The organism is Brevundimonas sp. NPDC046655 (genome assembly GCF_044901625.1).
In the GTDB taxonomy this organism is placed as follows: domain Bacteria; phylum Pseudomonadota; class Alphaproteobacteria; order Caulobacterales; family Caulobacteraceae; genus Brevundimonas.
In genome coordinates, this window is sequence record NZ_JBJDPV010000004.1 from 1 (window position 1) to 55,097 (window position 55,097).

Consider the following 55,097-nt stretch of genomic DNA (forward strand, 5'->3'; position numbering starts at 1 on the left):
GCCCGAAACATCCACCGCCCCGCCTCGTTCACATCTTGCTAAAGCCTAACGGCCCGCACGACTAGATCAGAACGACCTGCGAATGGTCGCGTACCCGGGACGCTCCCCGCTCTTCATCGGGCGACGCCGGCAAGGACAATGCCCGGCAATCGCACCAAGGCTCTCGTTCCCTCGACGGGTCCAGGGCGCAGTACGACCGTACCGCCGCCGCGCTCCACGATCGATCGGCTGATGGACAGGCCCAGCCCGGTGCCGCCGGTGGCGCGGCTGCGCGAGGCCTCCAGGCGACGGAAGGGGGTAAAGACCGCCTCCAGCTGATCCTGCGGCAGGCCCGGCCCTCCGTCGTCGATGACGACGACGACCTCTCCACCTTCCGACGTCACAGCGATCTCGGCCCGGTCGCCATACAGCACCGCATTGTCGATCAGATTGGCCAGGGCGCGCTCCAACTGGTCCCGATCGCCGCGAACCAGATGCTCGCCGTCCGCCACCAGCGTCACGTCTCGTCCCATCGCCACCTGTCGCGCCACGCATTCACGCGCCAGATCGGCAAGGTCCAAAGGCTCGGACGTCCATGGCGCCTCCTCGCCGCGCACATAGGTCAACAGTTGGGCGATCAGCCGCTCCATCCGGGCGATGTCGGCGACGGCGGCCTCGCGCGGGACTTCCGCCAGCCCCTCCACCCGCAGACGCAGGCCGGTCAACGGTGTTCTCAGGTCGTGGGCCACGGCGGCCATGATGGCGGTGCGTTCCTTCAAGGCCTCGCCCAGCCGTTCGCGCATCGCGTCCAATGCACGGGCCGCTTCCGCCGCCTCGCGCGGGCCGCCGACGAAGGCCGTCGCGGGTTCATCGCCGCGCGCCGCCTCGGCCAGCCGTTGGAAGGGCGCGGCCAGCCGTCCCGCCCCCCACAGGGCCAGCGGCAACAGAACGGCGGCGGCGATCAGGAAGGCCAGCCCCATGCGCAACCGCTGCGGCGTCAGCCACGGCGACGGCGGCGTCACCACCGCCCAGCGCCCGTCCGCCTGACGCGCCGCCGCCTCGAAGGAGGCGAAGCTCATCCCCGGTGAAAGGGCCATGCTCGCCAGCAGGGCCTTCAGTCCCTCCGACGGCGCAGGCGGCAGGGAGCCGCCCGCCGGAACGCGCTCGGGGCTCAGCGGTCGCACCCGTACCTCGGCCATCGGCGCGTCCAGCAGCACCGCCAGCCCGGCCTGAGCCACCAGAGCCTGGCCGGCGCGCGCGGCCTCAAACGGCGGCGCGGCGACGACGCGACGCCGCCAGCCCGTCTCCGCTTCACCGGTCAGGGCCGCCTGCGCCTCGGCCAGCGTCACCCGCGCGGGCGGCGGGGCGGGAAAGGCTAGGGCGATGACGAAGGCGACCGTCAGGCACAGCAGGATGGCCGCGACAGTGAAGCCCGCCGTCAGGGTGCGGATGGACAGCGTGCTCATCGTCGCACCGACGCGCGGAAGCGATAGCCCGCCCCGCGCACCGTCTCGATCAGCGGCGCCTGCCCCGGCCGGTCCAGCTTGCGCCGCAGACGGCTGACCGCCAGATCGACGGCCCGGTCGAAGTTCTCGGCCAGAGGCCCGTGGGTGTTCTCCAGGATCTGGTCGCGGCTCAGGATACGCCCGCCTGACCGCATGAAGGTCAGCAGCAGGGCGAACTCGCCTGCCGTCAGTTCCACCGCCTCTCCTCCCGGATCGGACAGCCGCCGCGCCTCGACCTCCAGGGCCCAGCCCTCGAAGGCCAGCCTCCGATCCATCGCCTCGTCCGCGCGGACGGGGCGGCGCAGAACGGCGCGGATGCGGGCCAGAAGCTCGCGCGGCTCGAACGGCTTGGGCAGATAGTCCGCGGCCCCGACCTCCAGGCCGACGATACGGTCAGTCGTCTCGCCCATGGCGCTGAGCATCAGCACCGGGGCCCGCCCCTGCAACCGCCGACAGATCGACAGCCCGTCCTCGCCCGGCATCATCACGTCCAGCACAACCAGATCAGGCATGGCCTCGGCCAGCCGCGCGTCCATGGCCGCGCCGCCATCCGCCGTCCGCACGGCATAGCCCGCGCCCGACAGATAGTCCTGCAAGGCTCCCCTCAGGCTGGCGTCGTCATCGACGATCAGGATGTCGGCCGTCGCGTTCATGATCCCCCTGTCCTCTTCCCCTTTTGTATCTCTGTTGTGTCGGCGCGCGCTCGGCAAGCGCCCCGTCGGACATGAAGGCGATACGGAGCCCGGCGAGCCTGATCCTCCACCTTCGGAGACGCCCCATGTTCGCCATTGTCCTGCTGCTGACCTCGACCGCCGCATCCGCCGCCCCCCTTCATGCCTCTGGCTCCCTCTGCGCCCGCGCCCTCGCCGCCGCGCCTGATCTCAGCTGCGCCGGGTCGGGGCACGGCGTCGCCCTGGCTGCCACTGCGGAGGAGGCGGAGCGGCTGGCGGGCTACGCTCGGGCGGGCGAGACCCGGTTCACCGCGCAGTTCGGTCGCGACATCGCCCCCTATGTCGTGATCTCGACCCCGCCCGTCCCGCAACGCGCCGCCCTGACCGCCGCCGGCTTCACCCACGTCCTGCCCTGGCCCGCCCCGCGCGCCTTCGATGAGGCGGCCCGTCGCGGCGTCGAACAGGGGACCAGACGCTTCGCCGCCTCCCAGAACATGACCCCGACCCAGATCGAGGAGGTCGTCGCCCGCGCCCTGTCCCAGATCCCGGACGCCAGGGCCCAGGCCGCACTGGACGCGGGCATGGTCCCGCATGAACTGGGCCACCTGTGGTTCACCCAGGCCTTCTGGCCACAGCCCGCCTCGACTGACGCCGACGCTCCGCGCCACTACGGCGGTCCCGGTCCCGACTGGCTGGACGAAGCCGCCGCCGTCGTGCTGGAAGACGAGGCCACCGCCGCCCAGCGGCGCGACCAGTTCCGCGCCCTCATCAAGGGCGAGGTCGTGCCCGCCGTCGGCCCCATCGACGGCCGCGCCATGCTGCTGGACCTGCCCGGCCTGTTGGCTCGCGAACATCCTGGTCTGGCGCGCGCCGTCGCCGTCGCCCCCGAGGTCGCGGCCAGCGGCGGCGTCGGCGTCAGCTTCACCCCGGCCGGCGCCGGTCCCCGTCCCGCCGCGATGGAACGCGTCTTCTACATCCAGGCCCGCGTCTTCGCAGACTATCTGATCCAGAAGTCAGGCCGCCCGACCATCCTCGCCGACATCGCACAAGGCATGGCGGGCGGCGTCAGCTTTGAGGTCTGGCTCGCCGCCAAGGGGGGCGATTTCGGCCTGCCCGCCTCCGTCAGGGACCTCCAGAAGGACTGGGTGGCATTCGTGACGACCGCATAGCCGGCGCTGAAGCCGCTGATCGCCGCACCGAAGGCTCTGGAAAAAAAAGAGCGTTGGTCGAATTTCACTGACACGGACTCTTGCCATTTTGAAAAATTTATAAATTACAAAACGCTACCGTCCCGACCCAGGGCCGCACCCTGGCCGTTATGCAGGTGTCCGGCGGCTCGCAAAGCTTCAACGCGGTCAACACCCTGCGCCTGCAGGGCCGCTGTGTGCGGATGATCACCATCCCCAACCAGTCCAGCGTAACCGAGGCCTTCATGGAGTTCGACGAGGACGGCCGGATGAAGCCGTCAATTGCTACGATCGTATCGCCGCTGGATGAAAACTCAGGCCACGCTGCTTCGACTATCTGCGCCACACGGCCCGCATGTTCCCCGGCGATCTTCAAAGGCATGCCGGTCATCGAATAGGCAGAAGCACGACCCAAGTCAGCTGGGTGAAACAGGAGTCGATTTCATGAAATTCGACAGTTCTGAACCGAAGTGGCGCACCCGACAGGATTCGAACCTGTGACCTCTGCCTTCGGAGGGCAGCACTCTATCCAGCTGAGCTACGGGTGCGTCTGCGGCGTCAAGGCCGGACGGCGGTGCTTACAGCATGGGCCGGGCGGCCTCAATCCCTGAATCTCGGCGGCGACGCCTTCTTGGCGTGAAGGCCGCAAGGGCCTAGCGTCGCGGTCGGAGAGAGGGAGTTTCCATGCGCCATATGACGATCGCCGCCCTGATAGGCGCCAGCCTCCTGACCGCCTGCGCAGGCACGCCTCGGCCCGCCGCCGACAGTCTGGATGCGGTGGCTCGCGACTATGTCGCCCTGACGCTGGAGATCGGCGAGCGCGAGCCGGGTTATGTCGACGCCTATTACGGCCCGGCCGAATGGGCCGAGGCGGCCAAGGCCCATCCGCGCGCCCTGCCCCAGCTGGCCGAGAGCGCCGCCGCCCTGAGCCGTCGACTGGAGACCTTGCCGACGGCGGGTCTGGACGCCCAGAGCCGGCAACGCCGCGCCTATCTGTCGGCCCATGTCTCGGCGGCCTCGGCGCGGCTGCGAATGTTGCAGGGCGAAAAGCTGGGCTTCGCCGACGAGGCCGAGGCCCTGTTCGGGGTGCGGCCGGAGCTACGGCCCTTGTCTTCTTACGATCCGGTGCTGGCGCGCATCGACGCCCTGATCCCCGGCGAGGGGCCGCTGGCCGACCGGGTCGCGGCCTTCCGCGCCCGCTACGTCATTCCCAAGGATAGGCTGGAGCCGGTGATGCGGGCCGCCATTGCAGAGTGCAAGGCGCGCACCGAGCGGCACATGACCCTGCCCGCCAACGAGACCTTCACCCTGGAGTTCGTCAACAACAAGCCCTGGTCGGGCTACAACTGGTACAAGGGCAACGCCTTCAGCCTGATCCAGGTCAACACCGACCTGCCCATCTTCATCGACCGCGCCGTCGATCTGGGCTGCCACGAGGGTTATCCCGGCCACCACGTCTACAACGCCCTGCTGGAACAGACCTTCGTCAAGCAGAAGGGCTGGGTCGAGATGAGCGTCTATCCCCTGTTCAGCCCCATGTCCTTCATCGCCGAGGGCAGCGCCAACTACGGCATCGACCTGGCCTTCCCCGGCCATGAACGCACCGATTTCGAAAAGCGCGTGCTGTACCCGCTGGCCGGGCTGGACCCGGCGACGGCCGAGGCCCAGACGCAGTTGCTGGCCCTGACGCGCGAGCTGGGCCGGGCGGAATACACCGTGGCGGACGCCTATCTGGCCGGGCGGATCGACCGCGAGACGGCGCTGGACCAATTGCAGAAATACAATCTGGTGGCGCGCAACCGGGCCAACCAGCGCCTCAGCTTTATCGAGACCTACCGCAGCTACATCATCAACTACGGCCTGGGCCGCGACATGGTGCAGGCCTGGGTTGAGCGTCAGGGACCGGATCATTGGGCCACGACCGAGAAGCTGCTGGCCAGTCAGACCCTGCCGGTCGACCTGGACTAAGCCGCGAGGCAACCCCCTTCGGCGTCTTGCGTTTACCGCCAAGGTTCAACGCAAGAAGGGGGACAACCCATGCGCATCCTGATCATCGCCGCCGCCTCGGTTCTGGCGCTCGGCGCGAGCGCCTGCACCCAGGCCGAGCAGGAGAAGGCCGAGACCCACGCCGAAGCCGCGGGCGACAAGGCGGCCGAGGTCGCCGCCCAGACCGGCGAGGTCGTCGAGTCCGGCGCCATGAAGGCGGCCCAGGCGGTCGAGGAAGGCGCCGGCAAGGTCGCCGACAAGCTGGAAGACAATCAGGCCCAAGCCGCCGCCGAAGGCCGCCCCGGCGCCGTCGATCCCGCCACCGACACGCGGGTTCCGGCGAAGAACTAGGGCAACGCCCTGCTTGAGCGGGGAACCGCCTGTCCGCTCAAGCAGGCCGCGACCGCGTCGCGGCCGTTAGCGGCCTTCTTCTGCAAGAAGAGCCTCAACCAAGGCCTTCGCCTCATCGCTGGCCCAGTCGGCTTCGCCGGTCAGGACGGCGCGGACATTCCCATGGCGGTCCAGCAGGATGGTCTGGGGCATGGCCCCCTTGCCGGGAAACTCGAACGGCAGCTGGAACTTGGGGTCGGCGTAATAGATCAGCGGGGGGTGGTCGGTGATGAAGGCGCGGGCCTCGGGCACGGCCTTGTCCACGTCCATGCTGATCGTCACCACGGCGACGTCGTCGCGATCCTTGTAGTGTTCGGCCAGAGCCGCGAGCGTCGGCATCTCGATCTTGCAAGGCGCGCACCAGGTGGCCCACAGGTTGACCACGACCACCTTGCCCTTGAAGTCATTGAAGCGAACATCGTCGCCCTCGGCGTTCTTGAAGACATAGTCGGGGGCGGGCGTTGGGGCGGGCGTCAGCAGCTTCGACAGCGAGCCCTTGGCGTAAACCGACAGTGCCGATGGCGCGGACTCTTTGCCCCCGCCGTCGCGATTGGCGTATAGCATCGCCGCGCCGCCGATCGCGCCGATCAGCAGCACAGCCGTCGCCACGCCCGCCAAAGTCCGTTTAGAGCCGCTCATGTCCGACACGCCTTCCAACACCCCTCAAGGCCAGTCTCTATGGGGCGGGCGCTTCAGCGCCAAGCCCGCAGACATCATGCAGGCCATCAACGTCTCCATCGGCGTCGATAAACGCCTGTGGGCGCAGGACCTGGCCGGATCGCGGGCCCATTGTCGCATGCTGGCCCAGCAGGGCATCATCGCCGCCGCTGACGCCGAGGCCATCCTGGGCGGGCTGGACGCCATCGAGGGCGAAATCCGCGACGGGTCCTTCCCCTTCCGCGACGCCTATGAAGACATCCACATGAACGTCGAAGCTCGCCTGTCGGAGCTGATCGGCGAGCCGTCGGGGCGTCTGCACACGGCGCGCAGCCGCAATGATCAGGTGGCGACCGACTTCCGCCTGTGGGTGCGCGACGCCTGCGACCGCACCGTGGCGCAACTGAAAGACCTGCAGGCCGCCCTGCTGGACCGGGCCGAGCAGCACGCGGGCGACCTGATGCCCGGCTTCACCCACCTGCAGACGGCCCAGCCGGTGACCTTCGGCCACCATCTCATGGCCTATGTCGAGATGTTCGGCCGCGACGCGAGCCGCTTCGCCGACGCCCGCGCCCGCATGAACGAGAACCCGTTGGGCGCCGCGGCCCTGGCCGGTTCGCCCTTCCCCATCGACCGCCACATGACGGCGGCGGCCCTGGGTTTCGACCGTCCCATGGCCAACAGTCTGGACGCCGTGTCAGATCGCGATTTCGCGCTGGAAAGCCTGGCCGCCGCCTCCATCGCGGCGGGCCACCTGTCGCGTCTGGCCGAGGAGATCGTGGTCTGGATGACGCCGATGTTCGGCTTCGCCACCCTGCCCGACGACCTGACCACCGGCTCGTCCATCATGCCGCAGAAGCGCAACCCCGACGCCGCCGAACTGGTCCGCGCCAAGACAGGCCGCATCAACGGCGCCCTGATCGCCCTGACCACGGTGATGAAGGGCCTGCCTCTGGCCTATTCCAAGGACATGCAGGAGGACAAGCCGCCGGTGTTCGAGGCCTTCGACGCCCTCGATCTGGCCCTGACCGCCATGACCGCCATGGTCGCCGCCATCATCCCCAACACGCCGCGCATGGCCGCCGCCGCCGGGGCCGGTTTCTCGACCGCCACCGATCTGGCCGACTGGCTGGTGCGTGAACTGAACCTGCCCTTCCGCAAGGCGCACCATGTCACCGGCGCCGCCGTGAAGCGGGCCGAGGCGCTCGGCGTCGGCCTGGGCGATCTGCCGCTGGAAGAATTGCAGGCTCTGGATTCCGGCATCACCAAAGCCGTGTATGAAGTCCTGACGCCCGAAGCCTCCTGCGCCAGTCGCCAGAGCTTCGGCGGCACGGCGCCGGAACAGGTCCGCGCCCGCATCGCCGACTGGAGAACCCGCCTGTGAAAAAGACCCTGATCCTGATCGGCGCCGCCGCTCTGCTCCTGTCGGGCTGTGGCCGCATGGCCGATCTGGAAGCGCCCGGCGCCGTCCAGACCGAGCGCGCCCCGCGCGACAAGAACGCCGCCCGCCTGCCCGACCCGGCGACGATGAACACCGCCCCGCGCCAGAATCCGATCGACAGCGGGGCGTCGGATCCGTTCGGCCGCCCGCCGTCGCTCTGATCGGCCCCACCCTTCCCAGACCGGACTCCCCGCCGTGCATTATTTCGACCTGAAGGACGGCGTTCTGCACGCCGAGGGCGTCTCTCTGGAGACGTTGGCGGCTGAGGTCGGGACCCCGACCTATGTCTATTCCTCGGCCACCCTGCGCCGTCACTACGGCCTGCTGCGCGACGCCTGCGACGCCCACAAGGCCGCGCTGGGCGAGGCCCTGATCGCCTTTGCGGTCAAGGCCAACTCCAACCTGTCGGTGCTGGCCACGCTGGCCAAGCTCGGTTGCGGCGCCGACACCGTGTCCGAGGGCGAGATCCGTCGCGCCCTGGCGGCGGGCGTGCCCAGCGAGCGCATCATCTTTTCCGGCGTGGGCAAGACCGACGCCGAACTGGCCTTCGCCATCGACGTCGGCGTGCGCCAGATCAACGTCGAGTCCTCGGCGGAACTGGAGCGGCTGATCGCCGTCGCGGCCGAAAAATCCGCCTCACCCGCCATCGCCATCCGCGTGAACCCCAAGATCGGCGCCGGCGGCCACGCCAAGATCACCACCGGCGGCGCGGGCGACAAGTTCGGCGTGCCGATCGAGGAGGCGCTGAGCCTCTACGCCCGCGCCTCCGCCTCGCCCCACGTCACGCCCGTGGGTCTGGCCTGCCACATCGGCAGCCAGATCACCGACCTGACCCCGCTGGAAAACGCCTTCCGCGTCCTGCGGGACATGACAGAGACCCTGCGCGCGCAGGGCCACAGCGTCACCCGCCTGGACCTCGGCGGCGGCCTGGGCGTGCCCTACTACGGCGACGCCGAAACCGCCTCGCCCGCCGACTATGTGGCCATGGCCGCACGCGTGCTGGACGGTCTCGGCGTCGAGGCGGCCTTCGAGCCGGGCCGTCTGATGGCCGCCAACGCCGGCGTGCTGCTGAGTCGGGTCATTCAGGTCAACGAGCGCACCGACGGGCGCCGCTTCCTGGTGCTGGACGCGGCGATGAACGACCTGATGCGCCCCGCCCTCTACGACGCCTTCCACGACCTGAAGCCGGTGCGCCCGCGCACAGGCGACGACCGCCCCTATGACGTGGTCGGCCCCGTCTGCGAGACCGGCGACACCTTCGCCCGCGACCGCGACCTGCCGCCGCTCGAGGCGGGCGATCTGGTCGTCTTCATGAGCGCCGGCGCCTATGGGGCCGTCATGAGCGGCGAATACAACACCCGCCCCCTGGCCGCCGAGGTTCTGGTCGACGGTGAGCGCTGCGCGATCATCCGCCCGCGCCCGACCTATGAGCAGATGTTCGCCCGCGAGCCGATGGCGGACTGGCTTTAGCCGAAGACTGCATCCATTCGATCCTGATCGAAGGACAGGAGCCAAGCCCCATGTCGGTCGTAGATCGGCTTTAACGATTGGGGCGACATCGCGATGACGTCCATGCCTCGATCGTCATAGGGATGCAGCGCTATTCGCCTTTCAAAATCGACGATGTAAACGGCAACCGAAGATGACTGGGGCGCTATCGGCCCCCATGCGATTGACGCCCAGGCGAGAGCATCCAACGATTGAGCATCCGGGGAGAACTCGGCGGTACGCCAGCATCGCCACAGACGCTCCGCTGCCGGCTCATCAGCGTTCAAGTCTTCCTCAAGCACCCGGTAGCATCGGCCGAAAGGCGCGGTGAAGCCGAGCTCCTTCAGAGGCCCTAACGGTCGGCTGGGCTTGGGCTTGTCGCGTCCCTGTTCCCAGAAAGAAACCACCGCCGTCAGTCGGTCAGATTGAGCGAAGAGATCACGGGCTACCCCCCGAATTCTATCTGTCGCCGTGAAAAAGCTAGTCGCCACTCGTGACTGATCACCCGCCAACTCAAAGCGTAGGGCATTGGGAAATTCGTAGAAAAGGGCGTCGGGAAATCCCGCGCAGCCGAAAGCCGCTTCAATCCGGGCAAGTGGCGACTTCCCCGGAACAGCCATCAGTCTAGGGCGCAGATGTCCGGCAGGCCGCGCATCCCGCCCTTGTGGTCCAGGCCGTAGCCGACGAGGAAACGGTTGGGGGCCTCCCAGCCGACGAAGTCGGGCTCCGGCGCGCGCGCCTCGGGCCAGGGCTTGCGGGCGAAGACGCAGGTCAGGACTTCTGACGCCCCGGCCTCCTTGGTGATGCGAACCGCCTCGGCCAGCGACAGGCCGGTATCGAAGACGTCGTCGAGGATGAGCACCCGCTTGCCCGCGATGGGCCGTTGATAGGGCGCATAGACGTCAATCTTGCCCCGGCTAGTCTTCTCGTCGCCGTAGGAGGCCAGCCACAGGGCGTCGAAGCGGACGTGACGCCCCTCGCGCGACAGGGCGCGGGTCAGGTCGGCGCCGAACCACAGCCCGCCGGTCAGCAGGACGGCGGCCACCGTCTCGTCGTCGATGACGGGGGCGATGCGCCGCGCGAGGTCGGCGACGATCGCCTCGATCTCGGAATGCGGCAGGAGAACCGTGGGGGCGGGCGCCGGGTCGTGATCAGCCATGCCCGGCGGATACTCCCTGGGCGGGGCGGCTGTCGAGGGGCTGGGCGTCCCGGGGCGTCATATCGGCGCCCGCCCCGCGACGCAGACCCTCTTCGACAGCGGGCGGCGCACGACGAGCAGCCGGTTCGGCGGGGCGTGCCTCGGCCGGCGCGGCGGGAGCCTCGCGCTTCGGCTCCAGCACGAAATCGAAATTGGCTTCAGCGATCGTGTGATCCGCGTCGGGCACGACGACGGCGAAGCCCAGCACCTTCCCCGGCAAGACCGGCGCGGCCTCCAGGCGCACGATGCGATGCCCCACCTCGGCTCCGGCGGCGTTCAACAGGGCCACGCGCACGGGCGGCGCCACAACCTCGTTGTCGCGAATATTGCGCAGAGCGCCGGAGACCACGACCTTGCCCGGATCATAGGGAGCGAGGCGGATGCCGACGGCCTCGAACTCCAGCCCGGCCAAATTCACCGGCGCGCCGACCAGCTTGTAAACGGCGGCGGCCTGGGGCCAGGCCTGAACGATGGGCAGGCGGAAAGCGAAGGCGGCGCCGATCAGGGCCAGAAAGACCACGGCCAAGGCGGCCCAGACGGCGCCCTGGGTCGCCGCGCGACGCATCTTGCGCTGCTGCTCGGCCTTGGCGCGGAAGGCGCGCGGCAGTTCGGGCGCGGGCGTCTCGGCAAGGGTCTCGGGGGCTTCCTCGCGCTTGCCGAAACCGGCGGCCTCGACGACCGGCTCCTCGGCGGCCGCGGACAGCTCCAGAGGCTCGTCTTCCAGCGTCGCGCGCCAGTCATGACCGCAGGCCTTGCAGCGCACGCGACGGCCGTTCGGGCCAATCGCCTCGTCGGGAACAAAATAGCTGGTGGCGCAGGCGGGGCAGGTCAGTATCATGTCGGCTGACTGCGAGGCTCGACGCCCCCTCCTGTCGAGGCGCCCGCAACGCCCCGGTCCAATACGAAACCTGAATGCCAAACTCGACCCGACGCGCCGCCGACCCTGAACCCGCGCCCGACACCGTCCGCCTGCGGGGCGTGGGTTTCGGCTATGCGGGCAGGCCCGACGTCCTGCGCGACGTTAACCTAAGTCTGCCGCAGGGCTCTTTCCACTTCCTTACCGGACCCTCCGGCGCGGGCAAGTCTTCGCTGTTGCGGCTGCTGACCCTGGCCGAACGGCCGCAGACGGGGCGAATCAGTCTGTTCGGCCGCAACGTCACCGACCTGCCGCGCGGCGGCGTGCCCGCCTTCCGGCGGCGGATGGGGGTGGTGTTTCAGGACTTCCGCCTGCTCGATCACCTGACCGCCTTTGAAAACGCCGCCCTGCCCCTGACCCTGGCGGGCGGCAAGGCCGCCGATCACGCCGCCGACGTGGCCGAGATGCTGCGCTGGGTCGGTCTGGGCCAGAGGATGGACGCCCTGCCGCCCGCCCTGTCCGGCGGCGAGAAACAGCGCCTGGCCATCGCCCGCGCCGTCATCACCCGCCCCCGCCTGATTCTGGCCGACGAACCGACCGGCAGCGTCGACCGGGCCATGGGCGAAAAGCTGATGCGGCTGTTCCAGTCGCTGAACAAGCTGGGCGCCACCGTCCTGATCGCCAGCCACGACGAAGCCTTGGCCGCGCGTGTCGGCGCGTCCGTGCTGCGGCTGGAGAACGGCGAACTGCGTCTGACCGAGCCGACGGGAGCCGCCGCATGATCCGCGCCCTCTTCGCCACAGGGCCCGGCCTGTTGTCGCGCGAAGCGGGCGGCGAGCGCTGGCTGATGCTGGTCATCGCCGTGCTGTGCTTCCTCGCCTCCATCACCGCCGTCGGCGCCCTGGCCGCTGACCGGGCCGCCCACGGCTGGGCGCGCCAGTTGCGGGCCGAGGCCACGGTGCAGGTCCGCCCCCGCGTGGACGAGACCGGCCCCACCGCCGCCGCCCGCGCCGCCGAGACCCTGGCCGGGGTCAAGGGCGTGGCCGAGGCCGAGGCCATGGACCGCAAGGCGGCGGAAAGCCTGCTGCGGCCCTGGGTCGGCGAGGCGGCCCTGCCCGACCTGCCCCTGCCCTATCTGGTCACGGTGCGGCTGGACCCGCAGGCCCCGGCCAGCGCCCCGACGCTGAGCCGCGCCCTGGCCGAGGCCGGGCTGGACGCCACCGTCGACGACCACAGCCTGTGGCGCGGCGAGGTCGAGCGTTCGGCGGGCGTCATCACCGCCCTGGCCGGCGCGGCCTTCCTGCTGATCGCGGCGGCGACGGCGGCGGTCATCGCCTACGCCACCCGCGCGGGCATGGCGGCGCAGGCCGGCGTGATCGAGACCCTGAGCCTGAACGGCGCCTCGGACTTCTATATCGCAGGCCTGTTCCAGCGCCGCTTCGGCGGACTGGCGGCGAAGGCCGGCGCCCTGGGGGCGGGCCTCGCCGCCCTGCTGCTGGCCCTGCTGCGCCTGATCGGCGGCGAGGGCGGGCTGACCCCGGCCCTGCCCCTGGCCTTCTCCGACCTCGCCATCCTGATCGCCTGTCCGGTCCTGGCCTTCGGCGTCGCCCTGCTGGCCGCCCGCTTCACGGCTCTGGCGAAGCTGGGCGCGCGTGGCTAGTTAAGCATCATGAAGTTCCTGACGCTGATCGCCGTGGTGGCGCTGATGTGGCTGGTGGGGTTGTTCGCCTTCGCCGAGCGCGTGCGCGGCCTGACGCCGGCGCCCGAGCCCGCACGCGCCGACGCCATCGTCGCCCTGACCGGCCCCTCGGCCGAGCGGGTCAACGCGGCCATCCGCCTGCTGGAACAGGACAAGGGCCGCCGGGTGCTGATCTCGGGCGTCAACCGCGACGTACGCCGCCAGGAGTTGCGCGCCCTGACGCCGGGCTCCAGCAAGCTGTTCAACTGCTGCGTCGATCTGGGCTTCGAAGCCGAGAACACGGTCGGCAACGCCCAGGAGATCGCCGCCTGGGCCCGCGCCAAGGGCTATGACGACCTGATCGTCGTCACCTCCGACTACCACATGCCGCGCAGCCTGCTGGAGATCCGCGGCGCCGCGCCGGGGGTCAGGCTGACGCCCTACGCCGTCTCGACGCCGTCACTTGACAACTCGCGCTGGTGGCGGGCCGCCGTCACCGCCCGGCGGATGACGCTGGAATACATGAAATACCTGGCCGTGCTGGGCCGCGAGGGGATGCATCGGCTTAGGGGCCATCATCCCGAACGCGCCGCGCCGCCGACCCAGCCCGAGGCCGTCTGAATGACCACCGTCCGCTCGCTGCTTTTCGTCGTCTGGCTCTATCTGTCCATGGTGATCTTCGCCGTCGGCCTGTCGCCGGCCCTGCTGATGCCGCACGGCGCCGCCATGGGCGTCATCAAGCTGTGGTCGAAATTCGTCCTGTTCGGCCTGCGCTGGATCGCCGGGGTCAAGGTCGAGGTGCGCGGCCTGGAGCATCGCCCGACCGGCGCCGCCCTGCTGGCCTGCAAGCATCAGGGCATGCTGGACGTCATCGCCCCCTTCTCCTTCCTCGACGACACCTGCTTCATCATGAAGAAGGAGCTGATGCCCCTGCCCTTCTTCGGCTGGTTCGCCTGGAAGACCAAGATGATCGCCGTGGACCGTTCGGCCCATTCCAAGGCCCTGAAGGACATGGTGCGTCAGGCCCGCGCCCGTCACGCCGAGGGCCGCCAGATCCTGATCTTCCCTGAAGGCACGCGCGGCGAGATCGGCGCCGCCCCCGACTACAAGCCCGGCATCGCCGCCCTGTACCGCGACCTCGACAGCCCCTGCTGGCCCATCGCCACCAACTCGGGCGTCCACTGGCCCGCCCACGGTTTCCGTCGCTATCCCGGCACCATCGTCTTTGAGTTCCTGCCGCCCATTCCTGCCGGCCTGAAGCGCGCCGAGTTCATGGCCGAACTGGAGAACCGCATTGAAACGGCCTCCACCGCCTTGTTGAGGCCCTAAACACAGGCTTTGCAGGACGGCTATATCATCAGCCGTTGACCTGCGATCTTTCTATGTCCTCACGCGTCGCGCTCGCCGCCCTGGCCGCCGCCCTGTTCGCCCTGCCCGCCGCCTCCGCCCTGGCCCAGTCCATGCCCTATGAGGCGGTCGAGGCGCCGACGACGTGGAAGGTCGATATCGGCGGCGGGGTGGTGCGCGGCTTCAGCGCCACCGGGAACACCAGCGACGAGTTCAACTTCACCGCCTGGGGCTCGGCCTCCTGGCGTGACGTGGTCTACGCCAACGGGCTGGACGGTCTGGGCTGGAACGCGGTCAAGCGCGACGATCTGCGCATGGGCGTGCAGCTGCGCCCGCGCTTCGCCGCCGGGGACATCGAGGGCATGGACCGCCCCGACCTGGGCGCCGACGCGACGCTCTACGCCTACAAGCGCCTGCCCGGGAATATCGTCGTCGGCGGCCGCATCCAGCATGACGTCAGCGGCGACGACGCGGGCCTGGAGTACTATGCCTCCGTCGGCCACCAGCGCGTGACGCGCGTCGGCCTGCTGCAGACCATGGGCTATGTGCGCGGCGGGAACGACGAACGCGCCCAGCGATACTACGGCGTCACTGCGGCCGAGGCGCCGGGCAGCGGCTATGCCGCGTTCGAGCCGTCCGGCGGACTGTCCGGTCTGGGCGGCGTGGTCATGCTGGCCGTGCCGATCGGGGACCGCTTCGGGATGGGCGGTTTCATCAACTACGAACAGCGCCTGGGCGACCTGAAGGACAGTCCGCTGGTCGAGGACGACCACGTCTGGCGCGCGGGCCTGATCGGGGTCGTCCGCTTCAACAGCGGGCAGTAAGCTCAATCAGCTGGCGGCGAACTCGCTGAGGGCGTCGATCACGGCGCGGTTCTGGTCTTCCGTGCCGATGGTGACGCGCAGGCAGTCGGGCAGACCGTAGCCGCCGACCGGGCGCACGATGATGCCCTTGGAGTTCAGGTAGTCGTTGGCGGCGGCGGCGTTGCGCTTTTCGTCGGCGAAACGGATCAGAACGAAGTTGCCCGCCGAGGGAAAGACCTCGAAGCCGAAGCCGCGAATGGCTTGGGTCATGCGCGGGCGCCAGTCCAGCACCAGATCGCGCGAGGCCTTCTGGTGCGCCTCGTCCGACAGGGCGGCGGTGGCGGCGTCGAGGCCCGGCACCGAGACGTTGAACGGCAGGCGGATGCGGTCCACCGCCTGTTCGATGGCCAGGGGGGCATAGCCGAAGCCGATGCGCAGGCCGCCCAGGCCGTGGATCTTGGAGAAGGTGCGGGTGACGACGATGTTCGACGCCTCGCGAGCCAGGCCGAAGGCGCTCTCCCACTCGGGCTCGACCACGAACTCGGCATAGGCCTCGTCGACCACCAGGATGATGTGCGACGGCAGGGCGGCGTGCAGGCGGCGGATCTCCTCGCCCGAATTCCAGCTGCCGGTCGGGTTGGACGGGTTGGAGACGTAGACGATCTTGGTCCGCTCATCGACCTGTTCGAGAATGGCCTCGACCTCGGCCTTCATGTTCGGCTCGAGCGCCAGCTTGACCTCGGCGCTGCAGGCCTTGGCCGAGATGCGGTAGGCGAGGAAGCCGTACTGGCCGGTGACGATGTTGTCCCCAGGCTGCAGATAGGTCTGGTTCAGCAGGGCGAAGACCTCGTCCGAGCCGTTGCCGAAGATCAGGCGCTCGGGCTCCAGCCCGTGATGGGCGGCGACGGCCTCGCGCAGCTTGGTGGCGCGGCCGTCGGGATAGACGTGGATATTCTTCAGCGCGGCGGCGTAGGCGTCGCGCGCCTTCTCGCCGGCGCCCAGAGCGTTCTCGTTCGACGACAGCTTCATCGGCTCGGCGAAACCGGCGATCGAGCCCTTGCCGCCGACATAGGGGGCGATGTCGAGGATGCCGGGCTTGGGGGCGGGCGCGGCGTTCGGCGCGTCGGTCATGGGCGTCATCCTCGAGAAATCTGTGCTCAGTAAACGGGGGCGGCGCCGATGACGCCGCTCATCTGGCCGGGGGCGTTGCTCAACCGCCCGTCCTCGGCCTGCACATAGCCTGTCAGAACGAACAGCTTCAAGCCGCCGCCCGCCGCCAGCGGTCCGGCGATCAGACCCGCCTCGCCCAGGGCCGCGACGATGCAGGCGTCGGAGGCGGGGCTGTCGGTGACCCAGAAGGTGCGATCGTCGCCGGTCGGGCCTGGGGCCTCGGTCGAGACCAGAAGGGCGCGAGGCGTCCCGGCGGCGTCGTCCGGCAGGGCAGCGACGACCTTGAGCATGGGCAGGGCCAAAAGTTTGCCCCACCAGGGCCGGGCGCCGAGATCGATCAGGGCGCGCCCGCCCTGGCGGGCCGTCAAAAGCGCCTGATCCGGCTCGGCGGTCGGGCGGCCGATCAGGCCCCAGCGGTCGGCGGCCAGAGCCTGCGACAGCGGTCCGCAGGTGGACAGCGCCGGACCGGTCGCGGCCTCGATGCGGCCCAGGACGGCGCGCAGGGCCGGGCGCTCAGCCACAGGGATGTCGCGCAGAATCTCGCGCAGGGCGATGGCGTCGGCGTCGACGGACGCGCGCGGCCCGGCGGCGACCCGCGCTCTCGCCGCCGCGATCAGGGCGCGGTCTAAGACCAGACGCCCGGCATCCTCAGGCGGTTCGACCAGCATCAGAACAGCTGGGGCGCCGGGGCCAGGGCGAAGGGCCCCAGATAGGTGCGCCCGCCCTTGAAGTTCAGCACCAGATCGACGGCTTGCTCAGTTCCCGTCCCGCCCTGCGGGGTGGCGGCGGCGGCGCGAGCGGCGGCGGCGCGGTCCACCGCCCCGCCCTGGGTCGCCCCGGCCAAACCGACGATGGCGGCCAGCGGCTTTTCGGCCCGCAGGAAGACCTCGCCTTCCAGACGTCCCTTGTCGTCGGCCGACAGAGCCGGGCTGGACAGGAAGGTGCGGCTTTCGCCCGCTTCCAACTGGCCCTTGACCGCGATGAAGCGGCCCCCGGAGGCGGTCCAGGCCGACAGCAGGCCCTTCGCGTCGGCGCCCTTCAGCGCGCTGGCCTTCTCGATCACGGCCTCGACCTGGGCGTTCAGCCTGCCCGACTGGGTCAGGCCCTCGACCGGCCCATTGGGGCGGCCCTCGCCGTCGACCAGACGGAACAGGACATCCACGTCGTCGGTCGGCGTGTTCGACCCGGCCACATGCGGCCGCATGTAGAACTGCACCAGCCCGGCCTTGGCCAGGGGGAAGGGCTCGGCGTCCGGCAGGGCGGTGAAGACCGGCTTGGCCAGCTCGACTACCACATTGGGCCAGCGCTGGGTCAGGCCGTGCAGGCTCATGCGGATGGTTTCGGCGCGGATCGCCACCTTGCCCTTGGCCCCGCGTGTCAGGACCAGACCGTCCGGCGCGGCGATGACCCACTTGGTCGGGTTATAGGCGTTGGCCTCGGCCACGATCTCGGGCGCGGCGACGGCGTGACCCGAGGGCGCGACGACGTCCACATGCTTCATCGCCACCCGCGCCCGCAGGGGCCAGCCCGTCGTGGTGAGCCCTGCGTGCTTCACGGTCCAGCCCGACTGCTCCAGCCGGGCGATGCGACCTTCCAGCTTCTGCTCGATCTGCTGCGTCAGGACGAACCACCAGCCGGTCCACAGGGCCAGGCCGACGAAGACGATGGCGAAGGGGATGATCAGCCCCTTGCGGCTGTGGCGGACAGGTTCGGCGGATGCGTCGGTCATGGGCGCGGTTTAGCAGGCCGCGCGGCTGCTGACACGCCCTGTCAGCAGGAACGAGCCACCCTGCCGTCCGTTCGAATCGCGCCTCGACAGGAGACAAGGCCCATGGAAACCCAACAGCTGCACCGCGGCCGGCTGATCGACCATCTGCAACTGGTGACGCCCGACCTGGAGGCCAGCCGCCGCTTCTACGGCGCGGTGCTGGAGGCGCTCGGCGTGCCGATCGGCGGCGAGGCCGAACGCTTCTTCTGGGCCGATGAACTGTTCGTCTCGGCGGTGGACAGCATCGCCGCAGCGGGGCGACCGACCGGGCGCTGCCATCTGGCCTTTCAGGCGAAAGACCGGGCCATGGTCGAGGCTTTCCACAAGGCGGGGCTGACGGCGGGCGGGACCGGCAATGGCGCGCCGGGCGAGCGGCCCTATCACCCCGGCTACTACGCCGCCTTCCTGCTGGACCCCGACGGCAACAACATCGAGGCGGTCTTCCACGGCGAGGCCGAGCGCTCCGCCGACAGCGTCGTGGTGACCTTCGAAGAGTAGGGTTCAGGCCGTCAGGTCGGCCAGTTTCGCCTCCGCCGCCCGCGCCGCCTCGTCCGGCGTCAGGCCCAGCAACAAGCCACGCTGGCCGCCGTTGATCAGGATGCGGTCAAACAGGATGGCCGTCTCGTCCATCACGGTCGGCACGGCCTTCCTCTGGCCAAAGGGGCTGACGCCGCCGACCTTGTAGCCGGTCAGGCGTTCGGCGTCGGCGGGCTTCATCATCTGGGCCGACTTGGCCCCGAGGACCGCCGCCAGCTTCTTCATGCTGACCTCGCAGTCGGAGGGGACGATGACGCAGGCGGGCTTGGCGTCCACCAGGGTCATCAGGGTCTTGAACACCTGTTCCGGCGCCCAGCCCAGAGCCTCGGCCGCCTGCAACCCCACGCGCGGCGCGTCGGGGTCGTAGTCGTAGGGGAAGAGGTCAAAGGCGACCCCGGCCTTGCTCAGGGCCACGGTCGCGGGGGTGGTCTTGGACATGGCGATAAGCTTTAGCGCTTAATCCGACGCTGTTCAGCCCGGCTTTTGTTTTCGCCGTCCTTCCGGGGCGCTCGCAGAGCGAACCCGGAACCCAGGCGGCGGAGGTTCCGCAATCGTCGACCGAGTGCGCTGAGACGTCTGGGTTCCGGGTTCCGTCCTGGCGGACGGCCCCGGAATGACGGCGAGAAGCTATTCCGTCAGGAAGCTCTTGGTCAGCTCCACCGCCTCGGCCAGCCCCATGCGCTGGACCTCGGTGCCGGGCGGCAGGCCGGCGAACAGGCGGGTCGGACAGGCGGCGTCCAGCATCAGGAAGACCCCCTTGTCGTCGGCGCGGCGGATCAGACGGCCAAACGCCTGGGCGATGCGGCCGCGCGCCAGGGCGTCGTCATAGGTCTTGCCGCCGAAGCGTTCGCGCCGGGCCTTGTGCAGCAGGTCGGGGCGCGGCCAGGGCACACGGTCGAAGGCCAGCACGCGCAGGGACCGCCCCGGCACATCCACCCCGTCGCGCACGGCGTCGGTGCCCAGAAGGCAGCTGTCCTGTTCGGCGCGGAACACATCGACCAAGGCGCCGACCTCAAGCGGATCGACGTGCTGGGCGTAGAGGGGGACGCCCGCCTTCGCCAGATCAGGCCCCAGTCGCTCATAGACGGTCTTCAGCCGCCGGATGGCGGTGAACAGGCCCAGCCCCCCGCCGCCCGCCGCCAGAAACAGCTCGCGCATGGCGGCTGCGATCTGGCGCGGGTCGTCCTTCATCAGGTCGTTGACGACGATGATGCGGCTGTTGGCGGCGTAGTCGAAGGGGCTGTCCACCTTCAGCGTCCGCGCCGGTTCGATCAGGCGGGCCGCGCCGCTGCGCATCCGGGCCAGCTGGAACGGGTCCTCGGCGGCGGGGTCGGACAGGGTGGCGCTGGTCACCAAAACGCCGTGGGCCGGCATGACGACAGCGGCTTCCAGCGGCACGGTCGGGTCGATCCAGTGGCGGCGCAGGGCCACGTCGTGGATGCGGCCAAACGCAGCCTCCGCGCTCAGCCAATCCACAAAATCGGGATCGGGTTCGTCGCCCCCCTCCTCCAGCGCCGCCAGCATGGAGCGCCAACCCGGCAGGGTCATGCGCGCGCGCCGGTCCATGCCGCGCAGCGCCCCTTCGATGCGGGCGCGGGCGGCGCCGTCCAGCTCGGCGGCTTCCTCGTCGAGGATGTCCTCCAGGTGGCGCGACAGGGCCAGCAGCGGGGCCTCGACGGCGGCGATGGCGCGGGCGGCGGCGCGGGCGGCCTCCAGCACCGGCTCGGTCGCCGGTCGTAGGGCGCACTCCATGCCGAACTCGGTCCCGCCCGTCTCCTGACTGCGGGCGCGCAACTGCTCCAGCGCAGCGACCAGGAAGGCCTCGATCGGGCCGATGGGATTGATCTCGCCGGACGCAGGCGCAATGCGCCCCGACACACCTTCGCCCGGCAGGGCGGCGGCGGCGATCATGGCGTCCTTCAAGGCCTTGGCGGCGGCCTCGTTGTCGGCGCACAGGTCGCCCAGACGCTGCTCCAGCCCGCGCCCGCGACGGCCGCGCCCCTCGGGACCGCGGATCCAGCGTCGCAGTTCGGCGGCTTCCTGACCCGAGAGGGCGGCGGAGAAGGCGCTGTCGGCGGCGTCGAACAGGTGGTGGCCCTCGTCGAAGACGATGCGTTTCAGCGCCGCCGTCTCGCCGTCCTGCTTCTGGCCGCGCGCCGAGCGGGCGCCGTCGAAGGCGGCCTGGGTCATAACCAGGGCGTGGTTGGCCACGACCAGATCGGCCCGGCGGCTGGCGCGGATGGTCTTTTCGACGAAGCACAGACGATAGTGCGGACAGGCCGCGTGGACGCATTCGCCGCGCCGGTCGACCAGATTGGCCGGGCTGGCCTGATGGCTGGGCGCGGTCGCATAGAGGCCGGGCAGCCAGCCGGGATAGTCGCCGCCGGTCATGTCGCCGTCGCGGCTGTGCGCGGCCCAGCGCGCAGCCAGACCCATGCCGACCAGGTCGCCGTTGCCCAATTGCGCCGCCTGCATCATGTCCTGCAGGTTCAGCAGGCAGAGGTAGTTTTCGCGGCCCTTGCGCACCACCGTCTTCTTGCGGCGCTCGGCCTCGTCGGGCCACAAGGCGCGGCTTTCGCGGTCGATCTGGCGTTGCAGGGCGCGGGTGTAGGTCGAGACCCAGGCCGCGCCCGAATTGCGCTCGGCCCACAGGCTGGCGGGGGCCAGATAGCCGAGGGTCTTGCCGGTGCCGGTGCCGGCCTCGGCCAGCAGGACGCGCGGACGGCCCTCCTCGTTGCGCGGTGAAAAGGCGTAGGCCGCCTCGGCGGCGTAGTCGGACTGGGCGGGCCGCGTCTCGTCCAGACCCGAGGCCTGCAGCAGCTTGTCCAGACGGATGCGGGCGCTCTCGGAGTCGACCGGGGCGGACCCGGCCTCGCCGCGCGGGGCTTCGTCCTCCCATTCGGCGAGGCGGGACCAGACGTCCAGACCGGTGCCGCGCTCGCGCCGGTCGCGCAGGGGCCCCGCCTGAAGCGCGGCCAGCACGCGCGAACCCCATGACCAGCCGGCCCGGTCCAACGTCCCGGCCAGGGTGAAGGCGTCCTCGCGCCCCGGATAGGCGGGATCGGTCAGTTCGGTCAGCAGGTCGGCGGCGGCGTCGCGCAGGGCCTGCGCCTGAGCCTCGGCCCCCTTGGGTTCGGACCGGCCCAGAGCCAGGGCCAGTCCCGACGGCGAGGGCGCGCAGAATTTTGCGGGCCGCACGAAGGCGTAGAGCTCCAGCACGTCCAGCATGTCGGCGGAGCGCGGCGGCGGGCTGAGGCCCAGACGGCGCGCGGTCAGGCTGGCGTGGGCGACCAGAACGGCGCCGCCCAGAAAGACGCCCTCGGCCGCGCCGCGCCCGATCTTCCTGGCGCCCGCCGCGTCGCACACCGCGCCGGCGCCCGGCGGGGTGGCCAGGGCGGGCGGCAGGTCCGCTGCGAACGCAGTCGCGGGCTGGACGGTGGCTGGAACGGAGACGTCGGTCACGCCCGATCCATAGCGCCCCCCGCCGCGAAACGGAACGGGAACGTGCGCTCCTCTCGCCAGCGGCCGAAAACGGGGTAGGTTGGTCGGAACAGGGAGGACCGCCCATGCAGACCCGCCGCATCGCCACCGACGGCCTGACGCAACAGGTGCTGGAGGCGGGAGAAGGCCCCCTGGTCCTGCTGCTCCACGGCTTTCCCGAACTGGGGATCAGCTGGCGGGCGCAGGTTCAGGCCCTGGCCGAGGCGGGTTATCGCGCGGTCGCCCCCGACATGCGCGGCTATGGCGGGACAGACAAACCCGCCGATCAGGAGGATCACACGATCCTGCATCTGGTCGGGGACATGGTCGATCTGGTGCGGGCTCTGGGCGTGACGGAGGCCGTCGTCGTCGGCCACGACTGGGGTTCGGCCGTCGCCTGGCACTGCGCCCTGATGCGGCCCGATCTGTTCCGCGCCGTGGCGGGCCTGTCGGTCCCGTTCCAGCCGCGTCGTCCCAAGGGACCGCCGACAGCGGCCATGGCGGCGATCACGAAACGCGCTGGCTTGGGCGACCTCTACATCAACCGCTTCCAGTCGCCGGAGGCCCATGTCGAACTGGATGCCGACCCGGCCACTGCGCTGCGCAAGATGTTCTGGGCCTATGACGGCGCCACCGCCCCGGCCGACCAGTCGACCGGCTTCATGCCCGATGGCGTCAGCCTGCTGGACAGCATTTCCGATCAGGCCGCGCTGTCGCCGTGGATGAACCCCGCGCACTTCAACGAATACGTCGCCGCCTTCGCCGCCTCAGGTTTCAAGGGGCCGCTGGACTGGTACCGCTGCCTCGACCGCAACTGGAGCCTGACCGCCTTCCTGCAGGGCCAGAAGATCCGTCAGCCCGCCTTCTTCATGGTCGGCGACCGCGATCCCGTCCGTCACTACGCCGGCCCTCATGAGACGGCGCAACAAGAATGGCTGACCGACCTGCGCGGACAAGTCGTCCTGCCAGGCGCGGGACATTGGCTGCAGCAGGAACGAGCGAATGAGGTGAACGCGGCGCTGGTGGAGTTCATGCGGGGGCTGTAGGCCCCCGCGCAGGCCCCTTTAACCGACGTGGGGCGTGATGATGCCCAGCGGCAGGGTGGTGACGTTCTTCACGCCGCGCGTGACGATATGGCTGGCGCAGTCGGAGACGATGCCGAGGGTCAGCAGCTTGTCGCGCAGGAACTGGTCGAAGGCGTGCATGTCCGAGGTGATGATGCGCAGGACATAGTCTTCGCGGCCGGTGATGGTGGCGCACTGCACCACTTCCGGCCAGGTGGCGACGGCGGATTCGAAGATGTCGAGGTTCTCGCGCGACGGCAGGCTCAGCTTGACGATGGCGTAAACTTCGAAGTCCAGACCCAGCAGCCCCGCGTCCAGCAGCGTGACCCGCTTGCGTATCAGGCCGCTATCCTCCAGTCTCTTGATCCGGCGCCAGCACGGCGAGGCCGACAGGCCGACGCGATCGGCGACCTCGGCGACCGACAATCCGGCGTCCTGCTGCAGGATGTCGAGGATGCGGGCGTCGATAGGATCAAGTTCATCGGCCAAAGGCGTTTCTCCAAAAGGGGATTTCACGCAATAAAATACCCCAAATCAGCATTTGGCAAGGGTATTTTTAGGAAGGCCAACAGACACACGCCATGCTATGCCCTCTTTCTAGAGGAAACGCGGACGGATCAACCGGACGGGACGCATGATGAAGAACACCCCCACCCTGTCGCTGCGCGTGCCGGAGCCTTCGGGTCGTCCGGGCGATGCGCCTGATTTCAGCCACCTGAAGCTGGACGCCGCCGGCGTCGTGACCCGCCCCGAGGTGTCGACCGCGCCCTATGACATGCGCGACCACGCCTTCCAGCTGGTGCGCGTTCTGGACGACGAAGGCCAGGCCGTGGGGCCGTGGAATCCCAGGCTGGATCCCGAAATCCTGCGGCGCGGCCTGAAGGCCATGATCCTGACGCGCGCCTTCGACGACCGGATGCACCGCGCCCACCGCCAGGGCAAGACCAGCTTCTATATGAAGTGCACCGGCGAGGAGGCCATCGCGGTCGCGCAAGGGATGATCCTGAGCCGCGAGGACATGGGCTTCCCTACCTATCGCCAGCAGGGCCTGCTGATCTCGCGCGGCTACCCGCTCGCGTCGATGATGAACCAGATCTATTCCAACGCCGCCGACCCGATCAAAGGCCGCCAGCTGCCGATCATGTATTCGGCCAAGGACTACGGCTTCTTCACCATCTCGGGCAACCTGGGCACCCAGTATGTCCAGGCCGTGGGCTGGGCCATGGCCAGCGCCGCCAAGGGCGACGACAAGATCGCCATCAGCTGGATCGGCGACGGCTCGACCGCAGAGAGCGACTTCCACTCGGCCCTGACCTTCGCCTCCGTCTATCGCGCGCCGGTCATCCTCAACATCGTCAACAACCAGTGGGCCATCAGCTCCTTCCAGGGCATCGCCGGTGGGCTTGAGACCACCTTCGCCTCCAAGGCCATCGGCTACGGCCTGCCGGCCCTGCGCGTCGACGGCAACGACTTCCTGGCCGTCTGGGCCGCGACCCAGTGGGCCGAGGAGCGTGCGCGCACCAACCAGGGCGCGACGGTGATTGAGCTGTTCACCTATCGCGGAGCCCCGCACTCGACCTCGGACGACCCCAGCCGCTACCGCCCCGGCGACGAGCACGAGAAGTGGCCGCTGGGCGACCCGCTCGAACGCCTGAAGCAGCACCTGATCGTCATCGGCGAATGGTCGGACGAACAGCATGAAGCGGCCGAAAAGGACGCGGTCGAACAGGTCCGCGCCGCCGCCAAGGAATCCGAAGCCATCGGCACCCTGGGTCAGTCGCGCCCCAGCGTGAAGACCATGTTCGAGGAAGTCTTCGCCACCGAAGACTGGCGCCTGGTCGAGCAGCGTCGCGAGGTCGGAGTCTGAACATGACCACTGCGCCCATGAACATGATTCAGGCCCTCAACTCGGCCATCGACACCAAGATGGCGGAGGACCCCAACGTCCTGTCGTTCGGCGAGGACGCCGGCTATTTCGGCGGCGTCTTCCGCGTGACCGACCAACTGCAGCAGAAGCACGGTCTGACCCGCAGCTTCGACGCCCCGATCTCGGAAACCGGCATCGTCGGCACCGCCATCGGCATGGCCGCCTACGGCCTGCGCCCGGTCGTCGAGATCCAGTTCGCCGACTACATCTATCCGGCCTATGACCAGATCGTCTCCGAAGCGGCCAAGATGCGCTACCGCTCGGGCGGTCAGTTCACCTCGCCGCTCACCATCCGCAGCCCCTACGGCGGCGGCATCTTCGGCGGCCAAACGCACAGCCAGTCGCCGGAAAGCCTGTTCACCCACATCGCGGGCCTGAAGGTCGTCATTCCGTCGAACCCCTATGACGCCAAGGGCCTGCTGACCGCCGCCATCGAGGACGACGATCCGGTCATCTTCTTCGAGCCCAAGCGCCTCTACAACGGCCCCTTCGACGGCTGGCACGAAAAGCCCGTCAGCCCGTGGAAGACCCAGGAGCTGGCCCAGGTCCCGACCGAGAAATACGCCCTGCCGATCGGCAAGGCTCGCATCATGCGCGAAGGCGCCGACGTCACCATCCTGGCCTACGGCACCATGGTCTGGGTCGCCCTGGCCGGCGCCGAGCACGCCGGCGTGGACGCCGAGGTCATCGACCTGCGCACCCTGGTGCCGCTGGACATCGAGACCATCGAGGCCTCGGTCAAGAAGACCGGCCGCTGCGTCATCGTGCACGAGGCGCCCAAGACCTCGGGCTTCGGCGGCGAGCTGTCGGCCCTGGTTCAGGAACGCTGCTTCTATCATCTGGAGGCGCCCATCGCGCGCGTGACCGGCTGGGACACCCCCTACCCGCACGCCTTCGAGTGGGAATACTTCCCCGGCCCGCAACGCGTGGCCGACGCCCTGAAAGCCGTCATGTCTGGCCAAACAGCAGGAAAGGCTCGTTAAGATGGGTCGTTTCGTCTTCAAGCTGCCCGACGTGGGCGAAGGCACCGCCGAGGCCGAACTGGTCGCCTGGCACGTCGCGGTCGGCGACATGGTCGAGGAAGACCAGATCGTCGCCGACGTCATGACCGACAAGGCCACGGTGGAGATCACCGCACCGGTCAGCGGAAAGGTTCTGGCCATCCACGGCCAGGCCGGCGAGATGGTGCCGGTGCGCGGCCCCCTGGTCGAGTTCGAGGTCGAGGGCGCGGGCAATGCGTCCGACGCCGAGCCGACGCCGGCTCCCGTCAAATCCGAGCCCGCCCCGGTCGCCGTCGAGGCGCCGAAGGTCGAGGTCGCCCCGGCTTCCCCTGCCCCGGCCGCTGCTACCGGCGCCAACTACGTCTTCAAACTGCCGGACGTGGGCGAAGGCACGGCCGAGGCCGAGTTGGTCGGCTGGCACGTCAAGGTCGGCGACGCGGTCGAGGAGGATCAGATCCTCGCCGACATCATGACCGACAAGGCCACGGTCGAGATCACCAGCCCGATCAACGGCGTGGTCGTCGCCCTGCACGGCGAGGCCGGCCAGCAGATCGCCGTCGGCGGCCCCCTGGTCAGCTTCAAGGTCGAGGGCGCAGGCAATGTCGCCGCCGCTCCGGCCGCGACCCCGGCGCCCGCCCCCGCCGCCAAGGCCGAGAAGGCCGCGCCCGCTCCGGTCGCCAAGGCCGCTCCGGCCGCGCCCAAGGCTGACGCCAAACCCGTTCCGGCCCTGACCGGCCGCCGGCCGGGCGAACGTCCGCTGGCCTCGCCCGCCGTGCGCAACCGCGCCCGCGATCTGGGCGTCGACCTGGTCATCGTGCCGGGCACCGGCCCCGCCGGCCGCATCGAGCATGCCGACCTGGACGCCTATGTCGCTCGCGGCGGTTCGCTGCCCGCCGCGACCGGCGGCACGGCCTCCTCGACCTACGCCCGCGCCGAGGGAACCACCGAGACCAAGATCATCGGCCTGCGCCGCAAGATCGCGGAGAAGATGGCCGAGAGCGTCCGTCGCATTCCGCACATCACCTATGTCGAGGAAATCGACATGACGGCGGTGGAAGAGCTGCGCGCCCACCTGAACGCGACCAAGGCCAAGGACCAGCCCAAGCTGAACGTCCTGCCCTTCATCGCCCGCGCCATCGTCGTGGCCCTGCGCGACCAGCCGACGATCAACAGCCACTATGACGACGAGGCCGGGGTGCTGATGACGCACGCCCCGGTCCACCTGGGCATCGCCGCCCAGACGCCGAACGGCCTGATGGTGCCGGTCGTCCGCCACGCCGAGGCGATGGACCCCTACGCCACCGCCCTGGAAATCGCCCGCGTCTCGGGCGCGGCCAAGGACGGCTCGGCCAAGCGCGAGGAGCTGTCCGGCTCGACCATCACCATCACCTCGCTGGGGACGCTGGGCGGCGTGGTGCACACGCCGATCATCAACCACCCCGAGGTCGCCATCGTCGGCCCGAACAAGATCGCCGAACGCGTGGTGGTCAAGGACGGCCAGATGGTCGTGCGCAAGATGATGAACCTGTCCTCCAGCTTCGATCACCGCATCGTCGACGGCCATGACGCGGCGGTCTTCGTGGCGAGGATCAAGGGGCTGCTGGAAAACCCGGCCACGCTCTGGATGGGATAAATGAGATGGCGCAAATCGAGCGCGAAGCCCTAGAGGTGCAGGTGGTCGAACGTCTCGCGATCCTTCTAAGTCGAACAGGTACGCCAGGACACGACTACGCCACGACTGAAGCGCTCGCCTACTTCACGACGATTCTTGCTTGGGTAATGCACCGGGTTAAAAAGCCCGATGACCGCGTGGGTCAATCATTGCGGAAACAGTGGTCTTCAACTGGCGCTATTGAAGAGCCTTGGCTCCTACCCGAACATTGGCGCGGGAAGTCAGCCTTCGATGCGCTGGATGATCTGCGGAACGCTTCAGCGCACGCGGGCCTACGATCAAGTGAGCCGATCAACGACAGCTCCCGCCATTGCCTCGCTGGATTTAAGCTTGGTGGTACGGGCTGGGCGGTTGATCTACCGGAAGAAGAATTGAGACGCATCGGCGACTTAGTCGCCACCCGCTTTGTTGCGAGCTACGCATGACCCAGACCCTCAAAACCAAAGTCCTGATCATCGGCGCCGGCACCGGCGGCTATGTCGCGGGCATCCGTTGCGGCCAGCTGGGCCTGGACACCGTGCTGGTGGACGGCGGCGACGGCTTGGGCGGGACCTGCCTGAACGTCGGCTGCATCCCGTCCAAGGCCATCATCCACGCCGCGGGCAAGTATGAGACGGTGCTGAAAGCCGCCGGCGACGGCACGCTCGGCATCACCGCCTCCGCTCCGGCCATCGACCTGTCCAAGACGGTTGCGTGGAAGGACGGCATCGTCAGCAAGCTGAACGCCGGCGTCGCCGCCCTGCTGAAGAAGGCCAAGGTCAAGGTCATCAAGGGCTGGGCCGAGTTCACTGACGCCAAGACCTGCACCGTGAAGACCGAGGACGGTGACGTCCGCATCACGGCTGAGCACGTCATCCTGGCCACGGGGTCCGAGCCGGTCGAACTGCCCTTCCTGCCGTTTGGCGGCGACGTGATTTCTTCGACCGAGGCCCTGAGCCTGCCGGAAGTGCCCAAGAAGCTGGTCGTGGTCGGCGGCGGCTATATCGGCCTGGAACTGGGGATCGCCTTCCGCAAACTCGGTTCGGAGGTGGCCATCGTCGAGATGGCCGAACGCCTGCTGCCCCTCTACGACAAGGCCCTGACCGACCCGGTGCAGAAGTGGCTCGAGAAGCACGGCGTCGAGCTTCTCCTCGGCGCCCGGGCGGGCGGTTTCGGCGACGGCAAGCTGAACGTCACTGACAAGGACGGCAATCCGATGCAGCTGGACGCCGACAAGGTGCTGGTCACCGTCGGCCGTCGGCCGCGCACCAAGGGCTGGGGTCTGGAGACCATGGGCGTGGCCATGGACGGCCCCTTCGTCAAGATCGATGAGCGCTGCGCCACCAGCATGAAGAACGTCTGGGCCGTCGGCGACCTGACCGGCGAACCCATGCTGGCGCACAAGGGCTCGGCCCAGGGCGAGGTGGTCGCGGAAATCATCGCGGGCCATGACCGCGTGTTCGATCCCGTGACCATCGCCGCCGTCTGCTTCACCGAGCCGGAAATCGTCTCGGCGGGCCTGGGTCCGTCAGACGTCGAGGACCGCGACGACGTGATCCAGGCCGTCTTCCCCTTCGCCGCCATCGGCCGCGCCCTGGCCATCGAGGCCGGCGAGGACGGCGGCTTCGTTCGCGTCATCGCGTCGAAGGCCGACCACCGCATCCTGGGCATTCAGGCCGTCGGCCAGCACGTGTCCGAGATGTCCAACAGCTTCGCCCAGATGCTGGAGATGGGCGCCGTGCTGGAGGACGTGGCCGGCGTCATCCACGTCCACCCGACCCTGGGCGAAGCCTTCCACGAGGCCAGCCTGCGGGCCCTGGGCCACGCCATCCACATTTAAGGGCGCTATGCTCGGGTCACGGACCCTCGCGACTTGAGCGCGTTCTTCCTTCTCCCCTTGTGGGAGAAGGTGTCGTGCGGAGCATGACGGATGAGGGGTGACGGCGCCGCCGCTTGCTCGCTCAGGCGCCGCCATTCTTCTTCCTGAACCCTCAGCGCTGACACCCCTCATCCGAGCGCCTCCGGCGCCCACCTTCTCCCACGAGGGGAGAAGGAAAATGGCCCCGCTTGCCCGACGCCGACGAAAGTCCGACCCTCCCGCAAACGGGAGGCTTCGATGAGCGCCGAGACCCATTACCTGGCCGTCTTCACCAGCGACAAGACCGGCCCCAAGTGGCGGGCCTGGCGCGCCATGAGCGAGGCCCAGCAGGCCGAAACGGCCCGCGTCGGCGTGGCCGCCGTCGCCGCCTGGGAAGAGGCGCACCGCGACGTCATCGTCTATCAGGGCGGCCCGCTGGGCCCGACCAAGCGCATCGGCGACGACGGCGAAGTGACGGACATGGTCAACCTGCTGACCGTCTTCATGGTGGTCCGCGCCGACAGCCACGAGGCGGCGGCCCGCCTGTTCGAGGGCCACCCGCACATGTCCATCTTCGTCTGCGACGGGGTGGAGGTGATGCCGGTGCTGGGGTGAGGCTCAGCCGCCGCTGACACGACTGGTCAGAGAATGAGGAAAGAAAAAGGGGCCGCGAAATCGCGACCCCTGTCTTAGGTCAATTGCAGTGAGGCCTTAAGATCAATGCACCCGCGCCTTGCCGATCTCCAACCCATCCGCCCCCGCTGACACGGCCACCACGCTGCCGTCCTCGATCTCTCCGGCGAGGAGTTTCTTGGCCATGGGGTCGACCAGTTCCTTCTGGATGACGCGTTTCAGGGGGCGGGCGCCGTAGACGGGGTCGTAGCCCTTGTCGGCGAGCCAGGTCAGGGCGCTGTCGTCCAGGGCCAGGGTCAGGCGACGGTCGGCCATCAGCTTTTCCAGACGCGCCAACTGAATGCGGACGATGCCGCCCATCTGTTCGCGGCCGAGGCGGTGGAACAGGATGATCTCGTCGATGCGGTTCAGGAACTCGGGCCGGAAGTGGGCGCGGACCTGTTCCATGACCAGGGGGCGAACGGCCTCCCAACCTTCCTTAGAATGGGCCTCCCCCTCGGGCTGGTCAGCCAGATACTGGCTGCCCAGGTTGGAGGTCATGATGATCAGGGTGTTCTTGAAGTCGATGGTGCGGCCTTGCCCATCGGTCAGGCGACCGTCGTCCAGCACCTGCAACAGGACGTTGAAGACGTCGGGGTGGGCCTTTTCGACCTCGTCGAACAGGACGACCTGATAGGGGCGGCGACGCACGGCCTCGGTCAGGGCGCCGCCCTCGTCATAGCCGACATAGCCGGGAGGGGCGCCGATCAGGCGGCTGACCGAGTGCTTCTCCATGTATTCGGACATGTCGATGCGGGTGATGGCGTTGTCGTCGTCGAACAGATAGCCGGCCAGGGCCTTGGTCAGCTCGGTCTTGCCCACGCCCGTCGGGCCGAGGAAGAGGAAGCTGCCCAGCGGCTTGTTGGGGTCGTTCAGCCCGGCGCGGGCGCGGCGCACGGCGTCGGACACGGCTTCCAGCGCCTCGTTCTGGCCCACCACGCGGCGGCCCAGTTCCTCCTCCATCTTGAGCAGCTTCTCGCGCTCGCCTTCCAGCATCTTGTCGACAGGCACGCCGGTCCAGCGGCTGACGACGGCGGCGATCTGCTCGGCGTCGACGACCTCGGGGGTCAGGGGGGCGGCGACCGCCGCCGGGGATTCGGAGTCCGCGAGTTGCTTCTCAAGCTGCGGGATCTGGCCATAGGCGATCTCTGAAGCGCGGCCGAGGTCGCCGGCGCGCTGGGCGGCGGCCAGTTCGGCGCGCAGACGGTCCAGGGTCTCACGCAGTTGCGCGCCCTGACCGACCTTGTCCTTTTCCGACTTCCAGCGGGCGGTCATGTCGTCCGACTGGCCTTCGAGGTCGGCGATCTCGTCCTCCAGCTTTTCGAGACGCTGCTGCGAGGCGCTGTCGCTCTCCTTCTTCAGGGCCTCGCGCTCGATTTTCAGCTGGACCAGACGGCGGTCGATCTCGTCCAGCGCCTCGGGCTTGGAGTCCACGGCCATGCGGACGCGCGAGGCGGCCTCGTCGATCAGGTCGATGGCCTTGTCGGGCAGGAAGCGGTCGGTGATGTAACGGTTCGACAGGGTCGCAGCGGCGACGATGGCGCTGTCGGAAATGCGCACGCCGTGGTGGACCTCGTACTTCTCCTTCAGGCCGCGCAGGATCGACACCGTGTCCTCGACGGTGGGTTCGGCGACGAAGACCGGCTGGAAGCGACGGGCCAGGGCCGCGTCCTTCTCGACGTGCTTGCGGTACTCGTCCAGCGTGGTGGCGCCGACGCAGTGCAGCTCGCCGCGCGCCAGAGCGGGCTTCAAGAGGTTGGAGGCGTCCATGGCCCCGTCGCCCTTGCCGGCGCCGACCAGGGTGTGCATCTCGTCGATGAAGAGGACGATGCCGCCCTCGGCCTGTGCCACCTCGTTCAGTACGGCTTTCAGGCGCTCCTCGAACTCGCCGCGGTATTTGGCGCCGGCGATCAGGCTGCCCATGTCGAGCGACAGGACCTTCTTGTCCTTCAGGCTTTCGGGCACGTCGCCGTTGACGATCCTCAACGCCAAGCCTTCGACGATGGCGGTCTTGCCGACGCCGGGTTCGCCGATCAGGACAGGGTTGTTCTTGGTGCGGCGGGCCAGGACCTGGATGGTGCGGCGGATTTCCTCGTCGCGGCCGATGACGGGATCAACCTTGCCGTCGCGCGCTGCCTCGGTCAGGTCGCGGGCGTAGCGTTTCAGGGCGTCGTAGCTGTCCTCGGCCGAGGCGTTGTCGGCGGTCTTGCCCTTGCGCATGTCGGCGACGGCGTCATCGAGTTTCTTGGGCGTGACTCCGGCGGACTTCAGCGCCTCGGCGGCGGCCCCGCCCTCTTTCACGATGGCGGCCAGCAGGCGTTCGGTGGTGACGAAGGCGTCACCGGCCGATTTGGATGCTTGCTCGGCGGCGCTGAAGACGCGGGCGGTGTCGCCGTCCAGATAGAGCTGGCCCGAGCCGCCCTCGACCTGGGGCCGCTTCTTCAGCAGGCCTTCGGTGACGAGTTCGACGGCGGACGGATCGCCGCCGGCCTGATCGATCAGCTTGCGGGCCAGACCGTCGCGTTCTTCCAGCAGCACCTTCAACAGGTGCTCGGGCGCGAACTGCTGATGGCGGCGAGCCAGAGCCAGCGACTGGGCGGATTGGACGGCCTGTTTGGCGCGGTCGGAATAGAGGTCGAGATTCATTTCGGTGCAGTCCCCTCGGAAGGCGGAAAACCAACAACGCGCCCTTCTGCGAAGCGACGCCTTGAGTTGTGTCAAACCGAGGTGGGTGTGGCGGAACGGCCACGCAAGACCAGTCACTCGCGATTGATGCGCGCCGCCGTCCCGGCCTAGCGTGGCCGCAGGAGGCCTCTATGGATTTTCTGACGCACGGCCCGGTCGATCCGACGGTCGTCCTGCCCTTTCTGGCGGCGGTGGCGCTGATGGAGCTGACGCCGGGGCCGAACATGGGCTGGCTGGCCCTGGTGTCGCTGTCACAGGGACGAACAGCGGGGCTGGCGGCGGTGGCCGGGATCACGCTCGGCCTGACGCTGTGGATGGTCGCCGCCGCCTTCGGCCTGACCGAGGTGGTGCTGCTGTGGCCCGCCCTCTATCAGGCCATCCGCTGGGCCGGGGTCGGCTTCCTGCTGTGGCTGGCCTGGGACGCCTGGCGCAGCACCGGCGACGGCGCGGACGCGGCGCCGGTCGAGACGCGGCGGCGCGCCCTGTTCCGGCGCGGCCTGATCGGCAACCTGCTGAACCCCAAGGCTGCCCTGCTCTATGTCGTCCTGCTGCCCGGCTTCATCCGCCCGGCCCACGGCTCGACCCTGACGCAGGCCCTGACGCTGGGCGGCCTGCACGTCGTGGTCAGCGTCATGGTCCACTCGGTCATCGTGCTGACAGCGGCGCGGGCGGGCGGTGCCCTGCTGACCCGGGCCCAGGGGCCGGCGATGCGCGCCGCCATGGCCCTGGGCCTGGTCGCCATCGCCGTCTGGACCGCCTGGGAGACGAGGGTCTGAGCCCTCGCCTTCGGCCGATCAGCCGCCGGTCGGGCCGGTCGAGAAGTCGAACTGTTCGGGCTGGCGGCGCGGTCCGCCGCCGAACGACCAGGTCAGGCCCAGGTAGAAGGCGCGCAGATTGATGTCCTGATCGCTCCGCTCACGGAACAGGGGCGTGTCATAGGTGGTGGCCCCGCCGAAGGAGTTGAGGATGTCGCGGGCCGTGAACTGCAGCGACAGCGTATCGTTGAGCTTGCGACGATAGCCGAGGTTCACCATCCCGCCGCTCTCGCGCGTGCCTTGCGCCAGCAGCTGGTCGCCCTGCCAGAAGCCCATGACCTGGACGAAGTCCTTGGGCGTGGCCTGCCAGTTCAGGCTGAGGCGGCCCGTCACCATCTCGCCTTCGCGATCGCGGGCGCCGGGGATGCCTGACGCGTCGATTTCCTGACGGAAGGCGTTGACGCTGGCGTTGTAGCGAAGGGTCGGATGCAAGCGGCCGCTGGCGGTCAGCTCGACGCCCAGGTCGCGGCGCGCGCCCAGGTTTTCGGGCCGGGTCAGCAGGACGCCGCCGCCGACATCGACGGCCACGTCGGTGAAGGCCTTGGTGGTGTCGCGATAATAGGCCGTGGCCTGATAGAAGTTCTGGCCCTGGCGCATCTGCCACATGGCCTCGAAGCTGTCTGTCTCCTGCGGCTCCAGGTTCGGATTGCCCGAGCGCAGGTTCAGCGGGTCGCCATAGGAGACGAAGGGGTTCAGCTGCGTCGGCTGCGGGCGCTGGATCCGGCGCGAATAGCTGGCGCGCAGGGTCTGCGTGTCGGTCAGCTTGTATTGCAGATGGCCGGTCGGATAGGCGCGGAAGTAATCCTGAGAGGCACGCGCGGCGTTGGTGACGTCCTCGACATCGACCTCCGCCTGTTCCAGACGCAGGCCGAACTGGGCCGACAGCTTCTCGCCGAACGGGCGCTCATAGGTGGTGTAGAGGGCGTGGACCGTCTGCTCGGCCTCGAAGCGGTTGCTCAGACCAGGCACCGGGGCGAGAGCGGCTTCGGTCGGGCCGCGCCGCAGGACAACGTCCTGATCCGGGCGGTTGAGGCTCAGCTCATAGCCGGCGCGCAATTTGGAGCCGTCGTCCATGGGCCGGGTATAGGCGCTGGTGAAGCCGATGGTTTCCTGCGCGTTCAGGAACTTCTGGTCCTCATAGACCGTCGGGCTGACGGGCACGGAAAAGACGTTGGCGTTCAGCGAGGCGTTCTCGTTGTCGTTGCGGTCATAGCGCAGCTCGTTGGACCACTCGTGGCCCGAGGCGTCAAACTGGTGCAGCACGCGGGCGGTGGCGCCCCAGCCGTCCATGCTGAAGCCCCCTACCCCGGCGCGGGTGTAGGCGCTGGTCAGGACGCCGGCGGCGTTGCGGGTCTCGAACAGGCTGCCGGCCTCGGCGTCGGCCTCGAAGCGGTTGGCGCGCAGTTCCCCCGTCAACATGGTCTTGTCGGTCAGGCGGTATTCGGCCGCGACCCGGCCGAAGGCGCCCTTCTGGATCATGTCGTTCTCCTGGATCGTCGTGGTCCTGGAGGTGACGGCGCCGGTGATCGGGTCCAGCTGTTCGCGCAACCGGTCAAAGGCGAAGTTCTGATCGTCGTAGCGATAGCTGACGTCGCCGGTCAGGGTCAGCTTGCCGCGCTGGCGCGAGCCGCTGACGCCGGCGTTCCAGCGGCCGTTGTCGCCGACATTGACCCGCACAGAACCGGTCGTGACGGTCGCCGTGGGCGCCCCGGCGGCGGCGGCGCGCGCCGCGGCGGGAATGGGCTTGGTGATCAGGTTGATGACCCCGCCCGAGCCCTCGGGGCTGTAGGCGGCCGAGGGGTTGGTCATGACCTCGATCCGCGCATAGCGGTCAGCCGGCAGTTGCAGCACAGCGTCAGCGCGATTGGGGCCCGACAGGATGGCCGAGGGACGACCGTCGACCAGGATGGTGACATTGCCGTCGCCACGCAGCGAGACATTGCCCTGGGGGTCGACATCCACCGAAGGTACGTTGCGCAGCGCCTCGGCCAGAGAACCGGTCGCGGCCTGCAGATCGTCAGCCAGACTATAGCTGATGGAATCAATCGAGGTCCGCACGTCGTTGGCCCGGGCGGTGACGACGACGTCGCCCACGGTCGCGGGCTCGTCCTTGTCCTTGTTCTCCTGCGGAGCCGTCGGCGCCGGGGTCTGGGCCTGCGCCCCAGTCTCGGGCGGTGGCGTCTGGGCCATGACGGCGCCCGCGGGCAGGGCCAGAACGACGCCCAGCAAAGGCGCAAGCTTGAGTTTCGACATGGTCGCGTCCCTGCGGACGTCCCCTCGACGTCCCCTCAAGCGCTGCGACTATCAGCCGGTCATCGCCGACCACAGTTACATCTTTTTCATCCCGGGGGCGGGTCTGTGGCCAAGGCCGGGAACCGCAAGCGTCGCCGTGCGTTTGCGGCCCCATGCTGACGACCAAGATGAACCCCCGCGTCTTCTGGGGGGCCAGCGCCATCGCAGGCGCCCTGCTTCTCCTCGCCATGATCGCGCCCTCGACGTCCGGCCTGATATTCGGCGCGGCCCAGGCCTGGGTGATCGACACCTTCGGTTGGTTCTATGTGGCGGCGGTGGCGGGGTTCCTGCTGTTCGTCGCCGTGCTGGCGCTCGGGCCGACCGGGCGGCTGAAGCTGGGGCCGGACGAGGCCGAGCCGGACTTCCCCTATGTCTCCTGGCTGGCCATGCTGTTCGCGGCGGGCATGGGCATCGGCCTGATGTATTTCGCCGTGGCCGAGCCGGTGCAGCACTATATCGCCCCGCCCGAGGCGGAGCCCGGAACCCTGACCGCCGCCCGCGAGGCCATGGTCATCACCTATACCCACTGGGGCGTCCACGCCTGGGCCATCTACGCCGTGGTGGGGCTGAGCCTGGCCTATTTCGCCCACCGGAAAGGCCTGCCCCTGACCATGCGGTCGGGGCTTTACCCGCTGCTGGGCAAGCGCATCAACGGGCCGATCGGCGACGCCGTCGACATCTTCGCCATCTGCGGCACCCTGTTCGGCATCGCCACATCCCTGGGGCTGGGCGTGGCCCAGATCACCTCCGGCCTGAACTATGTGGCGGGGGTGCCGAACACGGTGATGGTCCAGGTCGGCCTGATCGTCGTGGTCATGGGGGCGGCGACGATCTCGGTGCTGACCGGCGTGGACAAGGGGGTGCGGCGGCTGTCCGAGCTGAACCTGGTCCTGGCCGTCTGCCTGATGCTGTTCGTGCTGGCGGTGGGCCCGACCCTGTTCCTGCTACGGGCCTATGTGCAGAATTTCGGTCTCTATCTGGACCACTTCTTCGTCCGCACCTTCACCCTCTACGCCTATGAACCGCGCGGCTGGATGGCGGACTGGACCCTGTTCTACTGGGCCTGGTGGATCGCCTGGTCGCCGTTCGTGGGGATGTTCATCGCCCGCATCTCGCGGGGGCGGACGGTGCGGGAGTTCGTCATCGGCGTGCTGCTGGCGCCGACCGCCTTCACCTTCCTGTGGATGACGGTCTTCGGCAACTCAGCCATGGGCCTGGACCTCGGCGCAGCGGGCGGGGCCATTTCGGAGGCGGTGCAGGCGGACCTGTCGACAGCCCTGTTCCACTTCCTGGAATACCTGCCGGGCACGGCGATCACCTCGACCCTGGCGGTGGCCCTGGTGGCGGTCTTCTTCGTCACCTCGGCCGATTCCGGGTCGCTGGTCATCGACACCCTGGCGTCGGGCGGGGCCGAGGAAACGCCGCGCTGGCAGAGGGTCTACTGGTGCGTCCTTCTGGGGCTGACGGCGGCCCTGCTGCTGCTGGCGGGGGGTCTGGGGGCGCTTCAGGCGGCGACCCTGGTGGCGGCCCTACCCTTCGCCGTCATCATGATCCTGCTGGCCTTTGGGCTGACGCGACAGATGAACGCCGACCTGAGGGGCGAGGCGGTCGAGACCGAGGCTCCGCCGATCCGTGAGCGGCTGAAGCGCATCTTCTCGCCCGCCAGCCGCAAGGACATCGCCCGCCAGATCGAACGCCAGGCCGCCCCGGCCCTGGTCGAGGTTCGCGACGCCCTGTCGAACGAGGGCCTGGACCACAGCCGGGTCGAAATGGATGAGAACGGCGTCTGGCTGGTGGTCGAACACGCCAACGGCCGCGACTTCCTCTATCGCGTCGGCGCCCGCTCACGGCCCCTGCCCGCCCTGAGCGCGCTGGAGGCGCCCGAGGGCCGTCGCGCGTTGGAATGGCGGATGACGGCCCAGACCGGCGACGGCACGCGCCCCCGCGATCTCACCGGATTCAGCCGGGCGCAGATCGTCGCCGACGTGCTGGAACACCTGCAAAGGTGGCGGCTGGCGGCCTGAGCCCTTGGCCCGGCGGATCGGCGGCGCTAGCGTCGCCGCTCATGTGTCGGGAGCTTCGCCTATGTCCATCCGCCTGTCGCGCCGCGCGGCGCTGATTTCCTCCGCCGCAGCCGCATCGGGCGCGGCCCTGCCCGCGACCGGTTGGGCCCAGACCAGCGCCGACACCCGTTCGGACGAGGAGATCGCCGCCGCAGCCGACGCCTGGGTGCAGCGCTGCATGGCCGCCTGGCCCGATCAGCCCGCCGTCTCCCTGGCCCTGGTCCGCGGCGGCAAGACGGTGCTGGCCAAGGGCTACGGCGTGCGCCGTCAGGGCAAGGCCGAACCGGCCGACGAACACACCCTGTTCGCCATCGCCTCCAACTCCAAGAACGTCACCGCCGCCTGCCTGGCCATCCTGGTCGACGAGGGCAAGGTGAAGTGGGACGAGCCGATCAAGACCTATCTGCCCGGCTTCACCCTGTCGGACCCGATGGTGGGCGAGCGCATCACGGTGCGCGACACGCTGAGCCACCGCGCCGGCTTCGGTCTGGGCGCCGGGGACCTGCTGTTCTGGCCCAACAGCGACCGGACGCGCGCCGAGGTCCTGGCCCAGGCCGCCTTCGTGCCCATCGAGGACGGCTTCCGCGAGGACTATCACTACTGCAACCTGATGTTCGTGGTCGCGGGCGCGGTGATCGAGGCCGTATCCGGCCTGTCGTGGGAGGCCTTCGTCCAGACCCGCATCTTCGACAAGGTGGGCATGAGCGAGAGCGTGCCCCTGGCGCGTCTGGCTGATCCGGCCAAGTCCGCCCTGCCGCATGGCCGCGTCGGCCCGCCCCTGCGCTATCAGGGGGCGATGACCCAGATCGCCGACTCCATCGTCGAGGTCTGGAACTGGGATTCAGCGGCGGCGGCGGGCGGCATCTGCGCCAGCGCGACCGACTGGGCCAAGTGGATCGCCGTGCGTCTGAATGACGGCGAGCTGGCCGACGGGTCGCGCCTGTTCTCCGAAGCCGCCGCCAGAGAGATGTACAGGCCCAACATCATCGTCTCCGCCCTGGGCGGGCCGACGGCGGAACTGCCTAACCAGGCCGTGGCCTCGACCTATGCCATGGGCCTGCAGGTCCAGGACTATCGCGGCGAGCGGCTGGCCACCCACGGCGGCGGCTCGCCCGGCGGCATCTCGGCCACCGTCCTGATCCCGGGCCGCAAGATCGGCTTTTCGGTCTTCACCAACGCCGAGGAGAGCTTCCTGCTGCGCGCCCTGCGCTCGGGCCTGTCGGACATCGCCATGAACAAGGTCGACGTCGACTGGATCGCCGATTCCAAGAAGCGGGAGGCTGAGGGGACCGAAAAGTCGCTGAAAGCCGCCGTCGAGATCGACGCCAAGCAGGCGGCGGGCGCCCCGCCCTCCATGCCGCTGGACGCCTATGTCGGGACCTGGCGCGACCCCTGGTACGGCGACATCGTCATCGAGCAAAAGACCCAGGGGCGCGGCCGCAACCGCAAGTCCGGCCTGTGGGTGGCCTTCACTCACACCCCGGCGCTGCAGGGCTGGCTGGAGCCCTATGACGGCGAGACCTTCCGCACCCGCTTTGCCGACAAGCGCGAGGAAGACGCCTTCATCACCTTCAACATCGCCACCGCCAAGCCGGCGACCGCCACGGTCAAGGGCGTCTCGCCCGACATCGACTTCTCCTACGACTATCAGGACCTGCGGCTGACGCGGGTCTGAGGCCAGCAAAAAGGGGCGGTCCCGACGGACCGCCCCTTTCTTCATTTCGTCCCGAGAGCTTAGCGCGCCGCCGGACGTTGGCCGGCCTCAAGGATGGGCATGCCCGCCTCGGTCGGGATGTAGATGGTCTGGCGGCCTTCCTTGCCGGCCGTCTCCTGCAGCATGTTGATGTAGGACCAGCGCAGATAGGCCTCGGGGCCGCCCAGGGCCTCGGCCATGATGCGGTTGGCCTCGTTGGCGCCCTTGGCGCGCTCGATCTCGGCGGCGGCGGTCAGCTTGGCCGAGTCCAGGGCGGCCTGAGCCTCCAGCACGCGGATGCGGCGGTTTTGCACCGCCTCCTCATAGGCCGCCTTGCCCGCCATCTGCTTGGAATAGACGTTGTAGGTCGGGAAACCGACCAGGACGACGGCGACCAGAACGCCGATGGCGATGATCGAACCGATGGTGAAACCTATGCCGCGCATCTGCGCCTCCCCGGAAATCTGAACGACGCTCAGGGTGGACGGCGCCGCCCCCCAGGGTCAAGCGCGGCTCAGCGCCGCGTGGACGCGGCCGCCGGGACCAGCTCGATCAGATCCAGATTGGACTCGTTCGCCGGCCAGGGGATGACCAGCCGCCAGCGGCGCTCGCCGATGCGCTCGACCACCGCCACCATGTCGCGCTCGGCCCGCAGGCCATATGAGCGCGCGGCCGGTTCGGAGGCCAGGGCCATGGAGCCCAGGAACACCATCTGGCGGTCGTTCTCGGGATACAGCAAACCGCTGGGACGCTGCGACCCGGTCAGCTTGCTGAATTTCAGGCCCGCCGACGTCTGTTCGATGCGGCAAGCGAACCAGCCGTAAACCACATAGCCCAGACCGCCCTCGCCGCCCTGCGAGCCCAGCTTGACGGTGCGACAGCGGTAGTTCCCGACCGGCGGCGCCACCGAGGGACGCCCCGCGTCCGGGTCGATCAGATCGCCCAGACCGTTCAGGTCGCCCGACCCGGCCTGACGTTTCGCCTGCTGCAGGGCCAGGGTCCAGGCGGCCTCGCGCCGCTGATAACGGTCGCGATCAGCAGCGGTGATGACCCCGCGCCAGTCGCTCAGAACCACACCGCTGGGGGCTTCGGGCGCTGACGGAGGCGGCGGCGGGGGCGGAGGGGGGGGCGTGGTCGCACAGCCCGCCAGCACCGCCGCCAGCACGCACGAGATCAGCGCGCCTGGAATGAGGGCGTGAGGCCCCCGCGCCTTGAAATGCGAACTACCGGCCGACGGACGTGACATGGGCTCTCCCTAGCACAGGGTCGAAAAAGCCCCCGCCCCCTAGGAAGCCCCCTGAAGCCTCCGCGTCAACCCTGCGGGCGGGCGACGTCGCGACGCCACACCGTCTCCGCATGTCTCAAGCGGCGTCAATCGTCCCGGCCCGCACGGCGACGTCACCTGTCGTCGAGACCGGCGACAGGGCGCGCGACAGGGCCTCGGCCAAAGCCGGAATCTGCAGGGGCTTGGTCAGATATTCTATAAAGCCGGCCTCGCGTCCTCGGCGGATGTCGGCGAGGGCCGCGCCGGCCGACAGGGCCAGAACCGGCACCGTCCGGGTCAACGGGTCCTCGCCCAGACGCGCCTTGAGCTCGAAGCCGTCCATCCCCGGCAGGTTGATGTCCAGAATGATGACATCGGGACGCAGATCCCGGGCCAGGGCCAGGCCCTCCGGCCCTGTCTGGGCCACATGCAGCCGCAAGCGGCCAAAGGCCGTGGTCACATGGCGCATCAGGGCGACGTTCGACGGATTGTCCTCGACATAAAGCAAGGTGGCCTCGGGCAGGTCGGCGGCCGGGACGGGCGAAGCGATCAGGGCGCGCGGCTGGGCCGCCGAGGCCGGCAGATACACCGTGAAGACCGCCCCCTCGCCCTCGCGGCTTTCCGCCTCCAGCCGACCGCCCATGGCATCGATCAGACGCCGCGCCACGGCCAGTCCCAGGCCCGCGCCGGGCACGTCCGAAGCTTCGCGGCCCAGCCGGTTGAAGGGCTGGAACAGGCCGTTCATGCAGGCTGCGGGCAGGCCCGGTCCCGTGTCGTGGACGCTGAGGCTGACGCCCTCGGCGGACTGGCGCGCCTCGATCAGGACGGCGCCGCCGGGGCGATTGTATTTGACGGCGTTCGCGATCAGGGCGGTCAGCACCTGACGCAGGCGCTCGCGGTCGGCGCGGGCGGCGAGGCCGGCGACGGGCGGCGGCTCCCGCAACTCGACTTCGGCGGCCTCGGCCATGGGGCGCAGGGCCTCGCAGACCTGACGCGCGACCAGCAGGGGATCCAGCCGCTCGACGTTCAGCGCCAAGCGCCCGCCTTCGATGTCGGCCAGGTTCAGCACCTCGTCGACCAGGACCAGCAGCCGAGCCCCGGCGTCGCGGATCTGCTCCAGCGCCTGATGCTGGCGATGGGTCAGGGGCTCCTGCGCCTCGTTCATCCGCATCAGGTCGGAGAAGCCGATGACCGCGTTCAGCGGAGTGCGCAGTTCATGGCTCATGCTGGTCAGGAACTCGGTCTTGGCGCGGTGCGCCGCCTCGACCTGGGCGGCCTGGCCTTCGGCGGCGGTCAGGGCCGCCTGAAGTTCACGCGCCCGCTGCTCGGAACAGGCCTCGAGCGTGGCGTTGACCCGCCGCAGGATCCTCACCTCGCGTCGGGCCTTCACCGCCATCCGCAACCCCGCCCAGCAGCCCGACAGGGCCAGGGCGACCACCACCAGAACGAGTTCCATCGCGCGTCCCTCCGATGCCTCGAGAGTGACGACTATAGATTGCAATTATGTAAACATGCGCGCCAAGGTTGCGCGCCGTCGATCAGCCTTCGTCGGTCGCCGGCTCGACCTTGCGGCGCGGCGCGCGACGCTTGGGCGCGGGCGCTTCTTCCGACGCGGCCTCCACCTCGTCAGAAGACGGCGTGGTCGGGCGGGTCAGGAAGCCAGGCAGACCCATGCCGTCGCTGGCCTCGCCTTCGGCCGGCGCACGCTCGGCGCGCGGACGACGCGGGGCGCGGGCGGGACGGGCCTCGGCCTCTTCGTCGACGACCGGTGAGGCGGCTGTTTCGTTCGAGCTGGCGGCGGCGTCGTACTCAGCCTCGGCTGCGGCGCGGGCTTCGTCCTCGGGCGTGGCCTCGCCGGCTTCGAAGCGACGGTTGCGTTCCTCGCGGCGGCGCTCCCAGCGCTCGCGGCGGGTTTCACGACGGCCGCCCTCGCGGGGCTCGCCCTCGGCGCGGGGTTCGCGGTCATTGTCGCGCGGCTCGCGCGGTTCACGATCCCGGTCGCGGTTGTAGTCGCGGTCCCGATCACGGTCACGGTCGCGATTGGCGTCGCGTTCGGCACGCTCGGCCTGGCGACGGGCTTCGTCCTCGGCCTTTTGCTGCTCGGCGGCGGCGGCGGCGATGATGGCGGCGGCCTGGGCGCCGGACTCGTCCTCGAAGTCGATGTCGAAGCCCTGACCGGCCAGTTCGCGCTGGGCGATCTCGCTGACCGGACGTTGCGGCTGCAGGGCGCGCAAGACGCGGAAATAGTGTTCGGCGTGCTGGGTGTAGTTCTCGGCCAGGACCCGGTCGCCGGCGGCCGAGGCGTCGCGCGCCAGCTGCATGTAGCGCTCATAGACGGTCTGGGCGTTGCCGCGGACCTTGATGTTCTCGGGGCCTTGCGAGTCCCACGACCGGTTCGGGTTGGTCGCATTGGCGTTGTTGCCGCCGCCGCCGGGCTTCCGGTTGCGTCCGCGCTGACGCTTCATGCCCTTGAAATCTCTCATCGGAGCTTACCGTGCTGGTGCGGGCCGCCGTCGGGTGAGGACGGGCAGGACCCAGTTCGTCGTTCCGTTCGGTCGGGGCCAATCCCCGTATCGATGTGCTCGGAAAACCGTTCGTCGCCCTGTGGTCCGCCGGGCCCTGCAGGCCCGACCGTCACTGGCCCAGACGCGCTTGAGCGAGCAAACCTGCCCGAAAAGACCGCGTTTGAGTGGGAGACAAGAAACGACTTAGCGCGCGATGAAGCGCTTTCCAAGGGTTTTGTTGCAGGCCCCGCGCTCGCTCCCCGGTCACGCTTCCGGAAGGGGATCGACGCGCGGGTCCGGGCCGTTGGTGACGACGCGGTCGCGGTCGCCCAGGTCCTTGACCACCTTGACGCCGGTGAAGCCCGCCGCCTCGAACAGGGCCTTGACCGCCTCGCCCTGGTCCCAGCCGATCTCGACGGCGAACACGCCTTCGGGACGCAGGATGCGGGCGATCTCGGGGGCCAGATCGCGATAGGGCTGCAGGCCGTCAGGGCCGCCGTCCAGCGCCAGATGCGGGTCGTGCTCACGCACCTCGGGGTCCAGGCCGGGAATGTCGCCGGTCGGGATATAGGGCGGATTGGACACCACCAGGTCGAAGCTGTCGTCGGCGAAGCCCGCGGCCCAGTCGGTGCGGATGAAGGTGCAGCGGCCGTTGAGGTCCAGGTTGGCGGCGTTCTCACGGGCCACGGCGATGGCCTCGGTCGAGATGTCGGTGCCGACGCCGCGCGCCCCGGCGCGCTCCATCAGGGTCGCCAGCAGGATGGCGCCCGAGCCGGTGCCCAGATCGACCATCTCGAAGGCGCGATGCGGCGGGAAGGCGCGGACGATGACATCCAGCAGGGTCTCGGTGTCCGGACGCGGACTGAGCACGTCGGGGGTGACGTTCAGCATGATCTTCCAGAAGCCCTTCTTGCCCAGGATGCGCGACACGGGCTCGCGCTTCAGCCGACGCTCGATCATGGCGTCCAGCGCAGCGATCTTGTCGGCGTCGACGACGCGATAGGGATCGGTCAGGATGTCGACACGGCCCGCGCCGGTCGAGGCCTCCAGCAGCAGGCGGGCGTCGATCGACGGACTGTCGATGCCGGCGGCCTTCAGGCGGGCCTGGGCGCCTTTCCAGGCGGTCAGCAGGGTCGGGGCGGCGGATGCGTTTTCGGACATGAGGGCTGATTGGCGATTGCGAGGCGGGAATTCAAGACGCAAGCCGATCGGGAACAGGCGGCGAGCGTGACCGTTGTGGGGCGGATGGGGATGCAGAACCTTCTGAAACGGTCGACGCGTCGGCGCGAAAACGGCGGCGTCGTCTGGCGTTATCTGGGCGCGGCGGCGGGCGGTCTGGCGGCCGGGGCCACGGCGGCGCACCTTCTTTATACGCAGGGACACAAGTACGGCGTCGAACTGCGGCCGAAGCGACCCGAGCCCCTGCCCCCGCGCGATCCCACGCCCGAGGACTATGACGCCAAGGAGCCCGGCCGCGGCCGGCTGGCCCAGCACCCCGTCCGTATTCCGCGCAAGGGGTGGATCGACATCGCCTGGCGCACGACCATGGGCTACTTCGGAGACCGGGTCGGCTTCGTCGCCGGAGGCGTGACCTTCTTCATGCTTCTGGCCCTGTTTCCGACACTGGGCGCCTTCGTCACCATCTATGGCCTGTTCGCCGATCCGGCCGACGCCTGGAACCAGTTGAGCTTCCTCTATGAGGTGCTGCCGTCGAACGTGGCCCAGTTTCTGGGAACCGAGATGACCAGACTGGCGGGCGGCTCGACCGGGCAGCTGACCTTCACCCTCATCTGGACCCTGGCCCTGTCCCTGATGGCAGCCAACGGCGGGGTGAAGACCCTCTTCTACGGGCTCAATCTCGCCTATCACGAGGTCGAGCGGCGCAACATCATCACCTACAACCTGCTGTGCATGGGCTTCACCGTCTCGGGCCTGCTGGCGGTTCTGCTCAGTTCCGCCCTGGTGGTCGGGGTGCCCGTGGTTCTGTCGGTGTTCGGGCTGGAGGAGGAATGGGCCCATCTGGCGCCGCTGCGCTGGCCCCTGCTCTACCTCGGCTATGTCGCGGCCCTGGCCCTGATCTATCGCATCGGACCGTGCCGGGCGCGGGCGCGGTGGCGCTGGCTGACGCCGGGAGCCCTGTTCGCGGCGGCGCTCAGCCTGCTGGTGTCCTTCCTGTTCAGCTGGTTCCTGACCACCTTCGTGCGCACCGACTCCTATGGTCCGCTGGCGGCGGCCATGGGCTTCCTGCTGTGGACCTGGTTCTCGGTGCAGGTGATCCTGATGGGCGCCCGGCTGAACGCCGAGATAGAGCATCAGACCGCCCTCGACACCACCACCGGCGCGCCCCTGCCCATCGGCGAGCGCGGGGCGATCATGGCGGATTCCGTCGGCCCGCGTCGGGGCAATCCGGCGGCCCTGGCCTTCACGCTGAAGTACGCCGAGGCCCTGGGCGACCGGGTGCTGAAACGGCGCGTCAAACGCCGCTGAACGCTCAGCCGAGCTCGGCCTCCAGATCGGCCAGGCGAGCGGCCTGATCCTCGGCGATCAGGGCGTTCAGCAGGGGATCGATGTCGCCTTCCATGATCTGGGGCAAACTGTGCAGCGTCAGGTTGATGCGGTGATCGCTGACCCGGCCTTGCGGATAGTTGTAGGTGCGGATGCGCTCCGACCGGTCACCCGAGCCCACCTGGGACTTGCGCGTATCGGATCGGGCCAGATCCTTGGCCTGACGCTGCATGTCATACAGGCGCACGCGCAGGTTCTTCATCGCCTTGTCGCGGTTCACGTGCTGGGACTTCTCCGACGACGTCACCATGATGCCGGTGGGCAGGTGGGTGATGCGCACCGCGGAATCGGTCGTGTTGACGTGCTGGCCGCCCGAGCCCGACGAACGGTAGGTGTCGATCCGGATGTCCTTGTCGTGGATTTCGATCTCGACGTCCTCGACCTCGGGCAGGACGGCGACCGTCGCCGCCGAGGTGTGGATGCGCCCCTGAGACTCGGTCGCCGGCACGCGCTGGACCCGGTGCACGCCGCTTTCGAACTTCAGTCGACCGAACACGCCTTCGCCTGTGACGGTGGCGATGATTTCCTTATAGCCGCCCGCGTCGCCCTCGGTCAGGCTGTCGACCTCGACCCGCCAGCCGCGCGAGGAGGCATAACGCGAATACATGCGGAACAGGTCGCCGGCGAAGATAGCGGCCTCGTCCCCCCCGGTGCCGGCGCGCACTTCCAGCACGGCCGAGGCGTTTTCGTCGGCGTCGCGCGGGGCCAGAAGCAGGGCGACCTCGCGCTCCAGATCAGGCAGGCGGGCGTTCAGGGCGTCCAGTTCGTCGGCGGCCATGGCGGCCATTTCGGGGTCAGAAGCCATGGCCTGCAGGTCCTCGGCCTCGGCTCGGGCGCGAGCCAGGATCTGAACCGCGTCAGCCACCGGCTTCAGCTCGGCATGCTCTTTCGACAGGCGCACGATCTCGGCGCCGTCCGAAGCCGCGCCCATGCGCGCCTCCACCTGGTGAAAGCGGTCGAGCACCTGATCGAGACGGGCCTGGGGCAGTCGCAAGGGAGCGTCCTTTGACGGGAAATTCGAGCGCGGAGCCTTACCCGCCCGACCGGCCCCTGTCGATGGAAAGGCCGGAACACGCGCAGATGGAGCGATTGTGAACAGCCGTCACAAGCCCGTCAGGGCGGTTCCTTCGCAGGTGCAAACCCCCTAGCTCGACGGTGGCTGAAACAAGAACGGAGACAGGGATGTTCGATGGAAACGCGGATTCCACCGCCGGGGCGGACGCCAATGTGGCGCGGCTTTGCGCCCTCTACGACGGGCTGCTTGAGCGTTCGGACGCCGCGCTGTCGCCCGAGGCCGAGACCGAATTGAAGGCTCTGGCCAAGATCTTCGACCTGGACGCCGACCGCCCCGCCGCCGAGCTGTGGCCCTATGTGCGCGCCGTCCTGGTGCGCCAGGCCCCGGCCGAAGCGCCGGACGTCCGGGCCGCGCCCGAGCCCATGACCGTCCTGCTGGTCGAGGACGACGCCGAGGCCGCAGCCGCCCTGACCGAGGCGCTGGACGCCGCCGGACACCGCGTCGTCGGCCCCTTCCACAGCGCCGAGGCCGCCGAGGCGGCCACCGCCCTGCACCCCATCGACGCGGCCCTGCTGGACATCAATCTTTCGGGCGAAGCCACGGGGATCGACCTGGCCCGCAGCCTGAAGGCGCGCTGGGGCGTGCCGGTCATCTTCCTGTCCGGCGACGTCAGCGCGGCCGCCGCCAACGCCGAACTGGCCGCCGCCATGGTGATCAAACCCTATACTGGCCGCGATGTGTTGGACGCCCTGGCGCGGCTGGAGCCCGCCGGCTGATCCCCGCGCAACCAAAGCGCGGCCCCGGCCATTGCCACCGGGGCCGCGACCTGCGTCTGATGAGGCTTAGGGGGCTGAATGGACACTTTTTTCCTGTTTCTGCTGGTGGGCGTTCTGGCCCAGGCGGTCGACGGCGCCCTGGGCATGGCCTACGGCGTCATCTCGTCATCGGTCCTGCTGGCCCTGGGGGTGCCGCCGGCCACGGCCTCGGCCAGCGTCCACGCGGCCGAGGTCTTCACCACCGCCGCCTCGGCCGGCAGCCACGCCTGGCACAGGAATGTGGAGTGGCGGCTCTTCCTGCCGCTGGCCATCGCGGGTGTGATCGGCGGGGTGCTGGGGGCCTATGTCCTGACCGGCATCGACGGGGCGGTCATCAAGCCCTTCATCATCGGCTATCTGGCCCTGATCGGGGTCTGGATCCTGTGGCGGGCGGGGCATGACGTGCCGCATCGCCGCCTGCCGGCCTGGATCACCGCCCCCATCGGGGTGGTCGGCGGCTTTCTGGACGCCATCGGCGGCGGTGGCTGGGGGCCGACCGTGTCCTCCACCATGGTCGGCGCCGGACACGATCCGCGCAAGGCCATCGGCACGGTCAACACCGCCGAGTTCTTCCTGACCGTCGCCATCTCGGCCACCTTCGTCTGGGCCCTGGTGACGGGTCACTGGGAAGAGGCCGGGGCGCTGGAGAACCACCTCGCCGCCGTGGCCGGTCTGGTCGTCGGCGGCCTGATCGCCGCCCCGTTTGCGGGCTTGATCGTCAAGAAGGTGCCGCGCAAGGTCCTGACCTACGCCGTCGGCGGTCTGCTGCTGATCCTCGCCGCCTTCCAGGGCGCGCAACTGGCCGGCCTGATCGGCAAATAGAAAGGGGCAGGACCGACCCGAAGCCCGTCCGCCCCTTCGTCTCAAGTCCTCGTCGCCATCAGACCGGCGCGGTCGCCTGGAAGCTGGGACGCTGCTCCAGCGCAGCCTGCAGAGCGACCAGATGAGGGCGGCCCGCCTTCCAGTCATAGTCCGGGTGACGGAAGCTGATCCAGCTGACGACGATCCCGGCGCTCAGCACGCCCATGTTGAAATCCTCGGCGTCCGGCGCGGCCGCTTCCAGGGCGTCCAGGGCCCGACCCATGTTGAAGGTCCAGCGCTCCATCCACGACGGCGAACGCTCGTGCTCGGGACGGCGCTTCTCCAGCACCAGCTTGACGCCCATCTCCAGCGCCGCGTTGGCCAGGGTCTCCAGTCGCTTGACGCGCAAGCGCTCCGCCCCCTCGGCGGGCATCAGGCGCGGGCCAGAACCCAGGGCGTCCAGATACTCGGCGATGACCGGGCTGTCGGTCAGGGGCAGGCCGTCCTCGGCGATCAGGGTCGGCACCTGCACCACCGGATTGGTCGCCAGCAGCTCCGGCGCATTGGCATAGGGATCGACCGCGATTTCCTCGATGCGGCCGGACAGACCCTTCTCATGGGCGACGATGCGGACCTTGCGCGCGAAGGGCGAAGGGGTGGTGATGTAGAGTTTCATGCTCACTCAGCGGCTTTGCGGGCGGCGTCCAGTTCGGCGGCCTTGGCTTCGACCTGGGCGACGATCTCGTCGATCATGCCGTCATTTGTCTGTTTGTGGGCGATCTTGCCGTTCAGATACAGCATGCCCGAGCCCGCGCCGCCGCCGGTAAAGCCGACGTCGGTATAGAGGGCCTCGCCCGGGCCGTTGACGACACAGCCGATGATCGACAGCGACATGGCCGTCGAGACATGGGCCAGCTTCTCCTCCAGGATCGCCACCGTCTCGATGACGTTGAAGCCCTGACGCGCGCAGGACGGACAGGCGATGATGTTCACCCCCCGGTGCCGCAGGCCCAGCGACTTCAGAATGTCGAAGCCGACCTTGATCTCTTCAACCGGGTCGGCGGCCAGCGAGACGCGGATGGTGTCGCCGATGCCCGCCCACAGCATGCTGCCCATGCCGATGGCGGACTTGATGGTGCCGGTGCGCAGGGGACCGGCCTCGGTCACGCCGAGGTGCAGCGGGCAGTCTATGGCCTCGGCCAGCTGCTGATAGGCGGCCACCGTCAGGAAGGGGTCGGACGCCTTTACCGAGATCTTGAACTCATGGAAGTCCAGGCCCTGCAGGATGCGGGCGTGGTTCAACGCGCTTTCCACCATCGCATCCGGGCAGGGTTCGCCGTATTTCTCCAGCAGCTCCTTTTCCAGCGAGCCGGCGTTGACGCCGATGCGCATGGAGCAGCCGTGGTCGCGGGCGGCCTGGACGACCTCCTTGACCCGGTCCATCGAGCCGATGTTGCCCGGATTGATGCGCAGGCAGGCCGCGCCCGCCTGGGCCGCCTCGATGCCGCGCTTGTAGTGGAAGTGGATGTCGGCCACGAGCGGCACGCGGGCCTCGCGCGCGATCGTCTTGAAGGCCGCCGTCGACTCCACATCGGGGCAGGAGACGCGGACGATGTCGGCCCCGGCCTCTTCCAGCTGACGGATCTGCTCCAGCGTAGCGGCAGCGTCGGTCGTCGGGGTGTTGGTCATCGACTGGACGCTGATCGGAGCGTCGCCGCCGACCGGGACGGAACCCACCATGATCTGGCGGCTCTTGCGGCGCTCGATGTGGCGCCAGGGACGGATGTGGCCGAGTTCGGTGCTGCTCATGTCGCGCGGAACATAGGCGAGGAACGACGGCAAAACCACGACATCAGCCGCGGACCGCGACGATTCATCCGGCGGGAGCGACGGCCGGCGGCGGCGCGGCGGCTGGAGCAACGGCCTGGGCGGCGCGGGCGCGGGCCTGGGCCTCGGCGGCGGCGGCGGCGCGAGCCTCGGACTGGCGCGCTTCGGTCTGGGCGCGGGCGTTCAGGGTCCCCAGCGGCGACTGGGCCGCAGGCAGGGCCCCGCTGTGCTCGCCATTCAGATAGACGTCGAAGGCGGCCGGGTCCGACACGTCGACCGTGGCCGACAGCCCGGGCGGCGCCCGCCAGGCCTCGCCCGCCGCCAGCTGGCGCGCGAACAGGATGCGGCCGTCGCCCTGACGCACCACCAGGGCGGCAGGCTTCTTGGCCTGAAGAATGACCTGGGACGTCGTGGCCGAGGCGCCGTAAACCGCGCCTCGCGGGTTGAAGGCGGCCTGCACCGGCGGCGCGGGAAGCACGACGGCGGCGTTGGGATCGTCCGGGTCGATGCCCGTCAGCTGAGCCTCCAGCCCCGGCGTAATGTAGAGAGCCGGCGTGGTCTGGTCCGGCGGGGCGGCGCGCGGCGCGCCGAGGTACAGAGCCCGCTCGACCTCGGCGTCGGCCTCCTCGGCCCAGTTCTTGGGCACAGCGACCAGATCGGAGGGGTGCGGCGGCTCGATGCGGACCACGCGCTGGAAGACGTTCCATCCGACCACGGCCACGATCAGCACGCCCAGGGCGGCGAGGATCTTGGGCGAGGTGCGGCGCATCTGCTGCAGGGCGGCGCCGGTCGGGGCCTGAAGCGGCACGGCGGCTTCCGGAAACTCGCGCTTGAAGCGCTCGACGGCGGTCAGTTCGTCCAGCCCCAGGGCCCCCGCATAGGCGCGGACATAACCCATGGAGAAAATGCGCGACGGCAAAACCGAGAACTCGTTCTGCTCCAGCGCCGTCAGATAGCGCGGGTGCACACGCGTCATGGTCGACAGCTGGGCCATGGACCGACCCGAGGCGAGGCGGGCGGCGCGCAGGGCTTCGCCCAGCGTCTCGGCGTCCTCAAGGGACGGCGCGTCCTGCCGATCCTGATCCATGCGGGGTTCCGTTGGTGCGGACGCGAAGGCGTCCTGTCCTTGGCTTAGACGAGGCCCGCCCGCCGGGCAACGCGGGAAAGCGGCCCCGCTGCGATCAAACGATGACGTTCAGCTTGCGCGCCAGGGACTCGATCTCGCCGCGCACCGACCCGGCCGAGGACCCGAGCAGGACGTTCATGCCCCGCCGCGCCGCCGGCAGGTCCGCCGACAGGATCATACGCTTGACCGGCCCAACCCCGCCGGCGGGCGCCGACAGGCGGGTATAGCCCAGGGTGATGAGGGCGAAGGCCTCCAGCGGACGGCCGGCCAGCTCGCCGCAGACCGAGACCGGCGTGGCGCTGTCGGCGCACTTCTGCTGGATCTCGGCCAGGGCCCGCAAGGCCGGCGGCGACAGGGGGTCGTAGCGGTCCGAGACCAGGGGATTGGTCCGGTCGGCGGCAAACATGTACTGCAACAGGTCGTTGGTGCCGATCGAGACAAAGTCCGTCAGCGGCAGCAGGGCGTCCAGGTGCCACAGGAGGCTGGGGCATTCGACCATGGCGCCGACGCGCAGCAGGGACGGCAGGGGCCGCCCGCGACGCCGCGCCCAGTCGCACTCGACATCGACCAGTTCGCGCGCGGCGCGGAACTCGTCCACCGTGGCGATCATGGGGAACATGACGCGCAGCTCGCGCCCGGCGGCGGCGGCCAGAAGGGCGCGCACCTGCATCCGCAGCAGGGCCGGACGGTCCAGGCCCAGACGGATGGCGCGACGGCCCAGGGCCGGGTTCTCCTCCCGCTCATTGTCCAGGTAGGGAAGGACCTTGTCGCCGCCGATGTCGAGGGTGCGGAAGGTGACAGGCCGGTCGCCCGCCGCATCCAGCACCAGCTTGTACAGCGCCGTCTGGGCGTCCAGGCGCGGCAGCTCGTCCGAGACCATGAACTGGAACTCGGTGCGGAACAGGCCGATGCCCTCGGCCCCGGTCGCGTCCAGATTCTCCAGATCCACGGCCAGACCGGCGTTGGTCAGGATGGTGATGCGGGAGCCGTCCTTTGTCACCGCGGGCGTGTCGCGCAGCAGGTCGAACTCGGCCCGGCGCTGTTCGCGCAGGGCCATGCGGGTCTGGACCGCCGCCAGCATGTCGGGACGCGGTCGCAGATAGGCCTCGCCCGTCTCGCCGTCGACGATGACCTGATCGCCTTCCGACAGGCGGTCGCGCAGGCCCTGCAGACGGCCGACGCAGGGGATTTGCAGGGCGCGGGCGACGATGGCCGCGTGACTGGCGGCCGAGCCTTCTTCCAACAGCAGGCCGCGCAGCTTGTGGCGCGGATACTCCAGCAGGTCGGCGGGTCCTAGGTTACGGGCCACCAGGATGGCGTCGTCGGGAAGGTCGCGCTGACCCGGATTGTCGCCCGCCAGCACCCGCAGCAGACGGTTGGCCAGATCCTCGAAGTCGTGCAGCCGCTCGCGGATATAGGGGTCGCGGGCCTTGGCGAAGCGGGCGCGGTGTTCGTTGCGGACCCGGTCGACGGCCGCCTCGGCGGTCAGGCCCGAGCGCACCGCCTCCTCCAGCGACCGGTTCCAGCCCCGGTCGTCGGCGAACATGCGATAGGTCTCGAGCACCTCGAACGAGGTGCCGCCCAGCTTGCCCTGGCCGCCTTCCAGCATGTCGTCGATGCCGGCCTTGAGCGCCGACAGGGCCTCGGCCAGACGCTTTTCCTCGGCGACAGGGTCGTCGGACAGCAGTTGCTCAGGCGCCAGCGGCGCCTCGTGCTGGACGACGACGCCGTAGGCCAGGCCCTCGGCGAACTTCTGACCCTTCAGCCGTTCGGGGCGGTGGGGCGCCACCTCGACGTCGCGCAGCTCGTCCTGGGCCAGAAGCTCGCCCGAGGCGACCGTCTCGGCCAGGACCATGGCGATGGTCTGGATGTCCTCGACCTCTTCCTCGTCATAGCGACGGGCGGCGCGGTTCTGGACGACCAGAACCCCGATAGCCCGACCACCCCGCAGCAGGGGCGCGCCGAGGAAGGCGTGAAAGGGGTCTTCGCCCGTTTCCGGACGATAGGAGAAGCTGGGATGGGACGGGGCGTCCGACAGGCTGATCGGCTGGGCCAGCCGGGCCACCTCGCCGACCAGGCCCTCGCCGGGCCGCAGCCGGGTGTTGTGGACGGCCTCGGGGTTCAACCCTTGCGTGGCGAACAGCTCCAGCTCGCCCGAGGCGCGGCGCAGATAGATGGAGCAGACCTCGGCCACCATGGACTGGGCGATGACGCGCACCACCATGTCCAGCCGATCCTGCGCCGGGCCGCCGCCGGCCATGGCTTCGCGGATCTGGCGCAGGAGGTTGCGAGGCCCCCTCGTCGTCAATCCGCCCTTCACCATGTCGCCTCCCGCCTTGCCGCCCTTCGCTCAGATAGGGCGGCGTTGCTGTTTTCCTATAGGGCGTCGAGCCCGTAGGCCGCGTGCAACGCGCGCACGGCCAGTTCGGAATAGGCGTCCTCGATCAGAACGCTGATCTTGATTTCCGAGGTCGAGATGGCCTGGAACTTGACGCCCTTGTCGGCCAGGGCCCGGAACATGGTCTGGGCCACGCCGGCATGGCTGCGCATGCCCACGCCGATGACCGAGATCTTGGCCACGTCGGCGTCGATGCGCAGTTCCTCAAAGCCGATCTCGGCCTTGGCGGCGGTCATCATCTCGGCGGCGCGCTGGGCGTCGCGGCGACCCGTCGTGAAGGTCAGGTTCACCGCGCCCTCGGTGCGGGCCTGGCTCTGCACGATCATGTCCACATTGACGTTGGCCTCGGCCAGACGCGTGAAGACGTCGGCGGGGGCGTCGGTGCGGTCCGCCAGACCCAGCAGCGTGATCCGGGCTTCGTCCCGGCTCATGGTCACGCCGGAAACGATGCGCTTTTCCACGATCTCATCCTCGTCACAAATCAGGGTGCCGGCGTTTTCCGGCAGATTTCCATTTTCATCCGGCTCGATGAAGCTGGACAGGACCCGAACCGGGACCTGCTTGGCCATGGCCAGTTCAACCGAGCGGGTCTGCAGCACCTTGGCCCCCAGGGAGGCCATTTCCAGCATCTCCTCATAGGAGACCTTTTCCAGGCGCCGCGCGCGGCTCTCGATGCGGGGGTCGGTCGTATAGACGCCGTCCACGTCGGTGTAGATGTCGCAAGGGGCGCCGAGCGCCGCCGCCACCGCCACCGCCGAGGTGTCGGAGCCGCCGCGGCCGAGCGTGGTGATGCGCCCGTCGCGGGTCACGCCCTGGAAGCCGGGCACGATGGCGATCTGGCCGCTGTCGACTGCGGCGCCCAGGACGTCGCCAGGCACGTCCTCGATGCGGGCGCGACCGTGGGCGTCGTCGGTCAGGAT

The 55,097-nt window shown here is 69.2% G+C and carries 50 protein-coding genes, 1 tRNA gene and 1 pseudogene (1 of these 52 running past the window's edge); 26 read left to right on the forward strand and 26 right to left on the reverse strand.

The genetic code is table 11. The annotated features are described in order from the left end of the window. Positions 1-113: 113 nt before the first annotated feature. Together ACI2KI_RS11685 and ACI2KI_RS11690 are read right to left on the reverse strand one after the other, a co-directional pair. Positions 114-1,445: a sensor histidine kinase gene (locus tag ACI2KI_RS11685; RefSeq protein ID WP_404620268.1), complete on the reverse strand. Its 1,332-nt coding sequence runs from the start codon at positions 1,443-1,445 to the stop codon at positions 114-116. Next, positions 1,442-2,137, reverse strand: coding sequence for a response regulator (locus ACI2KI_RS11690; protein ID WP_404620270.1), 696 nt, complete (start codon positions 2,135-2,137; stop codon positions 1,442-1,444). The genes ACI2KI_RS11685 and ACI2KI_RS11690 overlap by 4 nt, the downstream gene beginning before the upstream one ends. A gap of 125 nt (positions 2,138-2,262) precedes the next feature. Here ACI2KI_RS11690 and ACI2KI_RS11695 point away from each other — a divergent pair, with 125 nt between their 5' ends. Beyond that, positions 2,263-3,324 (forward strand): hypothetical protein, encoded by a 1,062-nt coding sequence (locus tag ACI2KI_RS11695; protein WP_404620272.1) that lies wholly within the window; start codon positions 2,263-2,265, stop codon positions 3,322-3,324. Between the two features lie 122 nt (positions 3,325-3,446). After that, a pseudogene (locus ACI2KI_RS11700) lies at positions 3,447-3,643 on the forward strand (arsenical resistance protein ArsH); the annotation flags it as partial. A gap of 170 nt (positions 3,644-3,813) precedes the next feature. Here ACI2KI_RS11700 and ACI2KI_RS11705 read toward each other — a convergent pair. After that, positions 3,814-3,890, reverse strand: a tRNA-Arg gene (locus ACI2KI_RS11705). A 136-nt stretch (positions 3,891-4,026) separates the two neighbouring features. On the opposite strand from ACI2KI_RS11705, the gene ACI2KI_RS11710 reads away from it, so the two are divergent. Together ACI2KI_RS11710 and ACI2KI_RS11715 are read left to right on the forward strand one after the other, a co-directional pair. Then, positions 4,027-5,310 (forward strand): hypothetical protein, encoded by a 1,284-nt coding sequence (locus ACI2KI_RS11710; RefSeq protein ID WP_404620274.1) that lies wholly within the window; start codon positions 4,027-4,029, stop codon positions 5,308-5,310. A gap of 69 nt (positions 5,311-5,379) precedes the next feature. Then, positions 5,380-5,679 carry a hypothetical protein gene (locus ACI2KI_RS11715; protein WP_292085196.1) on the forward strand — a complete coding sequence of 100 codons (300 nt, stop codon included), beginning with the start codon at positions 5,380-5,382 and terminating at the stop codon, positions 5,677-5,679. A gap of 66 nt (positions 5,680-5,745) precedes the next feature. Here the strand turns inward: ACI2KI_RS11715 and ACI2KI_RS11720 are convergent, their stop codons facing one another. Continuing rightward, entirely contained in the window at positions 5,746-6,357 is a 612-nt protein-coding gene (locus ACI2KI_RS11720) for a TlpA family protein disulfide reductase (protein WP_404620276.1), read from the reverse strand. On the opposite strand from ACI2KI_RS11720, the gene argH reads away from it, so the two are divergent. The 3 genes from argH to lysA are packed head-to-tail and all read left to right on the forward strand — an operon-like array spanning position 6,356 to position 9,286. Continuing rightward, positions 6,356-7,759: an argininosuccinate lyase gene (argH, locus tag ACI2KI_RS11725; protein ID WP_404620278.1), complete on the forward strand. Its 1,404-nt coding sequence runs from the start codon at positions 6,356-6,358 to the stop codon at positions 7,757-7,759. The genes ACI2KI_RS11720 and argH overlap by 2 nt on opposite strands. Beyond that, positions 7,756-7,977 carry a hypothetical protein gene (locus tag ACI2KI_RS11730; protein ID WP_404620280.1) on the forward strand — a complete coding sequence of 74 codons (222 nt, stop codon included), beginning with the start codon at positions 7,756-7,758 and terminating at the stop codon, positions 7,975-7,977. Before argH ends, ACI2KI_RS11730 begins: the two co-directional genes overlap by 4 nt. A gap of 34 nt (positions 7,978-8,011) precedes the next feature. Next, complete coding sequence (gene lysA, locus ACI2KI_RS11735) at positions 8,012-9,286, forward strand: diaminopimelate decarboxylase (RefSeq protein WP_404620282.1); 1,275 nt, start codon at positions 8,012-8,014, stop codon at positions 9,284-9,286. On the opposite strand, the gene ACI2KI_RS11740 is transcribed toward lysA, so the two are convergent. The 3 genes from ACI2KI_RS11740 to ACI2KI_RS11750 are packed head-to-tail and all read right to left on the reverse strand — an operon-like array spanning position 9,283 to position 11,340. Then, positions 9,283-9,924 (reverse strand): DUF3885 domain-containing protein, encoded by a 642-nt coding sequence (locus tag ACI2KI_RS11740; protein ID WP_404620284.1) that lies wholly within the window; start codon positions 9,922-9,924, stop codon positions 9,283-9,285. The two genes, lysA and ACI2KI_RS11740, sit on opposite strands and share 4 nt — an antisense overlap. Continuing rightward, entirely contained in the window at positions 9,924-10,463 is a 540-nt protein-coding gene (locus ACI2KI_RS11745) for a phosphoribosyltransferase family protein (protein WP_312065838.1), read from the reverse strand. The genes ACI2KI_RS11740 and ACI2KI_RS11745 overlap by 1 nt, the downstream gene beginning before the upstream one ends. Continuing rightward, positions 10,456-11,340: an MJ0042-type zinc finger domain-containing protein gene (locus ACI2KI_RS11750; protein WP_404620286.1), complete on the reverse strand. Its 885-nt coding sequence runs from the start codon at positions 11,338-11,340 to the stop codon at positions 10,456-10,458. The genes ACI2KI_RS11745 and ACI2KI_RS11750 overlap by 8 nt, the downstream gene beginning before the upstream one ends. Positions 11,341-11,414: 74 nt before the next feature. Here ACI2KI_RS11750 and ACI2KI_RS11755 point away from each other — a divergent pair, with 74 nt between their 5' ends. From ACI2KI_RS11755 to ACI2KI_RS11775, 5 genes are read left to right on the forward strand one after another with little or no spacing between them, the layout of a single operon-like run. Continuing rightward, positions 11,415-12,140, forward strand: a complete 726-nt coding sequence (locus ACI2KI_RS11755) for a cell division ATP-binding protein FtsE (protein WP_404620288.1) — start codon at positions 11,415-11,417, stop codon at positions 12,138-12,140. Next, entirely contained in the window at positions 12,137-13,018 is an 882-nt protein-coding gene (locus ACI2KI_RS11760; RefSeq protein ID WP_404620290.1) for a cell division protein FtsX, read from the forward strand. Before ACI2KI_RS11755 ends, ACI2KI_RS11760 begins: the two co-directional genes overlap by 4 nt. Positions 13,019-13,027: 9 nt before the next feature. Then, on the forward strand, positions 13,028-13,657 hold the full coding sequence (locus ACI2KI_RS11765) for a YdcF family protein (protein ID WP_404620292.1): 630 nt from the start codon (positions 13,028-13,030) through the stop codon (positions 13,655-13,657). Continuing rightward, the gene (locus tag ACI2KI_RS11770) at positions 13,658-14,365 is read left to right on the forward strand and encodes a lysophospholipid acyltransferase family protein (RefSeq protein WP_313102079.1); all 708 of its coding nucleotides are present in this window, start codon (positions 13,658-13,660) and stop codon (positions 14,363-14,365) included. Positions 14,366-14,418: 53 nt separating this feature from the next. Beyond that, entirely contained in the window at positions 14,419-15,207 is a 789-nt protein-coding gene (locus tag ACI2KI_RS11775) for a MipA/OmpV family protein (protein WP_404620294.1), read from the forward strand. Positions 15,208-15,213: 6 nt separating this feature from the next. Here the strand turns inward: ACI2KI_RS11775 and hisC are convergent, their stop codons facing one another. From hisC to ACI2KI_RS11790, 3 genes are read right to left on the reverse strand one after another with little or no spacing between them, the layout of a single operon-like run. Then, positions 15,214-16,317 (reverse strand): histidinol-phosphate transaminase, encoded by a 1,104-nt coding sequence (gene hisC / locus ACI2KI_RS11780; protein WP_312065514.1) that lies wholly within the window; start codon positions 16,315-16,317, stop codon positions 15,214-15,216. Positions 16,318-16,343: 26 nt separating this feature from the next. Next, complete coding sequence (locus ACI2KI_RS11785) at positions 16,344-17,024, reverse strand: hypothetical protein (protein WP_404620296.1); 681 nt, start codon at positions 17,022-17,024, stop codon at positions 16,344-16,346. After that, entirely contained in the window at positions 17,024-18,085 is a 1,062-nt protein-coding gene (locus ACI2KI_RS11790) for a DUF2125 domain-containing protein (RefSeq protein ID WP_404620298.1), read from the reverse strand. The genes ACI2KI_RS11785 and ACI2KI_RS11790 overlap by 1 nt, the downstream gene beginning before the upstream one ends. Positions 18,086-18,187: 102 nt before the next feature. Between ACI2KI_RS11790 and ACI2KI_RS11795 the strand changes: the two genes are divergently transcribed. Next, positions 18,188-18,622: a VOC family protein gene (locus ACI2KI_RS11795; protein WP_404620300.1), complete on the forward strand. Its 435-nt coding sequence runs from the start codon at positions 18,188-18,190 to the stop codon at positions 18,620-18,622. A 3-nt stretch (positions 18,623-18,625) separates the two neighbouring features. On the opposite strand, the gene ybaK is transcribed toward ACI2KI_RS11795, so the two are convergent. Beyond that, entirely contained in the window at positions 18,626-19,099 is a 474-nt protein-coding gene (gene ybaK / locus ACI2KI_RS11800) for a Cys-tRNA(Pro) deacylase (protein ID WP_404620302.1), read from the reverse strand. Positions 19,100-19,288: 189 nt separating this feature from the next. Next, positions 19,289-22,123 carry a helicase C-terminal domain-containing protein gene (locus ACI2KI_RS11805; protein ID WP_404620304.1) on the reverse strand — a complete coding sequence of 945 codons (2,835 nt, stop codon included), beginning with the start codon at positions 22,121-22,123 and terminating at the stop codon, positions 19,289-19,291. A gap of 104 nt (positions 22,124-22,227) precedes the next feature. Here ACI2KI_RS11805 and ACI2KI_RS11810 point away from each other — a divergent pair, with 104 nt between their 5' ends. Beyond that, positions 22,228-23,187, forward strand: a complete 960-nt coding sequence (locus ACI2KI_RS11810; RefSeq protein WP_404620306.1) for an alpha/beta fold hydrolase — start codon at positions 22,228-22,230, stop codon at positions 23,185-23,187. Positions 23,188-23,205: 18 nt separating this feature from the next. Here the strand turns inward: ACI2KI_RS11810 and ACI2KI_RS11815 are convergent, their stop codons facing one another. After that, positions 23,206-23,694: an Lrp/AsnC family transcriptional regulator gene (locus ACI2KI_RS11815; protein ID WP_292085176.1), complete on the reverse strand. Its 489-nt coding sequence runs from the start codon at positions 23,692-23,694 to the stop codon at positions 23,206-23,208. 145 nt (positions 23,695-23,839) lie between these two features. On the opposite strand from ACI2KI_RS11815, the gene ACI2KI_RS11820 reads away from it, so the two are divergent. The 6 genes from ACI2KI_RS11820 (at position 23,840) to ACI2KI_RS11845 (ending at position 30,257) form a co-directional block, all read left to right on the forward strand. Further along, entirely contained in the window at positions 23,840-25,072 is a 1,233-nt protein-coding gene (locus ACI2KI_RS11820; protein ID WP_404620309.1) for a 3-methyl-2-oxobutanoate dehydrogenase (2-methylpropanoyl-transferring) subunit alpha, read from the forward strand. Between the two features lie 2 nt (positions 25,073-25,074). Further along, a complete protein-coding gene (locus ACI2KI_RS11825; protein WP_404620311.1) occupies positions 25,075-26,115 on the forward strand; it encodes an alpha-ketoacid dehydrogenase subunit beta in 1,041 nt (346 codons plus the stop codon). Between the two features lies 1 nt (position 26,116). After that, positions 26,117-27,766, forward strand: a complete 1,650-nt coding sequence (locus ACI2KI_RS11830) for a 2-oxo acid dehydrogenase subunit E2 (RefSeq protein WP_404620313.1) — start codon at positions 26,117-26,119, stop codon at positions 27,764-27,766. A gap of 5 nt (positions 27,767-27,771) precedes the next feature. Continuing rightward, positions 27,772-28,230, forward strand: a complete 459-nt coding sequence (locus ACI2KI_RS11835; RefSeq protein WP_404620315.1) for a hypothetical protein — start codon at positions 27,772-27,774, stop codon at positions 28,228-28,230. Then, positions 28,227-29,624 carry a dihydrolipoyl dehydrogenase gene (gene lpdA, locus ACI2KI_RS11840; protein ID WP_404620317.1) on the forward strand — a complete coding sequence of 466 codons (1,398 nt, stop codon included), beginning with the start codon at positions 28,227-28,229 and terminating at the stop codon, positions 29,622-29,624. The genes ACI2KI_RS11835 and lpdA overlap by 4 nt, the downstream gene beginning before the upstream one ends. A 276-nt stretch (positions 29,625-29,900) precedes the next feature. Further along, positions 29,901-30,257, forward strand: a complete 357-nt coding sequence (locus tag ACI2KI_RS11845) for a hypothetical protein (protein WP_404620319.1) — start codon at positions 29,901-29,903, stop codon at positions 30,255-30,257. Between the two features lie 102 nt (positions 30,258-30,359). Here ACI2KI_RS11845 and clpB read toward each other — a convergent pair whose 3' ends face one another. Then, positions 30,360-32,960: an ATP-dependent chaperone ClpB gene (clpB, locus tag ACI2KI_RS11850; protein ID WP_404620321.1), complete on the reverse strand. Its 2,601-nt coding sequence runs from the start codon at positions 32,958-32,960 to the stop codon at positions 30,360-30,362. A gap of 170 nt (positions 32,961-33,130) precedes the next feature. Here clpB and ACI2KI_RS11855 point away from each other — a divergent pair, with 170 nt between their 5' ends. Then, positions 33,131-33,775, forward strand: a complete 645-nt coding sequence (locus ACI2KI_RS11855; RefSeq protein ID WP_404620323.1) for a LysE family translocator — start codon at positions 33,131-33,133, stop codon at positions 33,773-33,775. An 18-nt stretch (positions 33,776-33,793) separates the two neighbouring features. On the opposite strand, the gene ACI2KI_RS11860 is transcribed toward ACI2KI_RS11855, so the two are convergent. Beyond that, positions 33,794-36,067: a TonB-dependent receptor domain-containing protein gene (locus ACI2KI_RS11860; RefSeq protein WP_404620325.1), complete on the reverse strand. Its 2,274-nt coding sequence runs from the start codon at positions 36,065-36,067 to the stop codon at positions 33,794-33,796. A 152-nt stretch (positions 36,068-36,219) separates the two neighbouring features. Between ACI2KI_RS11860 and ACI2KI_RS11865 the strand changes: the two genes are divergently transcribed. Then, positions 36,220-38,130, forward strand: a complete 1,911-nt coding sequence (locus ACI2KI_RS11865; protein ID WP_404620327.1) for a BCCT family transporter — start codon at positions 36,220-36,222, stop codon at positions 38,128-38,130. A gap of 61 nt (positions 38,131-38,191) precedes the next feature. Then, complete coding sequence (locus ACI2KI_RS11870) at positions 38,192-39,844, forward strand: serine hydrolase (RefSeq protein ID WP_404620329.1); 1,653 nt, start codon at positions 38,192-38,194, stop codon at positions 39,842-39,844. Between the two features lie 59 nt (positions 39,845-39,903). Here ACI2KI_RS11870 and ACI2KI_RS11875 read toward each other — a convergent pair whose 3' ends face one another. The 5 genes from ACI2KI_RS11875 to prmC all read right to left on the reverse strand — a co-directional run bounded on the left by ACI2KI_RS11875 (position 39,904) and on the right by prmC (position 44,791). After that, positions 39,904-40,308, reverse strand: a complete 405-nt coding sequence (locus ACI2KI_RS11875; RefSeq protein WP_292085160.1) for a hypothetical protein — start codon at positions 40,306-40,308, stop codon at positions 39,904-39,906. Positions 40,309-40,376: 68 nt separating this feature from the next. Continuing rightward, the gene (locus ACI2KI_RS11880; protein ID WP_404620331.1) at positions 40,377-41,108 is read right to left on the reverse strand and encodes a DUF4893 domain-containing protein; all 732 of its coding nucleotides are present in this window, start codon (positions 41,106-41,108) and stop codon (positions 40,377-40,379) included. A 115-nt stretch (positions 41,109-41,223) separates the two neighbouring features. Next, a complete protein-coding gene (locus ACI2KI_RS11885) occupies positions 41,224-42,582 on the reverse strand; it encodes an ATP-binding protein (RefSeq protein ID WP_404620333.1) in 1,359 nt (452 codons plus the stop codon). A gap of 82 nt (positions 42,583-42,664) precedes the next feature. Next, positions 42,665-43,609 (reverse strand): DUF4167 domain-containing protein, encoded by a 945-nt coding sequence (locus ACI2KI_RS11890; protein ID WP_404620335.1) that lies wholly within the window; start codon positions 43,607-43,609, stop codon positions 42,665-42,667. 285 nt (positions 43,610-43,894) lie between these two features. Then, positions 43,895-44,791, reverse strand: coding sequence for a peptide chain release factor N(5)-glutamine methyltransferase (gene prmC, locus ACI2KI_RS11895; protein WP_292085153.1), 897 nt, complete (start codon positions 44,789-44,791; stop codon positions 43,895-43,897). 66 nt (positions 44,792-44,857) lie between these two features. Here prmC and ACI2KI_RS11900 point away from each other — a divergent pair, with 66 nt between their 5' ends. Next, positions 44,858-46,117, forward strand: a complete 1,260-nt coding sequence (locus tag ACI2KI_RS11900) for a YihY/virulence factor BrkB family protein (RefSeq protein WP_404620337.1) — start codon at positions 44,858-44,860, stop codon at positions 46,115-46,117. A 4-nt stretch (positions 46,118-46,121) separates the two neighbouring features. On the opposite strand, the gene prfA is transcribed toward ACI2KI_RS11900, so the two are convergent. After that, positions 46,122-47,189, reverse strand: a complete 1,068-nt coding sequence (gene prfA / locus ACI2KI_RS11905; RefSeq protein WP_404620339.1) for a peptide chain release factor 1 — start codon at positions 47,187-47,189, stop codon at positions 46,122-46,124. Between the two features lie 188 nt (positions 47,190-47,377). Here prfA and ACI2KI_RS11910 point away from each other — a divergent pair, with 188 nt between their 5' ends. Both ACI2KI_RS11910 and ACI2KI_RS11915 read left to right on the forward strand, forming a co-directional pair. After that, the gene (locus tag ACI2KI_RS11910; RefSeq protein ID WP_404620341.1) at positions 47,378-47,986 is read left to right on the forward strand and encodes a response regulator; all 609 of its coding nucleotides are present in this window, start codon (positions 47,378-47,380) and stop codon (positions 47,984-47,986) included. Between the two features lie 78 nt (positions 47,987-48,064). Beyond that, positions 48,065-48,847: a sulfite exporter TauE/SafE family protein gene (locus tag ACI2KI_RS11915; RefSeq protein WP_404620343.1), complete on the forward strand. Its 783-nt coding sequence runs from the start codon at positions 48,065-48,067 to the stop codon at positions 48,845-48,847. Between the two features lie 58 nt (positions 48,848-48,905). Here the strand turns inward: ACI2KI_RS11915 and ACI2KI_RS11920 are convergent, their stop codons facing one another. The 5 genes from ACI2KI_RS11920 to ACI2KI_RS11940 form a co-directional block, all read right to left on the reverse strand. Next, positions 48,906-49,502, reverse strand: a complete 597-nt coding sequence (locus tag ACI2KI_RS11920) for a glutathione S-transferase N-terminal domain-containing protein (protein WP_404620345.1) — start codon at positions 49,500-49,502, stop codon at positions 48,906-48,908. 2 nt (positions 49,503-49,504) lie between these two features. Then, on the reverse strand, positions 49,505-50,635 hold the full coding sequence (gene ispG, locus ACI2KI_RS11925; RefSeq protein ID WP_404620347.1) for a flavodoxin-dependent (E)-4-hydroxy-3-methylbut-2-enyl-diphosphate synthase: 1,131 nt from the start codon (positions 50,633-50,635) through the stop codon (positions 49,505-49,507). A gap of 64 nt (positions 50,636-50,699) precedes the next feature. Continuing rightward, a complete protein-coding gene (locus ACI2KI_RS11930; protein ID WP_404620349.1) occupies positions 50,700-51,740 on the reverse strand; it encodes a helix-turn-helix domain-containing protein in 1,041 nt (346 codons plus the stop codon). A gap of 94 nt (positions 51,741-51,834) precedes the next feature. After that, entirely contained in the window at positions 51,835-54,039 is a 2,205-nt protein-coding gene (gene ptsP / locus ACI2KI_RS11935) for a phosphoenolpyruvate--protein phosphotransferase (RefSeq protein ID WP_404620855.1), read from the reverse strand. A 116-nt stretch (positions 54,040-54,155) separates the two neighbouring features. Continuing rightward, positions 54,156-55,097: the 3' portion of an aspartate kinase gene (locus ACI2KI_RS11940; RefSeq protein ID WP_292085139.1), read on the reverse strand. Its footprint extends 333 nt past the window's final position; the window shows 942 of its 1,275 coding nt (coding positions 334-1,275); its start codon lies beyond the right edge, outside the window; the stop codon is at positions 54,156-54,158.

Coding starts and splice junctions, on each gene's coding strand:
- ACI2KI_RS11930 (WP_404620349.1), bottom strand. CDS start 51,740: ATGGATCAGGATCGGCAGGACGCGCCGTCCCTTGAGGACGCCGAGACG.
- ACI2KI_RS11685 (WP_404620268.1), bottom strand. CDS start 1,445: ATGAGCACGCTGTCCATCCGCACCCTGACGGCGGGCTTCACTGTCGCG.
- ACI2KI_RS11920 (WP_404620345.1), bottom strand. CDS start 49,502: ATGAAACTCTACATCACCACCCCTTCGCCCTTCGCGCGCAAGGTCCGC.
- argH (WP_404620278.1), top strand. CDS start 6,356: ATGTCCGACACGCCTTCCAACACCCCTCAAGGCCAGTCTCTATGGGGC.
- ACI2KI_RS11790 (WP_404620298.1), bottom strand. CDS start 18,085: ATGACCGACGCATCCGCCGAACCTGTCCGCCACAGCCGCAAGGGGCTG.
- ACI2KI_RS11740 (WP_404620284.1), bottom strand. CDS start 9,924: ATGGCTGTTCCGGGGAAGTCGCCACTTGCCCGGATTGAAGCGGCTTTC.
- ACI2KI_RS11870 (WP_404620329.1), top strand. CDS start 38,192: ATGTCCATCCGCCTGTCGCGCCGCGCGGCGCTGATTTCCTCCGCCGCA.
- ACI2KI_RS11820 (WP_404620309.1), top strand. CDS start 23,840: ATGATGAAGAACACCCCCACCCTGTCGCTGCGCGTGCCGGAGCCTTCG.
- ACI2KI_RS11810 (WP_404620306.1), top strand. CDS start 22,228: ATGCAGACCCGCCGCATCGCCACCGACGGCCTGACGCAACAGGTGCTG.
- ACI2KI_RS11760 (WP_404620290.1), top strand. CDS start 12,137: ATGATCCGCGCCCTCTTCGCCACAGGGCCCGGCCTGTTGTCGCGCGAA.
- ACI2KI_RS11755 (WP_404620288.1), top strand. CDS start 11,415: ATGCCAAACTCGACCCGACGCGCCGCCGACCCTGAACCCGCGCCCGAC.
- ACI2KI_RS11865 (WP_404620327.1), top strand. CDS start 36,220: ATGCTGACGACCAAGATGAACCCCCGCGTCTTCTGGGGGGCCAGCGCC.
- ACI2KI_RS11715 (WP_292085196.1), top strand. CDS start 5,380: ATGCGCATCCTGATCATCGCCGCCGCCTCGGTTCTGGCGCTCGGCGCG.
- ACI2KI_RS11745 (WP_312065838.1), bottom strand. CDS start 10,463: ATGGCTGATCACGACCCGGCGCCCGCCCCCACGGTTCTCCTGCCGCAT.
- ACI2KI_RS11855 (WP_404620323.1), top strand. CDS start 33,131: ATGGATTTTCTGACGCACGGCCCGGTCGATCCGACGGTCGTCCTGCCC.
- clpB (WP_404620321.1), bottom strand. CDS start 32,960: ATGAATCTCGACCTCTATTCCGACCGCGCCAAACAGGCCGTCCAATCC.
- ybaK (WP_404620302.1), bottom strand. CDS start 19,099: ATGTCCAAGACCACCCCCGCGACCGTGGCCCTGAGCAAGGCCGGGGTC.
- ACI2KI_RS11825 (WP_404620311.1), top strand. CDS start 25,075: ATGACCACTGCGCCCATGAACATGATTCAGGCCCTCAACTCGGCCATC.
- ACI2KI_RS11770 (WP_313102079.1), top strand. CDS start 13,658: ATGACCACCGTCCGCTCGCTGCTTTTCGTCGTCTGGCTCTATCTGTCC.
- ACI2KI_RS11695 (WP_404620272.1), top strand. CDS start 2,263: ATGTTCGCCATTGTCCTGCTGCTGACCTCGACCGCCGCATCCGCCGCC.
- ACI2KI_RS11885 (WP_404620333.1), bottom strand. CDS start 42,582: ATGGAACTCGTTCTGGTGGTGGTCGCCCTGGCCCTGTCGGGCTGCTGG.
- ACI2KI_RS11775 (WP_404620294.1), top strand. CDS start 14,419: ATGTCCTCACGCGTCGCGCTCGCCGCCCTGGCCGCCGCCCTGTTCGCC.
- ACI2KI_RS11835 (WP_404620315.1), top strand. CDS start 27,772: ATGGCGCAAATCGAGCGCGAAGCCCTAGAGGTGCAGGTGGTCGAACGT.
- hisC (WP_312065514.1), bottom strand. CDS start 16,317: ATGACCGACGCGCCGAACGCCGCGCCCGCCCCCAAGCCCGGCATCCTC.
- ACI2KI_RS11750 (WP_404620286.1), bottom strand. CDS start 11,340: ATGATACTGACCTGCCCCGCCTGCGCCACCAGCTATTTTGTTCCCGAC.
- ACI2KI_RS11830 (WP_404620313.1), top strand. CDS start 26,117: ATGGGTCGTTTCGTCTTCAAGCTGCCCGACGTGGGCGAAGGCACCGCC.
- ACI2KI_RS11710 (WP_404620274.1), top strand. CDS start 4,027: ATGCGCCATATGACGATCGCCGCCCTGATAGGCGCCAGCCTCCTGACC.
- ACI2KI_RS11845 (WP_404620319.1), top strand. CDS start 29,901: ATGAGCGCCGAGACCCATTACCTGGCCGTCTTCACCAGCGACAAGACC.
- ispG (WP_404620347.1), bottom strand. CDS start 50,635: ATGAGCAGCACCGAACTCGGCCACATCCGTCCCTGGCGCCACATCGAG.
- ACI2KI_RS11795 (WP_404620300.1), top strand. CDS start 18,188: ATGGAAACCCAACAGCTGCACCGCGGCCGGCTGATCGACCATCTGCAA.
- ACI2KI_RS11765 (WP_404620292.1), top strand. CDS start 13,028: ATGAAGTTCCTGACGCTGATCGCCGTGGTGGCGCTGATGTGGCTGGTG.
- ptsP (WP_404620855.1), bottom strand. CDS start 54,039: ATGGCCGGCGGCGGCCCGGCGCAGGATCGGCTGGACATGGTGGTGCGC.
- ACI2KI_RS11690 (WP_404620270.1), bottom strand. CDS start 2,137: ATGAACGCGACGGCCGACATCCTGATCGTCGATGACGACGCCAGCCTG.
- prmC (WP_292085153.1), bottom strand. CDS start 44,791: ATGTCCGAAAACGCATCCGCCGCCCCGACCCTGCTGACCGCCTGGAAA.
- ACI2KI_RS11720 (WP_404620276.1), bottom strand. CDS start 6,357: ATGAGCGGCTCTAAACGGACTTTGGCGGGCGTGGCGACGGCTGTGCTG.
- ACI2KI_RS11910 (WP_404620341.1), top strand. CDS start 47,378: ATGTTCGATGGAAACGCGGATTCCACCGCCGGGGCGGACGCCAATGTG.
- ACI2KI_RS11785 (WP_404620296.1), bottom strand. CDS start 17,024: ATGCTGGTCGAACCGCCTGAGGATGCCGGGCGTCTGGTCTTAGACCGC.
- ACI2KI_RS11890 (WP_404620335.1), bottom strand. CDS start 43,609: ATGAGAGATTTCAAGGGCATGAAGCGTCAGCGCGGACGCAACCGGAAG.
- ACI2KI_RS11860 (WP_404620325.1), bottom strand. CDS start 36,067: ATGTCGAAACTCAAGCTTGCGCCTTTGCTGGGCGTCGTTCTGGCCCTG.
- ACI2KI_RS11875 (WP_292085160.1), bottom strand. CDS start 40,308: ATGCGCGGCATAGGTTTCACCATCGGTTCGATCATCGCCATCGGCGTT.
- ACI2KI_RS11880 (WP_404620331.1), bottom strand. CDS start 41,108: ATGTCACGTCCGTCGGCCGGTAGTTCGCATTTCAAGGCGCGGGGGCCT.
- lpdA (WP_404620317.1), top strand. CDS start 28,227: ATGACCCAGACCCTCAAAACCAAAGTCCTGATCATCGGCGCCGGCACC.
- ACI2KI_RS11915 (WP_404620343.1), top strand. CDS start 48,065: ATGGACACTTTTTTCCTGTTTCTGCTGGTGGGCGTTCTGGCCCAGGCG.